Source organism: Arthrobacter sp. G119Y2, assembly GCF_038069765.1.
Classification (GTDB): Bacteria; Actinomycetota; Actinomycetes; order Actinomycetales; family Micrococcaceae; genus Arthrobacter_B.
The window spans coordinates 458426-513981 of sequence record NZ_JBBPFS010000003.1 but is presented as its reverse complement, the minus strand read 5'-3'; the positions used below and the strand labels follow the sequence as shown (position 1 = coordinate 513981).

The 55556-nt window shown below is 66.1% G+C and carries 55 protein-coding genes and 1 riboswitch (2 of these 56 running past the window's edge); of the genes, 35 read left to right on the top strand and 20 right to left on the bottom strand.

Going from position 1 to position 55556, the window contains the following annotated elements:
• The 3 genes from WKB88_RS09025 to WKB88_RS09015 all read right to left on the bottom strand — a co-directional run.
• A protein-coding gene (locus WKB88_RS09025; RefSeq protein ID WP_341394191.1) for an L-lactate permease crosses the window boundary here: on the bottom strand, positions 1 to 1198 show its 5' portion. Its footprint begins 539 nt before the window's first position; the window shows 1198 of its 1737 coding nt (coding positions 1-1198); the start codon lies at positions 1196 to 1198; the stop codon falls past the left edge of the window.
• Between the two features lie 131 nt (positions 1199 to 1329).
• Positions 1330 to 1884 carry a GNAT family N-acetyltransferase gene (locus WKB88_RS09020; RefSeq protein ID WP_341394190.1) on the bottom strand — a complete coding sequence of 185 codons (555 nt, stop codon included), beginning with the start codon at positions 1882 to 1884 and terminating at the stop codon, positions 1330 to 1332.
• Between the two features lie 47 nt (positions 1885 to 1931).
• The gene (locus WKB88_RS09015; RefSeq protein ID WP_341394189.1) at positions 1932 to 2651 is read right to left on the bottom strand and encodes a YoaK family protein; all 720 of its coding nucleotides are present in this window, start codon (positions 2649 to 2651) and stop codon (positions 1932 to 1934) included.
• A gap of 186 nt (positions 2652 to 2837) precedes the next feature.
• On the opposite strand from WKB88_RS09015, the gene WKB88_RS09010 reads away from it, so the two are divergent.
• The gene (locus WKB88_RS09010) at positions 2838 to 4586 is read left to right on the top strand and encodes a gamma-glutamyltransferase family protein (RefSeq protein WP_445818895.1); all 1749 of its coding nucleotides are present in this window, start codon (positions 2838 to 2840) and stop codon (positions 4584 to 4586) included.
• Positions 4570 to 5307, top strand: coding sequence for a GntR family transcriptional regulator (locus WKB88_RS09005; protein WP_341394187.1), 738 nt, complete (start codon positions 4570 to 4572; stop codon positions 5305 to 5307). Before WKB88_RS09010 ends, WKB88_RS09005 begins: the two co-directional genes overlap by 17 nt.
• A 33-nt stretch (positions 5308 to 5340) precedes the next feature.
• Here the strand turns inward: WKB88_RS09005 and WKB88_RS09000 are convergent, their stop codons facing one another.
• Together WKB88_RS09000 and WKB88_RS08995 are read right to left on the bottom strand one after the other, a co-directional pair.
• Positions 5341 to 6048 (bottom strand): hypothetical protein, encoded by a 708-nt coding sequence (locus tag WKB88_RS09000; RefSeq protein WP_341394186.1) that lies wholly within the window; start codon positions 6046 to 6048, stop codon positions 5341 to 5343.
• On the bottom strand, positions 6032 to 6496 hold the full coding sequence (locus tag WKB88_RS08995) for a hypothetical protein (RefSeq protein ID WP_341394185.1): 465 nt from the start codon (positions 6494 to 6496) through the stop codon (positions 6032 to 6034). Before WKB88_RS08995 ends, WKB88_RS09000 begins: the two co-directional genes overlap by 17 nt.
• A 174-nt stretch (positions 6497 to 6670) precedes the next feature.
• On the opposite strand from WKB88_RS08995, the gene WKB88_RS08990 reads away from it, so the two are divergent.
• On the top strand, positions 6671 to 7633 hold the full coding sequence (locus tag WKB88_RS08990) for an L-lactate dehydrogenase (protein ID WP_341394261.1): 963 nt from the start codon (positions 6671 to 6673) through the stop codon (positions 7631 to 7633).
• A 124-nt stretch (positions 7634 to 7757) separates the two neighbouring features.
• Here the strand turns inward: WKB88_RS08990 and putP are convergent, their stop codons facing one another.
• Positions 7758 to 9269 (bottom strand): sodium/proline symporter PutP, encoded by a 1512-nt coding sequence (gene putP / locus WKB88_RS08985; RefSeq protein WP_341394184.1) that lies wholly within the window; start codon positions 9267 to 9269, stop codon positions 7758 to 7760.
• A gap of 234 nt (positions 9270 to 9503) precedes the next feature.
• On the opposite strand from putP, the gene WKB88_RS08980 reads away from it, so the two are divergent.
• The 5 genes from WKB88_RS08980 to WKB88_RS08960 all read left to right on the top strand — a co-directional run bounded on the left by WKB88_RS08980 (position 9504) and on the right by WKB88_RS08960 (position 14739).
• Positions 9504 to 9989, top strand: coding sequence for an SRPBCC family protein (locus WKB88_RS08980; RefSeq protein ID WP_341394183.1), 486 nt, complete (start codon positions 9504 to 9506; stop codon positions 9987 to 9989).
• 191 nt (positions 9990 to 10180) lie between these two features.
• On the top strand, positions 10181 to 11170 hold the full coding sequence (locus WKB88_RS08975; protein ID WP_341394182.1) for an LLM class flavin-dependent oxidoreductase: 990 nt from the start codon (positions 10181 to 10183) through the stop codon (positions 11168 to 11170).
• Positions 11171 to 11317: 147 nt separating this feature from the next.
• On the top strand, positions 11318 to 12799 hold the full coding sequence (locus WKB88_RS08970) for an FAD-dependent oxidoreductase (RefSeq protein ID WP_341394181.1): 1482 nt from the start codon (positions 11318 to 11320) through the stop codon (positions 12797 to 12799).
• A gap of 58 nt (positions 12800 to 12857) precedes the next feature.
• The gene (locus WKB88_RS08965) at positions 12858 to 13376 is read left to right on the top strand and encodes an acyl-CoA thioesterase (protein ID WP_341394180.1); all 519 of its coding nucleotides are present in this window, start codon (positions 12858 to 12860) and stop codon (positions 13374 to 13376) included.
• Positions 13377 to 13431: 55 nt separating this feature from the next.
• Positions 13432 to 14739 carry a TetR/AcrR family transcriptional regulator gene (locus WKB88_RS08960; RefSeq protein WP_341394179.1) on the top strand — a complete coding sequence of 436 codons (1308 nt, stop codon included), beginning with the start codon at positions 13432 to 13434 and terminating at the stop codon, positions 14737 to 14739.
• 60 nt (positions 14740 to 14799) lie between these two features.
• Here WKB88_RS08960 and WKB88_RS08955 read toward each other — a convergent pair whose 3' ends face one another.
• The 4 genes from WKB88_RS08955 to WKB88_RS08940 are packed head-to-tail and all read right to left on the bottom strand — an operon-like array spanning position 14800 to position 18817.
• Entirely contained in the window at positions 14800 to 15987 is a 1188-nt protein-coding gene (locus WKB88_RS08955; RefSeq protein ID WP_341394178.1) for a flavin reductase, read from the bottom strand.
• Positions 15988 to 16017: 30 nt separating this feature from the next.
• Positions 16018 to 17025: a 4-hydroxy-2-oxovalerate aldolase gene (gene dmpG / locus WKB88_RS08950; protein WP_341394177.1), complete on the bottom strand. Its 1008-nt coding sequence runs from the start codon at positions 17023 to 17025 to the stop codon at positions 16018 to 16020.
• Positions 17026 to 17027: 2 nt separating this feature from the next.
• A complete protein-coding gene (locus WKB88_RS08945) occupies positions 17028 to 18002 on the bottom strand; it encodes an acetaldehyde dehydrogenase (acetylating) (RefSeq protein WP_341394176.1) in 975 nt (324 codons plus the stop codon).
• Positions 18002 to 18817 carry a 2-keto-4-pentenoate hydratase gene (locus WKB88_RS08940; RefSeq protein ID WP_341394175.1) on the bottom strand — a complete coding sequence of 272 codons (816 nt, stop codon included), beginning with the start codon at positions 18815 to 18817 and terminating at the stop codon, positions 18002 to 18004. The genes WKB88_RS08945 and WKB88_RS08940 overlap by 1 nt, the downstream gene beginning before the upstream one ends.
• A 244-nt stretch (positions 18818 to 19061) precedes the next feature.
• Here WKB88_RS08940 and WKB88_RS08935 point away from each other — a divergent pair, with 244 nt between their 5' ends.
• Complete coding sequence (locus WKB88_RS08935; protein WP_341394174.1) at positions 19062 to 19877, top strand: IclR family transcriptional regulator; 816 nt, start codon at positions 19062 to 19064, stop codon at positions 19875 to 19877.
• Between the two features lie 19 nt (positions 19878 to 19896).
• Here WKB88_RS08935 and WKB88_RS08930 read toward each other — a convergent pair whose 3' ends face one another.
• From WKB88_RS08930 to WKB88_RS08920, 3 genes are all read right to left on the bottom strand, one after another.
• Positions 19897 to 20349, bottom strand: a complete 453-nt coding sequence (locus WKB88_RS08930; RefSeq protein ID WP_341394173.1) for a nuclear transport factor 2 family protein — start codon at positions 20347 to 20349, stop codon at positions 19897 to 19899.
• Between the two features lie 97 nt (positions 20350 to 20446).
• Complete coding sequence (locus WKB88_RS08925; RefSeq protein ID WP_341394172.1) at positions 20447 to 21373, bottom strand: VOC family protein; 927 nt, start codon at positions 21371 to 21373, stop codon at positions 20447 to 20449.
• Between the two features lie 61 nt (positions 21374 to 21434).
• Positions 21435 to 22619 carry a hydroxylase gene (locus WKB88_RS08920; protein ID WP_341394171.1) on the bottom strand — a complete coding sequence of 395 codons (1185 nt, stop codon included), beginning with the start codon at positions 22617 to 22619 and terminating at the stop codon, positions 21435 to 21437.
• 221 nt (positions 22620 to 22840) lie between these two features.
• Here WKB88_RS08920 and WKB88_RS08915 point away from each other — a divergent pair, with 221 nt between their 5' ends.
• Positions 22841 to 23740: an alpha/beta fold hydrolase gene (locus tag WKB88_RS08915; protein WP_341394170.1), complete on the top strand. Its 900-nt coding sequence runs from the start codon at positions 22841 to 22843 to the stop codon at positions 23738 to 23740.
• Positions 23737 to 24783, top strand: coding sequence for a ferredoxin--NADP reductase (locus tag WKB88_RS08910; protein ID WP_341394169.1), 1047 nt, complete (start codon positions 23737 to 23739; stop codon positions 24781 to 24783). Before WKB88_RS08915 ends, WKB88_RS08910 begins: the two co-directional genes overlap by 4 nt.
• Positions 24784 to 24881: 98 nt before the next feature.
• On the opposite strand, the gene WKB88_RS08905 is transcribed toward WKB88_RS08910, so the two are convergent.
• Both WKB88_RS08905 and WKB88_RS08900 read right to left on the bottom strand, forming a co-directional pair.
• Positions 24882 to 25163, bottom strand: a complete 282-nt coding sequence (locus WKB88_RS08905) for a ferredoxin (protein WP_341394168.1) — start codon at positions 25161 to 25163, stop codon at positions 24882 to 24884.
• Complete coding sequence (locus tag WKB88_RS08900) at positions 25163 to 26320, bottom strand: Rieske 2Fe-2S domain-containing protein (protein WP_341394167.1); 1158 nt, start codon at positions 26318 to 26320, stop codon at positions 25163 to 25165. Before WKB88_RS08900 ends, WKB88_RS08905 begins: the two co-directional genes overlap by 1 nt.
• Before the next feature lie 210 nt (positions 26321 to 26530).
• Between WKB88_RS08900 and WKB88_RS08895 the strand changes: the two genes are divergently transcribed.
• The 3 genes from WKB88_RS08895 (at position 26531) to WKB88_RS08885 (ending at position 29345) form a co-directional block, all read left to right on the top strand.
• Entirely contained in the window at positions 26531 to 28096 is a 1566-nt protein-coding gene (locus tag WKB88_RS08895; RefSeq protein ID WP_341394166.1) for an FAD-dependent oxidoreductase, read from the top strand.
• A gap of 228 nt (positions 28097 to 28324) precedes the next feature.
• Positions 28325 to 28876 carry a DUF421 domain-containing protein gene (locus tag WKB88_RS08890; protein WP_341394165.1) on the top strand — a complete coding sequence of 184 codons (552 nt, stop codon included), beginning with the start codon at positions 28325 to 28327 and terminating at the stop codon, positions 28874 to 28876.
• Positions 28877 to 29141: 265 nt separating this feature from the next.
• Positions 29142 to 29345 carry a cold-shock protein gene (locus tag WKB88_RS08885; protein WP_104055090.1) on the top strand — a complete coding sequence of 68 codons (204 nt, stop codon included), beginning with the start codon at positions 29142 to 29144 and terminating at the stop codon, positions 29343 to 29345.
• A gap of 448 nt (positions 29346 to 29793) precedes the next feature.
• Here WKB88_RS08885 and glsA read toward each other — a convergent pair whose 3' ends face one another.
• Positions 29794 to 31680: a glutaminase A gene (gene glsA / locus WKB88_RS08880; protein ID WP_341394164.1), complete on the bottom strand. Its 1887-nt coding sequence runs from the start codon at positions 31678 to 31680 to the stop codon at positions 29794 to 29796.
• Between the two features lie 213 nt (positions 31681 to 31893).
• Here glsA and WKB88_RS08875 point away from each other — a divergent pair, with 213 nt between their 5' ends.
• Positions 31894 to 32097, top strand: a complete 204-nt coding sequence (locus tag WKB88_RS08875) for a cold-shock protein (RefSeq protein ID WP_104055094.1) — start codon at positions 31894 to 31896, stop codon at positions 32095 to 32097.
• 75 nt (positions 32098 to 32172) lie between these two features.
• Here the strand turns inward: WKB88_RS08875 and WKB88_RS08870 are convergent, their stop codons facing one another.
• Positions 32173 to 32958, bottom strand: a complete 786-nt coding sequence (locus WKB88_RS08870; protein ID WP_341394163.1) for a FadR/GntR family transcriptional regulator — start codon at positions 32956 to 32958, stop codon at positions 32173 to 32175.
• Positions 32959 to 33131: 173 nt separating this feature from the next.
• Between WKB88_RS08870 and WKB88_RS08865 the strand changes: the two genes are divergently transcribed.
• Genes WKB88_RS08865 through WKB88_RS08845 form a run of 5 tightly spaced genes read left to right on the top strand, consistent with a single transcriptional unit; the run spans position 33132 to position 39789 of the window.
• A complete protein-coding gene (locus WKB88_RS08865) occupies positions 33132 to 34646 on the top strand; it encodes an ABC transporter substrate-binding protein (RefSeq protein WP_341394162.1) in 1515 nt (504 codons plus the stop codon).
• Positions 34647 to 34653: 7 nt separating this feature from the next.
• Complete coding sequence (locus tag WKB88_RS08860; protein ID WP_341394161.1) at positions 34654 to 35601, top strand: ABC transporter permease; 948 nt, start codon at positions 34654 to 34656, stop codon at positions 35599 to 35601.
• 4 nt (positions 35602 to 35605) lie between these two features.
• Positions 35606 to 36490 carry an ABC transporter permease gene (locus WKB88_RS08855; RefSeq protein ID WP_445818893.1) on the top strand — a complete coding sequence of 295 codons (885 nt, stop codon included), beginning with the start codon at positions 35606 to 35608 and terminating at the stop codon, positions 36488 to 36490.
• Between the two features lie 3 nt (positions 36491 to 36493).
• Positions 36494 to 38308 carry an ABC transporter ATP-binding protein gene (locus WKB88_RS08850; RefSeq protein WP_341394160.1) on the top strand — a complete coding sequence of 605 codons (1815 nt, stop codon included), beginning with the start codon at positions 36494 to 36496 and terminating at the stop codon, positions 38306 to 38308.
• Between the two features lie 35 nt (positions 38309 to 38343).
• Positions 38344 to 39789 carry an amidase gene (locus WKB88_RS08845; protein WP_341394159.1) on the top strand — a complete coding sequence of 482 codons (1446 nt, stop codon included), beginning with the start codon at positions 38344 to 38346 and terminating at the stop codon, positions 39787 to 39789.
• Here the strand turns inward: WKB88_RS08845 and WKB88_RS08840 are convergent.
• Complete coding sequence (locus WKB88_RS08840) at positions 39786 to 40559, bottom strand: SDR family NAD(P)-dependent oxidoreductase (protein WP_341394158.1); 774 nt, start codon at positions 40557 to 40559, stop codon at positions 39786 to 39788. The genes WKB88_RS08845 and WKB88_RS08840 overlap by 4 nt on opposite strands.
• Positions 40560 to 40732: 173 nt before the next feature.
• Positions 40733 to 40856, top strand: a riboswitch (SAM riboswitch).
• A gap of 30 nt (positions 40857 to 40886) precedes the next feature.
• On the opposite strand from WKB88_RS08840, the gene WKB88_RS08835 reads away from it, so the two are divergent.
• The 8 genes from WKB88_RS08835 (at position 40887) to WKB88_RS08800 (ending at position 47472) form a co-directional block, all read left to right on the top strand.
• On the top strand, positions 40887 to 41045 hold the full coding sequence (locus tag WKB88_RS08835) for a hypothetical protein (protein ID WP_341394157.1): 159 nt from the start codon (positions 40887 to 40889) through the stop codon (positions 41043 to 41045).
• Positions 41042 to 41428, top strand: a complete 387-nt coding sequence (locus tag WKB88_RS08830) for a plasmid stabilization protein (RefSeq protein WP_341394156.1) — start codon at positions 41042 to 41044, stop codon at positions 41426 to 41428. The genes WKB88_RS08835 and WKB88_RS08830 overlap by 4 nt, the downstream gene beginning before the upstream one ends.
• 108 nt (positions 41429 to 41536) lie before the next feature.
• Positions 41537 to 42838: an Nramp family divalent metal transporter gene (locus tag WKB88_RS08825; RefSeq protein WP_341394155.1), complete on the top strand. Its 1302-nt coding sequence runs from the start codon at positions 41537 to 41539 to the stop codon at positions 42836 to 42838.
• A gap of 174 nt (positions 42839 to 43012) precedes the next feature.
• A complete protein-coding gene (locus tag WKB88_RS08820) occupies positions 43013 to 44467 on the top strand; it encodes a serine/threonine-protein kinase (protein WP_341394154.1) in 1455 nt (484 codons plus the stop codon).
• Positions 44464 to 44784 carry a hypothetical protein gene (locus WKB88_RS08815; RefSeq protein WP_341394153.1) on the top strand — a complete coding sequence of 107 codons (321 nt, stop codon included), beginning with the start codon at positions 44464 to 44466 and terminating at the stop codon, positions 44782 to 44784. The genes WKB88_RS08820 and WKB88_RS08815 overlap by 4 nt, the downstream gene beginning before the upstream one ends.
• 56 nt (positions 44785 to 44840) lie before the next feature.
• On the top strand, positions 44841 to 45251 hold the full coding sequence (locus WKB88_RS08810; protein ID WP_341394152.1) for a YchJ family protein: 411 nt from the start codon (positions 44841 to 44843) through the stop codon (positions 45249 to 45251).
• 84 nt (positions 45252 to 45335) lie between these two features.
• Positions 45336 to 46391 (top strand): zinc-dependent alcohol dehydrogenase family protein, encoded by a 1056-nt coding sequence (locus tag WKB88_RS08805; RefSeq protein ID WP_341394151.1) that lies wholly within the window; start codon positions 45336 to 45338, stop codon positions 46389 to 46391.
• Between the two features lie 64 nt (positions 46392 to 46455).
• Positions 46456 to 47472 carry a zinc-binding dehydrogenase gene (locus WKB88_RS08800; protein ID WP_341394150.1) on the top strand — a complete coding sequence of 339 codons (1017 nt, stop codon included), beginning with the start codon at positions 46456 to 46458 and terminating at the stop codon, positions 47470 to 47472.
• A gap of 49 nt (positions 47473 to 47521) precedes the next feature.
• On the opposite strand, the gene WKB88_RS08795 is transcribed toward WKB88_RS08800, so the two are convergent.
• Complete coding sequence (locus tag WKB88_RS08795) at positions 47522 to 48211, bottom strand: NADPH-dependent F420 reductase (protein WP_341394149.1); 690 nt, start codon at positions 48209 to 48211, stop codon at positions 47522 to 47524.
• Positions 48212 to 48377: 166 nt separating this feature from the next.
• Between WKB88_RS08795 and WKB88_RS08790 the strand changes: the two genes are divergently transcribed.
• The 5 genes from WKB88_RS08790 to WKB88_RS08770 all read left to right on the top strand — a co-directional run bounded on the left by WKB88_RS08790 (position 48378) and on the right by WKB88_RS08770 (position 53765).
• Entirely contained in the window at positions 48378 to 49019 is a 642-nt protein-coding gene (locus WKB88_RS08790) for an ABC transporter permease (protein WP_341394148.1), read from the top strand.
• A complete protein-coding gene (locus tag WKB88_RS08785; protein ID WP_341394147.1) occupies positions 49012 to 50244 on the top strand; it encodes an ABC transporter ATP-binding protein in 1233 nt (410 codons plus the stop codon). The genes WKB88_RS08790 and WKB88_RS08785 overlap by 8 nt, the downstream gene beginning before the upstream one ends.
• Positions 50241 to 51095, top strand: a complete 855-nt coding sequence (locus WKB88_RS08780; RefSeq protein ID WP_341394146.1) for an ABC transporter permease — start codon at positions 50241 to 50243, stop codon at positions 51093 to 51095. Before WKB88_RS08785 ends, WKB88_RS08780 begins: the two co-directional genes overlap by 4 nt.
• A 53-nt stretch (positions 51096 to 51148) precedes the next feature.
• A complete protein-coding gene (locus tag WKB88_RS08775; RefSeq protein WP_341394145.1) occupies positions 51149 to 52150 on the top strand; it encodes a glycine betaine ABC transporter substrate-binding protein in 1002 nt (333 codons plus the stop codon).
• A 154-nt stretch (positions 52151 to 52304) separates the two neighbouring features.
• The gene (locus tag WKB88_RS08770) at positions 52305 to 53765 is read left to right on the top strand and encodes an SLC13 family permease (RefSeq protein WP_341394259.1); all 1461 of its coding nucleotides are present in this window, start codon (positions 52305 to 52307) and stop codon (positions 53763 to 53765) included.
• Here WKB88_RS08770 and WKB88_RS08765 read toward each other — a convergent pair.
• The gene (locus WKB88_RS08765) at positions 53762 to 54697 is read right to left on the bottom strand and encodes an alpha/beta fold hydrolase (RefSeq protein ID WP_341394144.1); all 936 of its coding nucleotides are present in this window, start codon (positions 54695 to 54697) and stop codon (positions 53762 to 53764) included. The genes WKB88_RS08770 and WKB88_RS08765 overlap by 4 nt on opposite strands.
• A gap of 99 nt (positions 54698 to 54796) precedes the next feature.
• Here WKB88_RS08765 and WKB88_RS08760 point away from each other — a divergent pair, with 99 nt between their 5' ends.
• Together WKB88_RS08760 and WKB88_RS08755 are read left to right on the top strand one after the other, a co-directional pair.
• Positions 54797 to 55213 (top strand): ASCH domain-containing protein, encoded by a 417-nt coding sequence (locus WKB88_RS08760; RefSeq protein ID WP_341394143.1) that lies wholly within the window; start codon positions 54797 to 54799, stop codon positions 55211 to 55213.
• 47 nt (positions 55214 to 55260) lie between these two features.
• Positions 55261 to 55556, top strand: partial view of a metal ABC transporter substrate-binding protein gene (locus tag WKB88_RS08755; protein WP_341394142.1) — the start only. It continues 637 nt past the right edge of the window; 296 of the gene's 933 nt are visible here — the first part of the coding sequence; the start codon lies at positions 55261 to 55263; the stop codon falls past the right edge of the window.

The following is a 55556-nucleotide window of genomic DNA, read 5'->3' as shown; positions in this document are numbered from 1 at the left end:
CGATCAGTCCGCTGATCAGCAGCAGGGTTCCGGGGCTGATCAGCCATTCGAAGTTGTAGATCGTGGAGGACTGCCGCTGCCCGCTGCCGTCCAGCAGGGCGTCGTGGAGCACGGGCCAGGGAATCTTGATGTTGGTCCGGGCCAGGGCCTCGGGAATATCCACGCCCCACCTCCACAGGTTCACCACGCCGAAGACGGCAATCACCAGGACGTAGGGAAACAGGGCCATCCAGGCGCGGCCGGGGGTGAGCCGGTCCGCTGCCGTGTCGGTTGTGGCGGTGCCGATGTCCGAGGACCCCGCCCCGGCCGGCGTCCAGCCCGACGCGCGGGCAGCAGTGAGCTCCGCGTTCATCCGGGCGCCGGCTTCCTGTCCGTTTCGCGGATGCCAGACGCGGAGGAAACCCACCGCGGCAACCATCGCGACCAGGGAGGCCACAATGTCGGTGAGCTCATAGGAAAAGTAGTTTGAGCAGAGGAACTGGGCAATGGAGAAGACGACGCCGGTGACGAGGGCCACCGGCCAGCAGTCCCGCACACCCCGGGCGCCGTCCAGGATGAACAGCAGCACCAGCGGAATGAAGAAGGCCAGCAGCGGAGTTTGCCGCCCCACCACCGAGGCGATTTCCTCTCCGGTGTAATTGGTCAGGTTGGCCGCGGTGGTGATCGGAATGGCGAGGGCACCGAACGCGACCGGGGCGGTGTTCGCCACCAGCACCGCCGCGGCCGCGCGCACCGGTGCGATGCCCAGAGCCAGCAGCATGGTCACCGTGATGGCGACCGGCGCCCCGAAGCCCGCCAGGGCCTCGAGCAGGCCGCCGAAACAGAAGGCCACGAGAATCGCCTGGACACGCAGATCCCCGCCGCCAACGGCGTCGAAGACTCGGCGCAGGTCCTCAAACCGGCCGCTGAGCACCGTGACCTGGTACAGCCAGACGGCCATCACGATGATCCAAACAACGGGAAACAGGCCGAAGGCCGCGCCCTGCGTGGCGGACAAAAGGGCCAGCCCGACAGGCATGCCGAATCCCAGGACGGCGATCACCAGAGCTGAGAGCAGCGCCCACGCCCCGGCCACATACGCCTTGGTCTTGGCGAAGGCCAGCAGCAGGAAGAACACGAGCAGGGGGACGAGGGCGAGCAGCGCGGACAGCGTCAGGCTGTTGGCCACGGCATCGGTTGTGGGGGTGAACGTTTCCATGGTTTCCCTCCGGGTCGCGCCGGGCGGCGGCACACTCGTCCACGACTCAGCGTAGGACGGCCCTTCGGCCCCGGCGGCTAGTACCGGGGAAATACCCGCCGTAACCTGTGCGGCCTTGACGGGGAGGGAAGTCAGAGGGGGTCGGAATACCAGCCCCGGGCAAGGTAGACGTCAATGTAGTTACCGCGGTCGACGTCGAGATCCTCGCGCCGGATCAGTCCGGCGGCCAGCGCCGTGTGCTGGGAACCGATGTTGTCCACCGTGGTGTAGGCAATGACGGGCAGTCCCGGAAGCAGCGTATCCGCCAGCCGCACAGCTTCCCTGGCCCCCTCCGTCGCGTAACCCCGGCCCCAGACCTCGGGGATGTACCGGTAGTAGAGATTCAGCGCGGGACGGGACTGCACGAGACGGTGTGACAGCCCGGTGAAACCGATCAGCGTCCGGGGATCCTCCCGGGTGGAGACGGCCCAGACACCAAAGCCGTGCCGGTACCAGTGCAGGCCGATTTCGTGGAAGATCCGCGCCGTGGACGCCCGGGTAACAGTGCCCGGAGCGGGATGGTGAACATTGGTCCGCGGGTCGGTATGCAGGTCCAGGGCCGCTGCTTCATCGGTTCCCTCGGGGCGGCGGAGGATCAGCCGGTCGGTGTGGACCGGCGTCCAATCGGCTACATCCTGTGCTGGCATGGATCAACTTTAAGGCAGGAACGGCAACCGGCATACCGGAACCGGCTCTACCCGGCTTCGGTTGCCGATTCCGCGTCTGCCCGGCGCTCGCGGTGGTGCCGCACGTAGCCCGCTGCCGCCACCGCAATGGAAAGCGCGGCGGAAATGGCCAGGCCCAGCCACAGTCCGACCTTCAGCGCCGCGGCCCCGGCGACGGCGCCGGCCAGGATCAGTGCGACGGCCAGTGCCCGCCGCTGCCAGAACTGGCTGTCGCCCCCGGCCAGCTTTGAATCGGAAGCCAGCCCGGTGATCGTCGAGGTCACCACCACGGTGGTGATCTCCGCGACTTTCAGCCGTTTGGCGGTGGCGGCCTGGACACCCATTACCGCGGCCATGGACGAGGTGGTGATGCTGCCCAGGATTTCGTTGCCCTGGACATCGGCCACTGCCACAAAGACTGCCAGCGCCGTCAGTCCGCCGGCCACCACGATCAAGGCGATGGAAGTTCGCCAGGACCAGCCCGCTGGACTCTTGCGCAGCATCCTCCCCGCCAGGGCGGCACCGAGCATGAAGAAGATCAGCGCAAGCGTGGGCCGCAGGATCGGGAGGTCCGCACCCCCGGCGAAGGCCATGCCCAGCAGCACGACGTTACCCGTCATGTTTCCGGTGAACACCCGGTCCAGCCCGAGGTAGCCAACGGCGTCCACCACACCGGTGGAGAAGGTCAGCGCCAGCATCAACCACAGATGGACCCGATCGGTGGGCACCGCATTCAATCGCTTCTTCACGGACAGGCTCCTCGTATTGCTTAACGCATGTGAAGTAGGTAACTGTATACGAAGCATTGGGCGCAGCGTCGATCGTATTCAAACCGGTTGAAGGCCCCGCTCCTCACTGACAGGAAGACCCGCACCGTGACCTACACTGCACCCGATTCCTTCACCACCCGTCCCACACTGCAGGGCACGTTCGGCATGAGCGCGTCCACGCACTGGCTGGCGACGGCCTCTTCCCAGGCGGTCCTCGAACGCGGCGGCAACGCCTTCGACGCCGCGGTGGCCGCAGGCTTCGTGCTGCATGTGGTGGAACCGCACCTGAACGGGCCGGGCGGAGACATGACCGGAGTCTTCGTCACCGCCGCGAACCCGTCCCAGCCGGTCGTGCTCATGGGCCAGGGGGCCGCCCCGGCGGCGGCGACGCCGGAGCATTACCGCTCCGAGGGCCTGGAGCTGGTGCCCGGCGCCGGCGCCCTGGCAGCGGCAGTGCCCGCCGCCGTCGACGCCTGGCTGCTGCTGCTGCGGGACCACGGCACGTGGGAGCTGGCCGACGTGCTGGCCTTCGCCGTCGGCTACGCCCGCAACGGGCATCCCGTGGTGGGGCGGGTGGGGACCACGATCGCCTCCGTGGACGAACTGTTCACGGAACACTGGCCCACGTCCGCCGCACAGTGGATGCCGGGCGGGCGGATTCCTGCGGACGGGGAACTCATCCGCAATGAGGCCTACGCGGCGGTCCTGGACCGGCTGGCGGCAGCCGGATCTCCGGAGGCAACCCGCGAAGAGCGCATCGACGCCGCCCGCCGCGAGTGGCGCGAGGGATTCGTGGCCCGGGCAGCTGTGGAGTTCCTGTCCATTCCGCACCGGCATTCCTCCGGGGCCGACCACGCCGGGATCATGACGCTGGCGGACTTCGTCGCCGGCAGCGCCGCCTATGAACCCGCTCTGACCTACGAATTCCGCGGACACACCATTGCCAAAACCGGACCGTGGGGGCAGGGGCCCGCCCTCCTGCAGACCCTGGCGATCCTTGCCGGCTTCGGCGACGAATACCTGGACCCTTCCACCGAGCTCGGCGCGCACACCATCCTGGAAGCGCAGAAACTGGCAATTGCCGACCGTGAGGCGTACTACGGCGACGCCGACGTCCCCATGGAGTACCTGCTCAGCGAGGAGTATGCGGCGCAGCGCCGGGCGTTGATCACGGACCGCGCCTCGCATGACTTCCGTCCCGGGAAGGTGCCAGGACACACCCCGTTCCTGCCGCCGCTGCGCACCGAGTATGTTGCGCCGGCCCTGGCCGGGCAAACAGCGTTCGCCGGCGTGGGGGAACCCACCGTCATGCCCACGGGGGAGACCCGGGGGGACACCTGCCACGTGGATGTCGTGGACCAATGGGGGAACATGATCTCCGCAACGCCCTCCGGCGGCTGGCTGCAGTCCTCGCCGACCATTCCGGAGCTGGGGTTCTGCCTGGGCTCGCGGCTGCAGATGACGTGGCTGGAAGACGGCGCCCCGTCCACCCTCACCGCAGGCAAACGGCCGCGGACCACCCTCACGCCCACGCTGGTCCTCAAGGACGGCAAGCCGGTGACGGCACTGGGATCACCCGGCGGAGACCAGCAGGACCAGTGGCAGCTGCTGTATCTGCTGCGCACGCTCGTCGGCGGGTATTCGCCGCAGGAGGCGGTGGACGCACCGGCCCTGCACACCACTTCCATCCCCGGCTCCTTCTACCCGCGCACCTGGACTCCCGGCGGCGCCGTGGTGGAAGACCGGCTCGGAGATGACGTCATCGAGGGGCTGGAGCGCCGCGGGCACGTAGTCACCCGGGCGGGGGACTGGGCGCTGGGACGGCTGTCCTCGGTGGTCAGCGACCCCGAAACCGGCCTGTTGAAGGCCGCCGCCAATCCACGGGGAGCGCAGGGATATGCCGCAGGACGCTAAGCGGCATACTGAGCGGCAAGCTGAAGCAGCAGTCGGCGGCGGCGCGCTTCCCAAGGAGCGGATCGAGGACGAAATCCGGCGGGACATCATCTTTGGTGTCCTGGCCCCGGGGCTGCGGATCACCGAGGCAGCACTGGCGCGGAAGTACGGCAGTTCCCGGGTTCCGGTCCGGGAAGCGCTGCGGACGCTTGAAGCCGAAGGCTTCGTCGAGTCCCGGCCCTATGCCGGGTCCACCGTGTCCAACATTCCGGCGGAGGAGGCCGACGACCTCTTTGCTGTGCGGACAGTTGTCGAAACAGCCACGGCGCGCCGTGCCGCCGAGCGCGCGGCCCGGCAGCTCTCCGCCGGAGCCCCCGACGGCGAGTGGTGGACCTTCCGGGGCAGGATCGCCGAGATCCTCGCCGCCGGCGACCAGGCTGTAGCCGAGGGGAACCTGGAAAAACTGCCCGAACTCAATGTCAGGTTCCACCTTGCGGTGGCGGATTTGGCTGACAGCCGCTCGCTGACGGCACTGCTGCGCCAGCTGGCAGGCAAAATCGAGTGGCTGTACGCGGCCGACGTCGACAACCGCGGGAAGGACTCCTGGAGCGAGCACCGGCCCATTATGGCTGCCATTGATTCCGGCGACGCGGAGCGGGCCCAGGACCTGATGTCCGCCCACGTCACCCAGTCGCGCGCCGGCTACCTGAGCAGGTTCAGCCCGGCCGCGCCCGCGGACTAACCGCGGTCGCCCTCAGCACCGCACGGCGGGAGGTTAGGCCGCGGCGGCAGCCGAACCGCCGCGGGCAATCCGCCGCCGCTGCCAGAGAGTCCAGGCCAGCCAGATGCCCCAGACCACCAGCAGCACCACGGCGCCGGCGACGGCGGTGGACCAGTCCAGCGGCCCGGTCCGCCCGGCGATAACCAGGAACCCCCACCAGGACACGGCGGCTACGGCCAGCAGATTCACCAGTGGTGCCAGGACGGCTGCCCCGCTGCGCGTCCGCAGCGCGGTCACCACCACATCAGCGGCCATGAGGACTGCCACTGCGCACACGGTGCCGGCGGCGAAGGCTGCGACTTCGGGGGACACCTCGCGGTTGGCGAACCACAGGATCAGGAGCATCACGGCGGCGGCCAGCGCCAGCGCCTGGAGAACCGCAGCCAGCAGGTCCAGTCCGCGCAGGGAGCGGTCGCTGTCCCTGCGTTTGCCCGGGATGAATCCCCAGGCGCTCCGCCGATAGTAGGCCGAGGCCAAATTGGCAAAGAGCAGCAGCGAACCGGCGGCAATAAACGGAACGACAAAGCTGTTGGTCAGGACCCACATGAGGGCCGCGGCCGCGGCAAACACCTGGGGCGAGCCCAGGATGCCGAGCACCCACGAAATGATGAACGGCCTCCGGGCCGGCTCAATATCCAGGGGATGGACGAGGTAGTGGGTTTGGGCGTCCGGCAGCGAGACGCGCTCATTGATCGATTTCACGGGACCTCCAGGGAACAGTGTCCAGGTGCGGGCCGCGCAGGCCACCCCGGGCGATTTCGTATATTTTCTGCCGGGACACGCCCAGCTCCTCAGCGACGGTGACCGCACTGAAATCCTCCAGCAGATGGGCTGCTGCCAGGGAGCGGACGCCCGAAGCCCTGCGGCCGAGCTGCGCCGCCAGGGCTCCAACTTCGGCCGCCAGAAGGGCGACGGCGAGGGTGCCGCCAAAGGGAGCCGGCCAGTCCGGTTCGCCGGCGGCAGCGGCCGCGTACAGGCGGTCTCCGCCGTCGGCCAGCACTGACTGAACCTGCGCCGCAGACAAGCCGGCGGCTTCAAAACGGGCGGCAGCGGCGGCGCGTTCTTCCTGCGGCCGGTGGGACAGGGTGCTGTCCCAAGCGGCTGTGTTCGGAGCGGATACCGCGCTGTCATCCCGGGGGTGACTGATCATGGTTTCGAGTGTGCGCGCCGGAGCGGCGTCTGTAAACCCCCTGATGACAAATCCTTCTCGCGGCTTTTTCTCCCGGTGGCCGCGGGCTCCCGGATGCACCCGTTCCCATGCCCGAAGCCCGCGCCTACCATTGCTAGGAAGGGGGATCCTCCAACCGTGAGCGAGGCTCAAGCCATGGCCAACATCACCACCAGACCGGTTACCAAGCTGGGAATTGTCGGGGCGGGAAGCGTGGGAACGTCGCTTGCCTATGCCGCCATTGTCAGGGACGCGGCGCGGGAAATCGCCATCTACGACATAGACGCCGTACGCGCCGAGGCCGAGGGCCTGGACCTGGCGCACGGCACGCAGTTCACCGGCGCGAACACGGTGACCGGCGGCGGGAACATCGAGGCGCTCGCCGGGTCGGACGTCATTGTCATCACGGCCGGAGCCAGGCAGAAACCGGGACAAACGCGCCTGGAGCTGGCCGGGGTCAACGTGGACATCATCTCGAAGCTCATGACGCAGCTGATGGAGCAGGCTCCGGACGCCGTCTATATCGTGGTGACAAACCCCTGCGACGTGCTGACCGTGGCCGCCCAAAAGGTCTCCGGGCTGCCGCGGAACCGGATCTTTTCGTCCGGGACGGTCTTGGACACCTCCCGCCTGAGGCTCCTGCTGGCCCGGGAAGCGCACGTGCTGATGACCAGCGTGCACGCCACCATCATCGGCGAGCACGGTGACTCCGAGTTCCCGGTCTGGTCCAATGCCTCGATTGGTCCGGTGCCGATCCGGGACTGGAAGATCAGCGGCCGGCAGCTCTTTACCCAGGAGTACCTCGATGCGGTGACCGACGACGTCGTCAACGCGGCGTACCGGGTGATCGAGGGCAAGGGCGCCACCAACTATGCCATCGGCCTGGCCGGGGTCCGGATTGTGGAAGCGGTGATGCAGGCGGAAAACGCCGTGCTGCCGGTGTCGGCCTCGCTGCAGGGGGAATACGGCATCAGCGGCGTGGCGCTGTCACTGCCGTCGATCGTCGGGATCAACGGGGTCTACGAAATGCTGGAAATGCCGCTGGACGAGGCGGAAACCAAGAAGCTGGAGGACTCCGCCGAGACCCTGCGGGACACCCTGGCAAAGCTTGGCGTTTAAGCGGGAGCCATGACCTGCGCTGTGGCGGCCTTGATGCAGATGGCCTTAACGCAGATGACGGCGGGAAACTCCCGGAATCCGGGTGTTTCCCGCCGTCGTGCCTTGGCGAAAGGCGGGCGCGGAACTAGGCGCGGACGGGCTCTGCCGGTGCGGCGCCGTCCTTGGAAATTCGCACGGCGTCGTCGAATTCGGCGTCGATCTCAGCGGACGGCTTGTAGGTGAACCGGCTGACCACCACGGTGAGCAGCAGGTTAATCAGGAAGCCCGGAATGATCTCGTAGACATCGCCCAGGATGCCCGGCATCTCGAAGGTGCCCCAGAGGAAGGCAACGGCCGCACCGGCAATCATGCCGGTGAGTGCGCCGGCCGTCGTGAGGCGGCGCCAGTAAAGCGCGAGCAGGATGGTGGGGCCGAAGGCAGCTCCGAACCCGGCCCAGGCAAAGCCGACCAGATCCAGGATCGAGGCATTGCGGTCCAGGGCAATCAGGATGGAAATCACCGACACCAGCAGCACGCCCATGCGGCCGAGCATCACCATGGAGCGCGGGGAGGCATCGCGCTTGAGCGCGATCTTGTACAGGTCCTCCACCAGCGCCGAAGAGGTCACGATCAGCTGCGAGGAAATGGTGCTCATGACGGCGGCCAGCACGGCGGCCAGGACAAAGCCTGCCACCAGAGGATGGAAGAAGATCTGCGCCAGCTCCAGGAACACGGCCTCGGGATCGCTGAGCGTGAGGTTGTTCTGCTGGAAGTACGCGGCGCCGATCAGGGCGGTCATGACGGCGCCCACCACGGTCAGGAGCATCCAGCCCACGCCGATCCGCCGCCCCGCCTTGGCATCAGCGGGGGAGCGCAGGGCCATGAAGCGCACAATGATGTGCGGCTGGCCGAAGTAGCCCAGGCCCCAGGCGAGGGCGGAAATGATGCCGACGACGGTGCCGCCGGCGATCGGATCCAGCATGTCCGGGTTGATTTCGCGCAGCGAATCGGTCATGCCGCCGAACCCGCCCACCTGGGACAGGCCGACCAGCGGCACCATGATCAGTGCGGCCAGCATCATCAGGCCCTGCACGACGTCGGTGTAGCTGGCGGCGAGGAAACCGCCGAAGAGGGTGTAGGCAATGGTTACGCCGGCCACGATCAGCATGCCCAGCAGGTAACTGGAGCCGAAGGAACTCTCGAAGAACACGCCGCCGGCCACCATCCCGGAGGAGACATAGAAGGTGAAGAAGACCAGGATGATCAGGCCCGAAACAACGCGCAGGACCCGGGAGCGGTCCTTGAGCCGGTTCTCCAGGAAGCTCGGCACCGTGATGGAGTTGTTCGACACCAGGGTGTAGGAACGCAGCCGCGGGGCCACGAACTTCCAGTTCAGCCACGCGCCGGCGGTGAGCCCGACGGCGATCCAGCCCTCCACCAGCCCTGAGACATAGATGGCGCCCGGCAGTCCCATCAGTAGCCAGCCGGACATGTCGGATGCGCCGGCACTCAGTGCTGCCACTCCCGGTTTCAGGTCCCGCCCGGCCAGCATGTAGTCGTCGAGGTCGGTGGTGCGCCGGTAGGCCCACCAGCCAATCGCCAGCATGGCGAGCATGTAGATCGCCATGGCGATCAGCTTGTATGTCTGGTCAGTCATTGTTTGTCTTAGCCGTTCACTCTGGTTACGTATCGCGGTCCGGCCCGAAGGCCCGTCCAAGTATGCCAAGGGTCACACCGCGCGGGAAATCGAGGGCCGGCCGCGTTGTGCCCGTGCTGCCCCGGGCAGGCGGGATTCCCTGCGGCCGGCCGAAGAACCGGGGAAGGGGATCCCGGAACCGGCGCCGCACGGTCACACTGGACAGGAGGCGTCCGCTGATGGGAGGGCAGCACCATGAATGATCCGGTATCTCCGCAGGGCTCCGACAACGAGCTGCTGATGGTCCGGGACTTCCCGGTTCCGCAGCAGGCGGTCTACGACGCCTGGGTCGACCTGTCCCATGCCACGGACTGGTGGGGGCCTGAAGGCTTCATCGTTCCGGCGGACCGCGTGAGCATCGATGACAGGGTGGGCGGGACTTACCGTGCCTGCATGGTCAACACGATTACCGGTGACGAGCTGTGGTGGGGAGGTGTCCTCCGCGAGCTTGATCCGCCGAACCGGCTTGCCATGACCCAGGAATGGCAGGCACCGGACGGAAGTGCGGCCAGCGCCGAAACGCTGATGACCGTGGACCTGGCACCGCACGAAGACGGGACGCGCATGACGTTCCGGCAGGGGCCGTTCTCGGACCGCCGGGAGATTGACGGCCATCAGTCGGGATGGAACTCCTCCTTCGACCGCCTGTCGCGTTACCTGGCGCGGCACCGCGGCCACTGACCGCCCGGCTCCCGCCGTCGTCGTCCGGCTCCCGCCCGGCTCCCGCCCGGCTCCCGCCGTCGCCGTCGTCGTACGCAGTGTGGCCCGTCACCTGCCGGGCGTGAAATAAGGCAGCGGCCTTTGCGGTTGCACCTAACTAACGTGTCCGGGCAGCAGCCGGGGCACCCGTGCAACGAAAGGCCGAAATTTCCATGACTGTCCCGCTTTCGATCCTCGATCTGGCCATCATCGACGAGGGCGAAACCGCGCGCGATTCCTTCGCGTCCAGCCTGGCCCTGGCGCAGCACGCCGAGAAGCTGGGCTACACCCGGATCTGGTACGCCGAGCACCACAACATGCCAACCATCGCCTCGTCGGCCACCAGCGTGCTGGTCGGCTACATCGCCGCCAACACGCAGAGCATCCGACTTGGTGCCGGCGGAGTCATGCTCCCGAACCACGCGCCGCTGACCATCGCCGAGCAGTTCGGAACGCTGGAAACCCTCTTCCCCGGACGGATTGACCTGGGCCTGGGACGGGCGCCCGGCAGCGACCAGAAAACCATGCGCGCCCTGCGCCGCGATCCCATGTCCTCCGACAGCTTCCCGCAGGACGTGCAGGAACTGCAGGGCTACCTGACCGGCAACACCCTGATCTCCGGCATCGACGCCACTCCGGGCAAGGGCACCAACGTGCCGCTGTACATCCTGGGCTCCTCGCTGTTCGGAGCCAAGCTGGCCGCTGCCCTGGGGCTGCCCTACTCCTTCGCCTCGCATTTCGCTCCGCAGGCACTGCAGGACGCCGTAGCCATTTACCGCCGCGACTTCCAGCCCTCCGAGCAGCTGGCCGAGCCCTACGTCATTGCCGGCGTGAACGTCATCGCTGCGGACACCACGGAGGAAGCGCGGCAGATGTTCGAAGACGGACAGCGCCGCCGCGTGACCCAGCTCTTCGGCCGGGACCGCACCTTCACCCCGGAGGAAGCAGACCTCATCCTGGAGTCCCCGGGCGGCCAGCAGGTCAAGCAGATGGGGCGCTACTCGGCGGTGGGCACCCCCGCAGAGGTCCGCGACTACCTGGACTGGTTCGCCACCCATGCCGACGCCGACGAGCTGATCGTCGCCACCCAGACGCCGACCCTCGAATCACGGCTTCACTCCTTCGAGCTGCTGGCCGGCGTGACGGAGCTGGCCCGGGCATAAGCGCACAGCCGGGGGCCGGGAGGTTGCCGGCGCCAGCTGTACTGAGACACGTGCTCCGCCGGTCCCGCTGGCCGGGACCGGCGCGTACGTGCTCCTCCTTCCTGTGCCTAAGTAGCCCCTACAACGGCTAAAAGAAGGAGCTCGGCGATGAGCGCGCAAAAAGCTGCAGGACCGGTGGATGTCCGCGGGGCGGACCCGGCGGACTATGAGACGGACGTCCTAGTGATCGGCTTCGGCTGCGCCGGGGCCGCAGCCGCGCTGGAAGCCCGCGCCGCCGGCGCCAACGTGATTCTTCTGGAGCGGGCCGGAGGAGGAGGCGGTTCGTCGGCCCATTCCGGCGGCGAGATTTATCTGGGCGGCGGCACGCCCATCCAGCAGGCCTGCGGGTTCACCGATACCGCCGAGGACATGGAGGCCTATCTGCTGGCGGCGCTGGGTCCGCACGCTGATGCCGAAAAGATCCGCGTATATTGCCAGGGCAGCCCGGAACACTACGAGTGGCTGAGCAGCTGCGGCGTCCCGTTCAAGCCTTCGCTGTGGGACAGCCCTTCCTGGGTGCCGCCCACCGACGACGGACTGATGTGGCTCGGTGAAAATGCCATGCCTTTTGCCGGCCTCGCCAAGCCGGCACCGCGCGGCCACCGGGTTACTTCGGAAGGCTACGGCGGCAAAGTGCTGATGAAGGTACTGACCGGGGCCGTGGAGAAAGCCGGCATCCGGGTCCATACCGATACCTACGCCGGGCAGCTGCTCATCGACGGCGGTACGGTGGCCGGCGCCGTCGCCACCCGCTTCGGGAAGACCGTGACCTACCGCGCCCGGCGCGGCGTCATCCTCACCACTGGCGGCTTTGCCGACAACGCCGAGATGGTGGCCCTGCATGCCCCGCGGCTCACGGGGCTGGGGGTAACGAGCGACGGCGGAGACGACGGACACGGAATCCGCATGGCCCAGGCGCTGGGCGCCGGCACTGCCCGGATGTCCTCCGCCCAGGTGGGAATCACCCTGATCCCGGGGCTGGCGGTCCGCGGCATGCTGGTCAACGCTGTGGGGCAGCGGTTCATCAATGAAGACCAGTACCCCGGGCTGCTCGGACAGGCCGCCCTGTTCAAGCAGGACCTGGCCGTCTGGGTCATCCTCGATGAGAAGGCCTACGAGGAAGTTCCGGAAGAGGAGCGCTGGGGCGTGGTTCCGCATTTCGCGGCTGAGACCATCGAGGAACTTGAACAGGAAGTGGGCATGCCGGAGGGATCCCTGGCAGAGACCGTACGCGCGTACAACCGGCATGCGGCAGCGGGGGAGGACCCGTACTTCGCCAAAAACAAGCGGTGGCTGCGGCCCCTGGAAGCACCGTTCGCCGCCATCGATGTCAGCCGCGGCATGAGCGCTCCTGAGTCGGGTTCCACCGGCGGGGGCGGTGCAAGCGTCTTCACGCTCGGCGGACTGCGAACCGGACTGGACGGCGAAGTCCTGGACGTCTCCGGGGCACCGGTTCCCGGGCTTTATGCCGCCGGCCGCGCCACCGCCGGGATCTACGGGCAGGGGTATATCAGCGGCACGTCCCTGGGCGAAGGCACGTTCTTTGGCCGGCGTGCCGGTGCGGCCGCCGCCGCAGTGGCGGGGCGGTAGGCGCGGGAGCGGTAAGTGCCGGGGCGGTAAGAGCGGGAGCTTGTGCTAGAAACGAACCATGAATGAAACCCCTCAGGTCATCCGGTGCTCCGTCGGCATGCGCTGGGGTGACATGGACGCCTACGGGCACGTGAACAACGTGGAAATCCTGCGGATTCTCGAGGAAGCCCGGATCCATGCCTTTGGCCCTCCCGGCGGAACCGGCGGGCCCGGGCGCGAACCCGCCGTCGCACTTTTCAACAACGTGCCCGAGGGAACCCAGGCGCTGGTGGCGGAGCACCGGGTGAAGTACCTTTCGCCCCTGACCTACCGCAACATCCCGGCGGAGATCGATGTCTGGATCAGCGCCCTCAAAGCAGCGAGCCTGACCATCGCCTACGTCATCAGCGATCCGGTGACGGCACAGATCTGTGCCAAGGCGGAAACCACGCTCGCCTTCGTTGAGGCCGAAACCGGCCGGCTGCTGCGGATCGCCCCGGAGCAGAAAGCCCTGATGCTGCCCTATCTCGGGGACTCCGTGTTCGGACCGGTATCGGTGGCCGGGACCGCGGCGGGCGGGCGCGCGCCGGCTGTGTAAGGATGTACTGGCCGAAACCGATCAGGTTTCGAACCGGAAAACATTTGGGTGGGTAGTGGCGCAGCGCAAGACGGACCGGAAAAACCGGCAGGGCGAACAGACCCGTGAACGAATCCTTGAAGAGACCATGCGCCTTGCCGCCCGCCACGGCTACGAGGGAACCAGAATCTCCATGGTCCGGAAAGCCACCGGCCTGTCCGCCAGCTCCATCTACTGGCACTTCTCGGACAAGGAACAGCTCATTGCGGCGGCCCTGGAACGGGCCATCGGCGCCCACCTGCAGGTCATTCCCACGTGGCCGGAGTTTGCTTCGGGCGAAGACCGGAGCGCTGACCTGTACGGGCAGATCTTCCAATGGCCCCGTGAAGACTTTTGGCGTTTCGGGCTGCAGCTGGCGGTGGTTCGGCCGCCTCAGGAGGCACCGGCCAGGGACCGCTTCCTTCAGATCCGGAGGGAGAGCATCGATTGGCTGGCCCGCTGGTGGAAACCCAGCCTCCCCGAGCTCATGGAGCAGCGGGGCGCCGGATCGCTGCTGCTGGGCACCCTCACCCTGGCGGTTCGGGACAGCTATTTTCTTCGGCGGCATGCCGGGTGGAACTTCGATGAAAACCGCATCGTCTGGATGCTGGCGCTGTCCCTGGATGCGATGGCGGACCGCCTGGGCGAACTGGCCGCAGACAGTGAGATTGTCATTGAACGCGAACCGCCGCAGCCCGCGGAGCGCGCCGCCGCTGAGAACGGGCGGCAGGCCTTCCTGCAGGCAGCTGAAGAGGTGATTGCCGAATACGGGTACGACGGCGTGACGGTGGCACGGGTCTGCGAACGCGCGGCACTGCCGGCCAGCTCCCTGTACTGGTTCTTCAAAGACAAGGACGAGCTGGTGGCCGAAGTGGTGGCCGGCGCCTCACGGAAGTGGGAAGCGGTCCGGCCGGTTCTGGCCAGCCGGCCGGGACGGGGAAACGCAGATTGGATTGCGCCGCTTCGCGCCCAGCTCCGCGATGTCCTTGCGGGAACCTCTGCCGGAAGCGGAATCCTGCGCCTGGGCCTGCTGCTGCTGCTTCGGGACGGCAGCCGGGCCTCCGTCGGTGCCGGGCAGCTGGAGACTGTCATGGCCAACATGCAGGCTATGACAACGGAATGGTTCGCCACGGTCCTGCCGGAGGAGGCAAGCGAAGAACAGCGCAGCGAGCTGGCTGAGTGTCTTTCCGAGTGCCTCTTCCGGTTCCTGGAAGGCATGCTGCTCAGCAGGCAGATCGACGCTCACACCTGGGATCCGGGACTGCTGGCCGACATGCTGGCCGTCGGTCTGCACCGGGCGGCGGTTCAGTTCCTGGCAGGATCGGAACCTCCTGCTAGGAACTGAACCTCCTGCCGGGAACTGAACCTCCTGCCGGGAACTGAACCTCCTGCCGGGAGTTGAAACTCAGGCGTCGGCTACCGCTCCGATCGCCTGCGCTGCGGCCAACAGGTCCTGCGCCAGCGCCTGGATCCGGGATGCCTCGGCGTTGCGCGGCAGATTGGCGATCCGCAGCACCAACCGCACCTTCCCGGCGGCATCGAACACCGGCGCGAGCAGGGAATCGACGTCGTACGTCTGTCCCTCCTCCAGCTGCACGGGAGCGTAGCTGTTGGAGGTGCGGGAGATGATCTCGCGGATCTCGCGTTCCTGGGCCGGCGTGTAGGTGCCCGCGGAATACTCGCGGAGGGCCTCGAAAACCTGCTCGTCCCGGTAACCGCCGCGCATGGTGATGGACCAGCCGCGCCGGCGCACTGCTTCCAGCCGCGCCCGGTACTCGTCCGGGGTGCACTCGTCGCTGGGCAGGGCACGGGACAGCCAGCGGTCAATGGTCTTCGGGTCTTCCCAGGCAAGGCACAGTTCACCCATGGGAGGCATCAGCGGAATGCGTTCACCGAGGCGTTCCTCCTGATCCGCTGCCGTGCCGGCGGCAGCGACTATGACCGCCAGCTGGTCGCTGATGACGGCCATGGCCGTGCACTCGGCCCCCAGCTCGGCAGCCAGCCGCTCCATCTCGGTCCGGCCCCGCTCCGCCAGCCGGACGCCGGCAATCAGGTCAGCGTCGAAGGGGGCGCTCAGCGACATGGGGGCAAAGCGTCCGTATCCGCCCTGGAAAAACAGCAGCGGCGCCACCGGACTGCACACCTGCAGCTCATGGACCGCTCCCAGCACGATGTAGTGGTCGCCGGCGTCGTTGATCGAGTCGAACGTGCAGTCAATGTACGCCACCACCCCGTCCAGCACCGGTGCGCCGAGCGGTGAGGACTGCCAGGACAAGCCCTCGAACTTGTCCGCGGACTTGCCCGCAAAGCGGCGGCACAGGTCCTCCTGGTCCGCGGCCAGCACATTGACGCAGAAGGAACCGGCGGTGCGGAGCTTGCTGAAGGTCTGCGAGGCAACGGTGGGCAGGAACGCCACCAGCGGCGGATCCAGCGACACGGAGGTGAATGACCCCACGATCATGCCCACCGGTTCACCGTCCGCGGTAATGCCCGTAATCAGCACCACGCCGGTGGGGAAGTGGCCCAGGACGTTGCGGAAAGCCATCGGATCGCTCGTGAGGGGCCGCTGTTGCTCCATGCTGATTTCGGTCATTGTGGTTCCTTTCGAAAGCGGTTGGACGGGTTACTTCTGAGCCAGCAGGTCCAGGGCCACGTCAACGATCATGTCCTCCTGGCCGCCCACCATGCGCCGCTTGCCCAGCTCCATCAGGATGTCCGTGGTGGGGATGCCGTAGCGGGTGCTGGCTGTTTCCGCGTGCCGCAGGAAGCTGGAGTACACCCCGGCGTAGCCCAGCGAGAGCGTTTCCCGGTCCACCCGGACCGGGCGGTCCTGCAGCGGACGCACCAGGTCGTCAGCGGCGTCCATCAGTGCCGGCAGGTTGCAGCCGTGGTCAAGCCCGAACTTGTCTGCTGCGGCAATGAAAGCCTCCAGCGGAGCATTTCCGGCTCCGGCTCCCATGCCGGCCAGCGAGGCGTCCACCCGGTTAGCACCGTGTTCCACGGCGGTGAGGGAGTTTGCCACCGACAGCGAGAGGTTCTCATGGGCGTGGATGCCAATTTCGGTGGCCGGGTCCAGCACCTGCCGGAAGGCGTCAATCCGTTCGGCGACGCCGGGCATGGTCAGGGCTCCGCCGGAGTCAACAACGTACACGCAGGTGGCGCCGTAGCTCTCCATCAGTTTGGCCTGCTTGGCGAGTTCGGCGGGCGGACTCATGTGGGACATCATCAAAAAGCCCACGGTGTCCATGCCCAGGTTCCGGGCGGCACCGATGTGCTGCGCGGAGACGTCCGCCTCGGTGCAGTGGGTGGCCACGCGCACCACCGAGGCTCCGGCGCTGTTGGCGTCCTTGAGGTGGTGGATGGTGGCGATGCCGGGAAGTGCCAGCGTGGCCACCTTGGCCTGCTTGACGGCGCCGGCAACCGCGGAGATCCACTCCAGGTCAGTGTGGGCGCCGAACCCGTACACGCAGGAGGAGCCGTTGATCCCGTCGCCGTGGGCAACCTCGATGGAGGCAACGCCGGCGGCGTCCAGTGCGGTGGCGATGGCTACGGCCTGGTCCACCGTGTACTGGTGCCGAATGGCATGCATGCCGTCACGCAGGGTGACGTCGGAGATGTAGAGCCTGCTCATGGTTATGCCTCCTGCATCGCCGCGGCGATGTGTTGTTCTTGGACTCCGCCGCGTTCAGCCCAGCGCTCGGCAACGGCCATGGCGGCGGAGGTCATGATGTCCAGGTTGCCCGCATAGGCGGGCAGGTAATGCGCGGCGCCGGTGACTTCCAGCATCACCGTGACCCGGGTGCCGGTGAAGCGGCCGGTGCCCGGGATGTGCAGGGCGTTCTCCGGGCCGAAGGTTTCGAACTGAACTTCCTGCTTGAGCTTGTAGCCGGGAACGTATTCCTGCACCCGGGCTGCCATCGCCTCGACCGATGCCGCGACGGCGGCATGGTCCGTTTCGCCGTCCACCAGGCAGTACACCGTGTTCCGCATCATCATCGGCGGTTCCGCGGGGTTCATGATGATGATGGCCTTGCCCTCGGCCGCACCGCCCACCTCAACCAGGGCGCGGGACGTGGTCTCGGTGAACTCGTCGATATTGGCCCGGGTGCCCGGGCCGGCGGAACGGGACGCAACGGAGGAGACAATTTCGGCGTAGCGCACCGGAGCCACCTGCGAGACGGCAGCCACCATGGGCACCGTGGCCTGCCCGCCGCAGGTGACCATGTTCAGGTTGGAGTCGTCCAGATGGTCCTCAAGGTTCACCACGGGAACGCAGTAGGGCCCGACGGCGGCCGGCGTCAGGTCCAGCACGCGGACGCCGGTGTCCTTCAGCAGGTCCCAGTTGGCGAGGTGGGCGGAGGCGCTGGTGGCATCGAAAACCACCTTGATGTCCTTGAAGTTCGGCAGCTCAAGCAGGCCCTGGATGCCGTCCGCTGTGGTGGGAACGCCCATGCTGGCCGCGCGCCGGAGGCCGTCGGACTCCGGGTCGATGCCCACCATGGCGCCCATTTGCAGCCGCTTGGCCCCGCGCAGCACCTTGATCATCAGGTCGGTTCCGATGTTGCCGGAGCCGATGATGGCCACCGGCCAGAGTTCGTTGGTTCCCACTACTTCTCCTCATGTTTGATGCGGACCTGTCCAAGTCCCTGGATGTTCACTGCGGCGTTGGCGCCGGGCGGAAAGGCGACCATGGGGCCGAGGGCTCCGGTCATCAGGATTTCGCCGGCCTTCAGCGGCCGTTCCAGCTCGGCCATGCGCCTCACCAGCCAGAGCGCGGCCCGGTACGGGTGGCCGAGGCAGGCGGCGCCCGAGCCCACTGATTCCACCGTGCCGTTGACTTCCATGACCATGCCGGCGGCCGCCAGATCGATCGACGACGGCGCCACGGGTCGGGTGCCGGTGATGATCCGGCCGCTGGAAGCGTTGTCAGCAATGGTGTCCAGGATGGAAATGTCCCAGTTGGTGATCCGTGAACCGACAATTTCAATGGCCGGAAGCAGGTAGTCCACGGCGGCGATCAGCTCGGTGAGCGTGGTGTCCGGCTCGGGGAGGTCCTTTTTCAGGACGAGGGCAACCTCGGCTTCGATCCGCGGCTGCAGGACCGCCCCGGCAGCCAGCACGTCGCCGTCGGCCAGGCACATGTCGGCGAAGAGGACACCGAAGTCCGGCTGGTCCACCCCCATCTGTGCCTGTACTGCCCGTGACGTCAGCCCGATCTTGCGGCCGGCCACGCGGCGGCCCTCGGCGATCCAGGCGTCCTCGTTGGTCCGCTGGACATCGTAGGCGGCACTGATGCCGCCGTCCGCGAGCAGCCCGCGGATCGGCTCGATCGGCGTTCCGTCCCGCTCGGCACGGCGCAGCCGGGCGGCCAATTCTGCAATGCCCGCCGGATGAGCAGGTGCAGTCTCGATGGTTGCAGTCATCTGTCCTCCCAAGTCAGCCTTCAGTATTGCGCCGGCGAGCTGTCCTGCCCCGGGCAGTCCCGAAGAGCGGGATGGAGGAAGGGTGGCGCAAGTCCTGTAGCGATGTGTACAGTGAAGCTCTAAATGTGCGTTAGCTCACATAGTTTTTGTGGTCCATAGATGTGCCAAGGAGGTCCCAGCTAATGAATGTTCCCTGTTGCAGGTTCCCCCGGCGTTCCGCCGGGGTTGCTGTCGGGCGGTGCCGATGAGTGTTTCCCTGACTGCAGCCCCTGTTGCCTGGCCGCCGGCTCCCTCCGGACCGCCCCCTGCGATGGCGGCGCGGATGACGCTGATCATGGAGGTGTTCGACTCACGCTCCGTCCGGCTGCTGCTGGACGAAATAGCGTCCAGGACGCGTCTGCCCCGCTCCACCACGCACCGGATCCTGGACCAGCTGGTGCAGCTGGGCTGGCTGGAACACGCACCCGACGGCTACGGCATGGGCTGGCGCTCGCTGCAGTTCGGCGGCCTGGACAACGGAAACAGCCGGATCCGGGCCGAAGCCGCGCCCCTGCTGCACGACCTGCAGATGCGGACCGGAATGGTGGTCCACCTGGCCGTCCTTAACGGCACCAGCATCCATTACCTGGACAAAGCCGGCGGCCGCTCGGCCACCTCGGTGCCGTCGCGGGTGGGCGGCAACGCTCCCGCCCATGCAACGGCACTGGGCAAGTCCATGCTGGCCTGGATCAACCCGGAACAGCTGGACGATATGTTCCGGCACGGACTGCCTGCCAACACCCCGCGGACCATCAGGGACATTCCCGCGCTGTACGCGGAGCTGAACCGGATCCGCCAGCGCGGCGGGTTGGCATACGAATCCGGTGAAAGCTACGAGGGAATTTCCTGCGTGGCCGCGGCCATCCGCAGCCGGCGGGAGCCGGTGGCCGCCATCTCCCTGGTGGGCACCGTGAGGGATCCGATTGAACGGGTGGCTCCGCTGGTGCTGGATGCCGCACGCCGCGTATCGGCAGTACTGTTTCCCGGTGACCTGGCGCAGGAACGACGCACCGGTTCCTGAGCGCCTAAAAGCCCGGTGTTCAGCCTGCAGCCGGCGGAGCCAGCAGGCCGGACACCGACCGGCGCGCGAACTTCCATCCCCCGGCGGTCCTGGCGAACACATCCGAGTACAGACCCAGGGAATCCTGCAGGCTGCCGTCGAGGCGCCGGCCAAAGGCATGGAAGTAAGCGGTGCACTCCGCTGCATCCCCCTCCACATCAATGATGTGGTTGAGGACCAGATGGCAGGTGCCGCGGTTGGAGGACATGGTTGATTCGAAGAACTCCCGCAGGGCAGCCGAACCCTGAATCACGGGGATTCCCCAGCCGGTGCCGTCCCAGATACCGTCCTCGGTGAACAGGGCCACCAGGTCGTCGGGCCGGCCGCCGTCAAGGGCGGAAACGTACTCGTGGGTCAGGCGCCGGATGAGCTCAACATCGCTGTCCGCCGCTGTGCCGCGGGAAGTGGCCGTACCGGTTGAAGAGACAGTCATGGGGTTCCTTGCAGGGAAGGCTGAGGGCGGCGTGCCGCCAGGCGGAGGGAAAGGATGCTGCGGCTTCCCTCCGCCCGGCGGGCAATCCTGTTGCGGGCTAAACGGCAGCGCTCTGGGGAACAAACGCGGCCAGCGGCTCATCCGCTGCGCCCGAATGATCATGGCCCCAGTAGCTCTCGGCCGTGATTTCCTCGGCCGTGAAATAGGTTTCATCCACCAGCATGCCCTCGGTGCCGTACTCGATGTCCCAGCCGCCGGGAGCCCGGACGTAGAAGGAAACCATCTTGTCGTTGGTGTGTCGTCCCAGCGAAGCCGAGAGCTTGAAGCCCTGCTTCGTGACCTTGTCCAGAGCCCGTCCCACGGTGTCCAGGTCCTCGACCTCAACCATCAGGTGCACCAGGCCCGGGGCATCCGCATGCGGTGCCCCGCCGATGGCAAGGCTGTGGTGGCGCTGGTTGACGCCGAAGAACCGGAATCGGTTGGCCGGGCGCCGGGGGCCCAGCCGGACTGCGCCGCGGGGCAGGAATCCCAGCACATCCGTGTAGAAGGAGGTGGTCTTCTCCATGGCCATGGTGGGCAGGACAACGTGGCCCATGCCCTGCGCGCCGGTGACGAACTTCTGCGCATAACCGGTCTTCAGGATGCTGTGGTCCAGGCGGGGGCCAAAGAAGATCTCCACCGGAGTTCCGCCCGGATCCGCGAAGGTGATGACCTGTTCCAGGCCGCGCTGGTCGGCTTCTTCCTCGTTGAGCCAGGTGACGGCAATTCCGGCCGCTTCAACATCCGCGGCCACCTGTGCCAGGGCGAACTGGTCGCGGACTTCCCAGCCCACGGCCAGAACCCGGTCGGAAGTTCCCGGAAGCACGATCAGGCGTGCTTCGCGTTCGTCCATGCGCAGGTACAGGCCGTCGGGGTCCGGGCCCACGGCCTCGGCGAAACCGAGACCTTCGACGGTAAGTTCCCGCCAGCGGTCGATGTGCTGGGTCTGGACCTTGAGATAGCCCAGTCCTCGAATGTGAGTCATGGTATTCCTCGCTTTGCTGTTGTGTTGAGGGTCGGTGCTGTGCCCGGGACTGCCCGGCGGGTCAGACCATCGAGGCCAGTTTTGCCGGCGGTTCCACGCCCAGTTCCGTGAGGACGGCTGTGTGGTAGGTGGGGCCGGGCACGTGAATGGCGTGGGCCAGGCCCATGTGGGCATCGCGCCAGAAGCGCTGAATCGGGTTGTTCATCCGCAGGCCGTTGCCGCCGGACCGGGACAGGATGGTGTCGACGGCGGCGACGGCGCGCCAGGCAGCCTGGATCTGGGTGCGGCGGCCCACGGCACGCTGCTCCAAGCTGATTTCGCGGCCGGCAGCCGCCGTGTCGTAGATCCTGCTGATGTTGTCCAGCAGCGCCGAGCGGGAGGCCCGGATTTCTCCGGCGGCCTCGCTGACCGCGTACATGGAGTAGGGGTCCTCGGTGCTCTTGAAGCCGTTGCCCTGCATGCGGTTGCGCTGGTAGTCCAGGTGCGCCTGAAGGGCGCCTTCGGCGATGCCCACCACCGCGGAGGTCAGGCCGAGGGGAAACAGGCTGTAGAACGGGATGCGGTGGATGGGGTCGGTCTTGCCGGCATCGCGGGCCACCTTGCCGCTGAACAGATCGGCCTGCCTGATCACCCGGTACCCGGGAACAAAAACGTCCTTGATAATGACGTCCTTACTGCCCGTGCCGCGCAGTCCCACCACGTCCCAGGAGTCTTCAACAATGGTGTAGTCGGCGCGCGGAACAACCACGTGCACTGATTCATAGGGCATCAGCGGTTTGCCCTCGGCATCGCCGAGGAACGCGCCCAGGATGACCCACTGCGCGTGGTCGGTGCCGCTGGAGAACTGCCAGTGCCCGCTGAACCGGTAACCGCCGTCGGCCGGGGTGGCCACACCCATCGGCGCATAGGGGGAGGACACCCAGGTGTTGTCGTCAGCTCCCCAGATTTCCTCCTGCAGCTTCGGCGCCATCAGCTCCAGCTCCCAGGGGTGAACGCCAACGACGCCGGCCACCCAGCCGGCTGCTCCGTCGAGGCTGGCGATCTTCATGACCGTTTCCGCAAACTCCGTCGGGTGCGCCCGGGTGCCGCCGTACTCGACGGGGGCAAGCAGCTTCATGACGCCGGACTGGCGAAGGATATCCACGGTGGCGTCATTGAGCTTGCCCAGGTCTTCGTTGGCCTGGCCGTAGGAACGAAGCTCGTCGCCGCGCTCGGTCAACACATCGGAATTTACGGTGGTTGTCATTGATGCTTCTCGCTTCCTCATCAGGGCTTGTACTCCGCCTCTGTGCAAAATCTAGGGTTCTTCGGCAGGGGGGAGCCGAGAATGTCCCGGTCACCGGGATTGCGGCGCCGTGCCGGCAGGGGCGGTTCATCCCGGTCATCGGGACCTGCCCGGCCGCGCATCCGCAGGACTGTTTAGGGTTCAGGAAGACTGAAGAGATTCGTACCTGAGGAGCCTGAGAAATGACCACGGACCTTCGCCATGAAGAGGGCAGCGCGGCCGGAACCGGCGACGCAGTGCTGCGCGAGCTGCAGACCGCCAACGGGGTGCTGCGCTACCACGAGGCAGGTGAAGGCCCGCCGCTGGTCTTCCTGCACGGTTCCGGTCCCGGCGTAACCGGCCTGGGCAACTTCAAGGGCATCCTTCCGGCCTTCGCCCGGCACTTCCGCTGCTATGTCCTGGAATTCCCGGGCTTCGGCGTCAGCGACCCCTCGGACCTGCATCCGATGCAGGCCGGCGGACAGGCCGTCGTCGACCTGATGGACGGGCTGAGCCTGGACCGGGTGGACATCATCGGCAACTCGATGGGCGGCATGATCGGCACGCGGTTTGCCATTAGCCACCCGGACCGGGTGGCTAAGCTGGTGACCCTGGGCGGCATGGGCGTGAACATCTTCAGCCCGTCGCCGGCCGAGGGAATCAAACTCCTGATTGCCTTCACCGAGGATCCCACCCGTGAACGGCTGATCCAGTGGCTGCAGTCCATGGTCTACGACCAGGAGCTGGTCACCGAGGAACTCATTAACGAACGCTGGCAGCAGGCCACGGATCCGAAGACGCTGGCGAGCGCCCGCAGGATGTACAGCAGTGCCGCCATGAAGGCCGCCGCTGCGGCCGCCGCCGCTTCCGATGCTGCCCCGGCCTGGGCGCAGCTGCACAAGCTCAAGGCCAAAACGCTGATTACCTGGGGCCGCGATGACCGCGTCTCTCCGCTGGACGGCGTGCTCTTGCCGCTGCGGACCATCCCCGACGTGGAACTGCACGTGTTCCCCAACTGCGGGCACTGGGCAATGATCGAGCAAAAAACTGCCTTCGAAAGCACCGTGCTGGCATTCCTGCAGCGGGAAGAGGCAGCAGCATGAGCACCTTGTCGGTGGTGACGCCCCTGCAGGTGAGGGTGGTGGAGGTCATCCGGGAAACGCCTGATGCACACACGCTCGTCCTGGAACCGGAGGGCGAATCGGAGAGCACTTTCAGCTACAAGCCGGGCCAGTTCCTGACCATCCGTATTCCGAGCGACCGTCCCGGCGGTGCAGCGCGCTGCTACTCGCTCTGCAGTTCGCCGCAGCAGGACGAGAAACTGAAGGTCACGGTCAAGCGCACCAGGGACGGCTACGGATCAAACTGGCTTTGCGACAACGTGGTGGAAGGCAACGTCCTGGACGTCCTGCGCCCGGCGGGAACCTTCACTCCGAGCTCGCTGGACAGGGATTTCCTCCTGTTCGCCGGGGGCAGCGGGGTCACCCCCGTGATGTCCATCCTGAAGTCGGTGCTTGTGGCCGGCAGCGGACTGGTGACGCTGGTCTACGCCAACCAGGACGAGTCCTCCATTATTTTCCGGGACGAGCTCATAGCCCTCTCCCAGCAGCATCCCGGCCGGCTCACGGTCATCCACTGGCTGGGGACCGTGCAGGGCCTGCCTGACCAGCCCTCCATCGGAGCCCTGGCCGCACCCTACGCAGACCGCGAAGTGTTCATCTGCGGCCCAGGACCCTTCATGGACTGCGTGGCCCGGGCCCTGGACACGCTGGGCATGCCGGCGGAACAGATCCATATTGAACGCTTCACCTCGCTGGGCACCGATCCCTTCGCTCCGGTGGCTGCAGTGGTCCACGACGTCGAGGGGGAGAGCACCGAGGTGGAGGTCCAACTGGACGGCCAGACCCGGTCCCTGCCCTGGCCGGGCGGGAACCGGCTGCTGGACGTCCTGCTCAATGCCGGCCTGGACGCTCCGTATTCCTGCCGTGAGGGGTCCTGCAGTGCCTGCACCTGCCGCGTGCTGGAAGGGGAGATCCGGATGGAAAAGAACGAGGTCCTGGACGCGGCTGACCTCAACGAGGGCTACATTCTTGCCTGCCAGGCGGTGGCCGTCAGCGAGAAGGTCAGGATCACCTACGACGAGTAGGCGGGTCTGCCCGGCCGTTCCCCGGCCGGGCACGCAAAAGCGGGAGGGACCGGTCTGAACCGGTCCCTCCCGCTTTCGCATTCCCTGGCGTCCCGGCGCTACTTCTCGGGTACGTCCTTGAAAATCACGTCGATCCTGCCTTCCAGCGAAGCATCGCGGATGGTTGCCGCCAGGGTCTCGCAGCCCGCAAACTGTTCGGTCGGGTTCTCTCCGCGGCAGGCAAGCGGACGCTCCCGGCAGGCCTTTTGCGCCGTCTCATTCCATTGGATGCTGGTCTGCTGCCAGTTCGACTTGCGCACCAGCACGGAAGCGGCGCAGGCGCTGCAGTCCAGCGGCTGCATCGGGTTGTCGACAATGCGGAGATCGGTACGTGCCGTCATCAGATCAACTGTCCCTCTGCAGCCTTGCGCAGGGCCAGGTTGCTCGCTACTTCCTTCTGCCAGCTTTCCACCGGCCGGCTGGTGTCGAGCTCGTGCTCGAAGCGGTCGGTCATCTCCGGCTTGACGTCGGCTGCGTCCACAAAGAACTGCTCGTACCACCGGCGCAGCTGGTAAACGGCGCCGTCCTCCTCGCACAACAGCGGGTTGTCGATCCTGGCCTTGTTCTGCCAGATCTCCACGTCCTGGTTGAAGCCCCTGAGGATCCACTGGGCCTGCGTGGCGGCAATCTGGTCCGGATCGCCCGGAAGCTCCGGCTTCTTCTGCACGATGATCCCGGACATCAGGACAAAGGAATGCTCATCGATGGGGTAGTGCGCATTGATGAGGACGGTCTTCATCTCGAAGGTTTCATAGGTGTACGTCAGGTCATCGATCATGAACGAGGGCCCGTAGTAGGACGCAACCGAGCTGGTCTTCTGCATCTTCGGCGCCCGGGGATCGGGGTTGGCCGGGGTGACGTCCTCGCGGCCGATGCCATCAAAGTACTGGGTGGCGATATGGCCTTCGAAGACGTTCTTGAAGTATGTGGGGAAGTTGTTGTGGATGTAGAAGAAATGGGCCATGTCGACAACGTTGTCGATAACTTCGCGGGTGCTGGTGTTCACCACGATCTCGTTCCAGACCCACTTGGTCCAGCCCTCGTCCTCGGCGCCTTCGATACGGGGGATGACAACATCCTCGGGCGGCGGATTTCCTTCCGGGTCGTTCCAGACGAACAGGAGTCCGTCCTGGTCCAGGGTCTGCCAGGTGCTGGTGCGGGCACGCATGGGAACACGCCGGCTGTACGGAACAGCCTTGCAGCGTCCGTCGCCGCCCCAGCGCCAGTCATGGAACGGGCAGGCAATTTCGTTGCCCTTGACGGTGCCTTTGGAAAGGTCTCCGCCCAGGTGGCGGCAATACGCATCCAGCACGTTGGTCTTGCCGTCGCTGCCCGTGAAGATCACCAGCTTCTGGCCGAAGGCATTGACTGTGTGCGGCTTGCCGTCCTTGTACTTGTCCGACAGGCCCAAGCAGTGCCATCCGCGCGCGTAGCGCGCGGGCAGCTGGCCGGCTTCAATTTGCCTGATTTCGTCCTGGTCTGACTCGACAATGCTCATGTGGAACCGTTCCCTTCAATACACCTGTTCGGAGTCGAACGTCTGGAAACCTGAATCTATTCACACCGTGTACCGGACTGCTGTGCCAGTCCCGATGTGTGGGACAGCCCGGACCACCGGTTTTTTCGCCTGACAATCTGGAGGGCGGGCCCGACGGCGGAACACCGCAGCCAGGCCTGCGTTCCAACGGCGACGACGAAAAGGGAAACCATGGCAAGCGGGCAGGCAAACGGGCAGAAGTGGGACGGCGAATACGACGTCGTTGTCGTAGGTTCCGGGGCTGGTGCCCTGGCCGGCGCTTTCACCGCCGCAGCGCGCGGCTTGAAAACAGTCCTTGTCGAAAAAACAAACTTTCTGGGCGGGTCTTCGTCCTATGCCGGCGCGTCCTGCTGGCTGCCGGGGACGCAGGTTCAGGAGCGGGCCGGCGTCGATGATTCCAGGGAAGCCGCGGAGGCGTATCTGGTATCGCTGCTGGGGGAGCAGCAGGAGGAGCGGCGGAACGCCTTCCTTGATACCGCGCCGGAACTGGTCAAGGCGCTGGAACACGATCCCGCTCTGAAGTTCCGCTGGGCTGCCTTCCCCGACTATTTTCCCGGCCCCGGACGGATGGATCTGGGCCGCTCCATCATGCCGGTGGATCTGCCCCGCGAGGAGATCGGTGAGCTCGCCGCACTCGTGCGTCCGCCCATCGACCGGGACAACCGCGGGGAAAGCCATCCGGAAGGCCCCCTGACCGCCGGGCAGGCACTGATCGGCCGGCTCCTGCTCGCATTCACCAACACCGGCAACGGAACCGTCCGCACCGAAACCGCCATGACCGATCTGGTCCTCGACGACGGGAAGGTGGCAGGCATTATTGTGAACTCCGCCCGCGGTCCTGAACGGCTGCGGGCCGCCTCGGGCGTTCTCCTGGGCGCCGGCGGGTTTGAAAGCAACGCGCAGATGCGCAGCGAGAACGGCACCCCCGGCGCGGCCGGCTGGAGCATGTCTCCGCGCAACGCCAACGTGGGCACCGCCATCCGGGCCGCGCAGGCCGCCGGCGCCGCCGTGGACCTCATGGATGAGGCCTGGTGGTGCCCGGGGACGGAGCAGCCCTCCGGATTTGCTGCTTTCACCCTCGGCTTCCGCGGCGGCCTGATGGTGGACGGCAGCGGGAAGCGCTACGCCAACGAGTCGCTGCCCTATGACCAAATGGGACGTGTCATGGCCGCGGCGACTGCTGACCGGATTCCCTCCTGGTTCATCTTCGACTCGCGCTTCGGGGGGCAGCTGCCGGCAATCATGCGTCCGGACAACACTTCCCCGGCGGAGCATCTGGCCGCCGGGACCTGGCTCCAGGCGCAGACCCTGGATGAGCTGGCGGAGCTGGCAGGGCTGCCCGCCGAAGCCCTGTTCGGCACCGTCGAAAGATTCAACGCGTTTGCCGAGCGCGGGGTGGACGAGGACTTCCACCGGGGCGAGGACCCGTACGACCTCTTCTTCACCGATCCCTCGCACGGGCCCAATCCGGCCCTGGTGCCGCTGGCACAGCCGCCGTACTTCGCCGCCCGGATGGTGCTCAGCGATCTGGGCACCAAGGGCGGACTCCGCACGGACCCGGACGCCTGTGTCCTCACCGCTGCCGGAGAAGCGATTCCAGGGCTTTACGCGGTCGGAAACACCAGCGCATCCTTCTCCGGACATTTCTACCCGGGACCGGGGATTCCGCTGGGTTCGGCCATGGTCTTTGCCTACCGTGCAGTTCAGGCGATGGCGGGCGGGCCGGCGGCAGGCTGACCGCCGGCCGTCGTCGCCGGGCTCTCCCTGCAGCCGGCCGTCTCGGCTTTGAGCGGGCTCCGCCCGGCCCCCGGCCTGTCACGGGTCCGTTGTGCCCGGCTAGCATTTTTCTATCGGGCACGCGGCTGCAGGCGCCGGCTGCAGCATTTCCAAACCACACCAGGCGTTCTCCGTCGCCGCTGACTGTCCGGAACCGGAACACGGTTCCGTCCATTCATCGTGAGGAGAATGACCGTGTGGCAAAATCTCGGAGTTACACCGCTGGAAGCGCTCGCGGTTGTCCTGTCGGCCATCGGTATTTACGCAGCCTTTTTTGTCCTCATCCGTACGGCCGGGCAGCGTGCGCTCGCCAGCTGGTCCACGATGGACAAGGCCATTGTCATCGCCTTTGGCTCCGTATTGGGACGCGTCGTCCTGGGGGACACCCCCACTCTGCTCGCCGGAATCATCGGACTGGCAACCATGTTTGCGCTGTTTCGGCTGGAAGCGGTGCTGCGGCGGACCAAGCGCGGCACCTACCTGTCGAACAACCCGATCCTCCTGATGGCGGGCGAGAGCATCGTGCAGGAAGGGCTGAAGTCGGCCCGCATTGAGGAGGACGAGGTCTATTTCAAACTGCGCCAGGCCGGCATCAGGAACTTTTCGGAAGTGGCCCTGGTCGTTCTGGAATCCACGGGCGATGTGAGCGTTCTGCGCCGCGGGCAGCTCATCGACCCCGTACTGCTGCGCCTGATCTCCGACAAGTCGGCAATTCCAGCCGATCTGCTGATGCGCGGATAGTGCGGCCGTTCCGGGAGAGAGCCCCGGGAGAGAGTCCCGGGGGAGGCCCCGGGGGATGCCTCTGGACGGCCCCCGGGGAGGCCGATTACCCCCTACGGGGAAAGTGGTGTAGAGTCATACTCAGTTGTTGGTTGTTGCGCATTTTGTATTTCAAGTGGCGAAACCCCAAACGGGCTAGCCGCTTTTTCTGTAGAAGCGGTAAGGAACACCGCGACTGAAGCTACCCGAAAGTCGGGATCTGCTTCACTCCAGAAGGAATATTAAAATGGCTACAGGTACCGTAAAATGGTTCAACTCCGAAAAGGGCTTCGGCTTCATCGAGCCCGATGACGGCAGCGCCGACGTGTTCGCTCACTACTCCGCTATCAACTCCAACGGTTACAAGTCCCTGGACGAGAACCAGAAGGTTAGCTTTGATACCGAGCAGGGCCCCAAGGGTCCCCAGGCTACGAACATCCAGGCGCTCTAATCTAGAGACTTTGGTTCAGTACTTGTACTGATCTGCCTTACAAAAGCAGGACGGGTTACCCGTCCTGCTTTTGTGTTTAACCGGGTCGTTTCCCCCGGTCATTTCCTGCAGGGAGCGGGGGGTCGTCAGCCGCGGCATACCCCTATAAGCGGTCCAACACCCGCGTGCTGCGCACGGCTTCCCACTGTTTGATCATCCCCGGGGCCGGTGTGGCACCAGCCGTCACAGCAGCCACAGAGGGTGGGAACCCGTGCTGGCAGACGGCGGCAGGCGCACCATGAGGCGGCCGACGGCGGCGCGCCCCGGCACACCGCCCCCGGCTGCGGCCGGCACACCGCCCCCGGCTGCGGCCGGCACACCGCCCCGGCTTCGGCCGGCACGCCGTCCGCGGCGCGCCCCGGCGCACCGCCCCGGCTTCGTCCGGAAGCCGACGACGGCGCCGCGTGCGTCAGTCCCTGGCCCGCAGTGCACTTTCCCGCAGATACTGCTCCACCCGGGTGTAGGCGTCGCGGGTGAGTGCCTTCCACAGCTCCACCGCCAGCCGGGGGTTTTCCGCCTCGAGGGACTCCATGGTCTCGGCAGTCAGGACCTTCAACCTCAGAGGGCCGCCGGCCTTCACCGTGGTTTCCTGGCGCTTGTCTTCCGCCAGTGCCATTTCCCCGAACGTCATGCCCGGTCCCAGCGTCGTCAGCTTGATCCGCGACCCGTCAGGCGCCGGCATGGAAGTGGCAACCGTGCCCGAGACAATGAAGAACACCCCGCCGAACCGCTGCCCGACGCGGCGGACCACATCACCGTCGTCGTACTCGCGTTCCTCCATCAGGTCCTGCACGGTCTGGGCATCCTCGGGCTCCAGCTGCCGCAGAGCCGGGGAGTCCACCGGTTCCATGACATCCGGCATGATCAGTTCGGCTCCGTAGGAATCAATCAGCCGGGTTTCGCAGTGTTCCACGGCGGCGTTGCGGGTGACGAAGGAGGGCACGTCATAGCCGCGTCCGGCGAGGTCATCGGTCACGGTACCTTCCCCGTCCACGAGCACCAGTCCGCGTCCGGTCTTGGCGAGCATCTCGGCGGACTCGGCAAACAGGCGCAGAGCCACCTCGGAGACCTCGTCGACGCTGCGCAGATCCAGGACCACGAGTTCAACCTCTTCCTCCAGATTGGAGAGCGCCCGCACCACGGATTCCGCGCCGGCGAAGAGCAGGTCTCCGTTCAGCTCCAGGATCTGGGCCCGGTGGCCGTGGCTGCGCAGTACCTGGCTGGCTTCGTCGGTGCGCCGCACGCCCGAGGGGGCAGCCGTGATGTCATAAACGTTGCGGATGGCTGAGCGGCCCGTCCGTGCCGCCCGGACGAAGTGCAGCTGCATGTCATGGGAGATCCGCTGGCTGGTGGCCACCCCGCGGACGCTCGATCCGTGCGCGTCCAGCGGGGGTGAGTACACGGCAAGGCCCACCTGCCCGGGGAGGACGGCGATGGTGCCGCCGCCGACGCCGGACTTGGCCGGCATGCCGACGCTGGAGAGCCAGGCGCCGGCGTCGTCGTACATGCCGCAGGTGGCCATGACCGACAGGACCCGCTCCACCGGGGCGATATCCAGGACCTGGTCGCCGGAGATCGGGTTGCGGCCGCTGTTGGCCAGGGTTGCCGCCATCATGGCCAGGTCCAGGGCATTGACCATGACGGAGCACTGGCGGAAGTAGTCCTTGATGACCGGAGTGGGGTCGGACTCAATGATGTCGAAGGACCGCAGCAGGTAGGCCAGCGCATGGTTGCGGTGGCCGGACTTCAGTTCGGACCGGTAAATGCGTTCGCTCACGGACAGTTGGCGCCCGGCAAAGGCAGAGTACGTGTTCAGGATGCGGTTGAAGCGGGTGATGCCGCCGGAGCCGCGGACCAGGGAAGTGGCGGTGAGGGCGCCGGCGTTGATCATGGCGTTGGCGGGGCGCCCCGTGCCTTCGGCGAGGGACATCTCGTTGAAGGAATCTCCGGACGGCTCCACGTCCACCTTGGCGTCCACGGCCTCCATGCCGCGGTCCGCCAGGGCCAGTCCGTAGGTGAAGGGCTTGGAGATGGACTGGATGCTGAATTCTTCCCGGGTGTCACCGATTTCGTAGACGTAGCCGTCGGCGGTGGCCAGCGCGATGCCGAAGTTATTCGGATCCACGTTGGCCATGGCCGGAATGCTGCTGTAGGGCTTGCCGTCCTTCAACTCCGCGATTTCAGAGTGGATTTTTTCCAGATAGGCATCGATGGGGGAGGACATGGGCGGGAACGCGGGGGAGGACGCAGGCTCGTGGGATGAACCCGAAGCGGCGGAAACGGTGGCAGAACGCATACCTTCAGCTTAACGAGTAGTGCGCTCTGCGGGGTGCCGCTCTCGGGGGCCCCTGTGTATACTGGACGAAGTTGTAGCGTGGGGCGTTCTGTGTTCCAAGCGGCGAAACCCAAATCAAGGGCCAGCCGCTTTTTCTATAGGATGCCGCGTATGGCGCTGCAGCGTGAAACTCCTCGAAGGTCGGGGGTGGTTTCTTTAGAAGGATGATTAAAAATGGCAACAGGTACCGTGAAATGGTTCAACTCCGAAAAGGGCTTCGGCTTCATCGAGCCCGATGACGGAAGCGCCGACGTTTTCGCTCACTACTCCGCTATCAACTCGAGTGGCTACCGCTCCCTCGAAGAGAACCAGAAGGTTAGCTTCGACACCGAGCAGGGCCCCAAGGGTCCCCAGGCCGTAAACATCCAGGCCCTCTAAATCTAGATTTGGGTTCCTCCGGGAACGGCTTGAATAAGTTGCAGGACGGGAAGGATTTCCCGTCCTGCTTCTGCGTTAAGCCGGGGGAGCGGAATGCTCCGTCGAATCCTCGTTGGTTGCGAGGGCGTGCAGCGCTTTCCTTCCGCGGTCGTCCAGGTACTGCTTGAAATGGTCCGCAATGGCCTGCTGCGCGTGGGCTCCCGCGGCCGGGCTGTTCCCGGCGGCGATGGCTTCGAAGAGGGCGCGGTCGCTGGCGGCGGACTCTTCCATGGCGCCGCGGGGGTCCGGAGCCACCGAAATCCGGTCGTTCATGAGGCCCAGGATCGCCGAGGACACTGCCTGCCCGCTGGTTTGAAGCAGCAGATTGCGGCTTGCCTCCCAGACTGCGGCATGGAAGTCCAGGTCTGCGCGGTTGAAGAGGTCCGCGTCGTGTACGGCTGCTTCCATGCGGGCGACGGCGGATGACATGGTTTCGAGCTGTTCCTCCGTGTGCAGCGAGGCGGCCAGGCGGCAGGCCGAACTTTCCAGGACGATCCGGAACTGCACAAGGTCGGAGAGGGACAGGGCCGCCACACGGGCCAGGGTGCTGAACGAGCGCTCCAGAGCGTGCCCGGAGAGGGGCAGCACCTCGGGTCCGGTCCGCACCCCGGGACGCGACGCGATCAGCCCTCTGCTCTGCAGCACCCGCAGGGCTTCCCGGACCGTGGGTCGGCTGACGGAGAACTGGACCACCAGTTCGCGTTCGCTGGGCAGATGCTGCCCCGGTTCCAGCGTGCCGGAGAGGATGGCTTCCTCGATCTGTTCCACGACGCGCTCGTAGGTCAGCACGGGGACGGCCGGGGTGAAGTTAATCTTGCTCATGCGGTCCTCTGGTCGGGAACTACCGAATGTACCTTTCTGTGGGGAGCGGCGCACCCGCTTTCGGAGTTTTTTGTCACTGGTCTGACCTTCCAACGTGTAGACATATATATGTGCATGCTGTTGGCTTGACGCCATCGGCGTCCGCGGCACTTTTTCTTAGATGGAGAATCCTTATGCGACCCACCCACCTCCGGGTACCCGCCGTCATCCTGGCCGCGGCACTGTCCCTTTCGGCCTGCTCCGCCGGCTCGGGCGGAACCGACGCCGCAGAGCCGTCGGAGCAGACGGGCGTTACCGTCGCGCTCACGGGAGAGCCCACCAACCTGGACTTCACCACCACGGCGGGCGCAGCCATTCCCCAGGCACTGATGTCCAATGTCTACGAGGGCCTGGTCGAGATCGACCAGGAGGGGACCGTCCAGCCGCTGCTGGCCGAGTCATGGGACATCAGCGAGGACCGCCGGACCTACACCTTCGCGCTGCGGCCGGATGTCACCTTCTCCAACGGTGAGGCCTTCACCGCCGACGACGTGAAGTTCAGCATCGAACGCGTCCTCTCCGACGCCTGGGTATCCAGCCTGAAAAACAAAATGTCAGTGGTCGAGTCCGTCAACGTCCTAGGGGACACAGAGGTGGAGGTTGTCCTCGCCCGCCCGTCGAACGCCTGGCTCTTTGACCTCGGCACCCCCGTGGGCGCCATGTTTGACGAGAACGGCGTGGACGACCTGGCCGGAACTGCAATCGGCACCGGCCCGTTCACGATTGAAGCGTGGAACCGCGGCCAGTCCATTGAGATGAAGGCCCGGGACGACTACTGGGGCGAGGCCCCGAAGGTCGAGACTGCAACCCTGAAGTACTTCGCCGACGCCGTTGCCACCACTAATGCCCTCCGCTCCGGAGACGTGGATGTTGTCCACAACATGCAGGCTCCGGAACTGCTCGCCTCCTTCGAAAGCGACCCGGCGTACCAGGTGCTCGACGGCACCTCCAACGGCGAGATCATGCTGTCCATGAACAACCGGCGTCCTCCGTTCGACGACGTCCGCGTCCGCCAGGCAGTGCTGCACGCCATCGACAACCAGGCCGTGATCGATACTGCCTGGAGCGGCTACGGCACCCTGATCGGTGCGCCGGTTCCGCCCACGGATCCCTATTACGAGGACCTCAACGGGAAATATCCCTACGACCCGGCGAAGTCACGGGCGCTGCTGGCGGAGGCGGGCGCGGAGGACCTCAGCGTGACGTTCACCGTTCCGACCCGTCCCTATGCCACCGCCGTTTCCGAGATCGTGGTGTCGCAGCTGGCCGAGGCGGGTATCAACGCCACCATTGAATCCGCGGAATTCCCCGCCGTCTGGCTCGACAAGGTTTTCACGCAGCACGACTACGACATGTCCGTAGTCCTCGCCGTGGAGAGCCGTGACCTGCTCACCATGTTCAACAACCCGGACTACTACCTCGGCTACGACAATTCAGCCATTGCCGAAACTGCGGCCGCTGCCGACACCGCCGACGAAGCCGGCTACGTTTCCGGCATGCAGGAGGTGGTGCGCACCATTACCGACGACGCCGCGGCCGGAGTGCTCTTCCTCTTCCCGAACATCGTGGTGGCCAAGGCCGACGTCACCGGGATTCCCGCCAACTCCGTCACGGAAGCTTTGGACCTGGGGTCCATCGGCTGGAAGTAACGACACCATGGGTCTGAGGCTGCTGATTAACGCAGCACGGTTTGCCGTCACGTTCATCGCGGCAACGGTTGCGGTGTTTTTCTTCATGCGCGCCGTGCCCGGCGATCCGGCGCAGATAGCCCTCGGCGTGAATGCGACACCGGAACTGCTGGCCGCAACCCGCAGGGAGTTCGGCACCGACCGTCCCCTGGTGGTGCAGTACTTCGACTGGGTGCTGGGGCTGCCCCGCGGCGATTTCGGCGTGAGCTACGTGACGCGGCAGGACATCAGCCCCCAGGTTCTGGACCGGGTCCAGGTGAGTCTGATCCTGGTTGGGCTGGCGATGCTGGCGGCCCTGCTGATCGCCATCCCCTTCGGCACGCTCATGGCGGTCCGCCACCGGCAGGTGAGCGGCGTCCTGCTCAGCGGCCTGAGCCAGGTGGGAGTGGCCATCCCGGGCTTCCTCGCCGGAATCATGCTCGTGGTGGTCTTTGCGGTGGGACTCGGGTGGTTTCCCGCCAACGGCTGGACGCCGCCCGGCGTTGACTTCGGCGACTTCCTGCGGCGGGTGTTCCTTCCCGTCCTGGCCCTCGCCTCGGTCCAGGGAGCCATCCTGACCCGGTACGTCCGTTCAGCTGTGCTGGAGATCATGAGCGAGGACTACCTCCGCACCGCCCGCGCCAAGGGCCTGGGCAAACTTGAAGCGCTGGTGAAACACGGACTGCGCAATGCTGCCATTCCGGTTCTCACCGTTGCCAGCGTCCAGCTTGCCGCGCTCATCGTCGGCGCCGTCGTCATTGAGCGGGTCTTTGTCATTCCGGGGCTGGGATCGATGCTCCTGGATGCCGTGGGCAACCGTGACCTGCTGACGGTTCAATCCGTCGTGATGGTGCTCGTGGCAATCACCCTGATCATCAACCTGGCGGTGGATGTCCTGTACACCGTCCTTGACCCGCGCATCCGAAAGAAGGCCTAGGACGTTGAGCGATATCCCACCCGTCCTGACCGGGACCGCCGGTTCTTCGATTCCCGCAGGCGCCCCCTCGAACCGCCGTTTTTCCGCCACCCTCATTGTGGGGTTGGTGCTGGTGGGACTGGTTGTGCTGGCAGCGCTCGTGTCCTTGTTCTGGACGCCGTACGATCCGGTGCGGGCCGTCCCCTCGGACCGGCTGCTCGGATCCAGCGCCGACCACCTCATGGGCACGGACCGCTACGGGCGGGACGTGTTTTCGGGGATCCTCTACGGAGCGCGCATTACCCTGTTCGTGGGGCTGATCGCCGTCGGCATTGCGCTGCTGGTCGGAACCCCGCTGGGCATCCTGGCCGGCATGCGCGGCGGCATCACCGAAGAAGTGACCATGCGGGGCACCGATATTCTGCTGGCGTTTCCGGCACTGCTGGTTGCCATCGTTTTCGGTGCTGTTTTCGGCGCCGGAACCGTGACGGCGATGGTCGCGATCGGTATTGGCTCAATCCCTGGGTTTGCCCGGGTGGCGCGCAGCGGCACCCTGCAGGTGATGAGCACTGAATACGTCCTTGCGGCACGGGCATCGAGCCAGAGCGGGCTGCGCATCGCCCGCCGGCACGTGCTGCCGAACATCGCCGGGATGGTGGTGGTCCAGTGCTCCGTGACCTTTGCGCTGGCCGTGCTGGCCGAAGCTGCACTGTCCTTTTTGGGGCTGGGCACCCCGCCGCCCGTCCCGTCCTGGGGGCGCATGCTGCAGGAATCCCAGCAGTTCCTCGGCAGCCAGCCGACGCTGGCCATCTGGCCGGGAGCCGCGATTGCGGTGGCAGTCCTGGGATTCAACCTGCTGGGAGACGGCCTGCGGGACCGGTTCGATCCGAAGCTGAACGGAGGCCGGTAGCCCGTGTCCGAGACTTTGCTGCAGGTTGACGGCCTGACCGTTTCCACGAAGGACCGCGTCCTCGTGGATAACTTCTTCCTCTCCCTGGGCAGGGGGGAGCGGGTGGGGCTCATTGGTGAATCCGGGTCGGGCAAATCGATGACGGCAACCGCCCTGATGGGTCTGCTGCCCGAGGGCGTTCAAGCCCGCGGATCCGTCCGCCTCGCAGGGACGGACGGGAACCTGGTGGGTGCTCCCGACGGGCGCCTGCGCCGGATCCGCGGCAATGACATGACCATGGTGTTCCAGGAACCCCTCACCGCACTCAACCCCCTCATGAAGGTGGGGAAGCAGGTTGCCGAGGTGATGCTCAAGCACCGCACCGCCGCCACCTCCCGCGACGCCGCCGCCCGGGCAGTGGAGATGCTGGCATCGGTCCGGCTGCCCGATCCCGCCCGGACTGCCGCAGCGTATCCGCACCAGCTCTCCGGCGGGCAACGCCAGCGCGTCATGCTGGCCATGGCACTGGCCAACGATCCGGCACTGCTGATCTGCGATGAACCCACCACGGCACTGGACGTGACGGTGCAGCGCCAGGTGCTGGATCTGGTTCTGGAGTCGGTCCGGGAGCGCGGCACAGGCCTCCTGTTCATCACCCACGACCTGTCCGTCGTGGCGAACATCTGCGAACGCGTACTCGTGATGAACAACGGGCGGGTGGTGGAGGAAGGACCGGCGGACGACGTCTTCACCCGGCCGCAGCACCTGTACACAAAAGCACTGCTGGGCGCCTCGGACCTCGAGGCCACGGACAGCCGGGGACGGCTCTTCACGGTCGCGTCGGCCGCAGAATATGCACCGCCGAAACCGGGGACCACGCCGGTCGCCACGGTCAGCGCGCCGCCCGGTCCGGCGCCGTCGCCGGTCAGTGCGCGCGAATCCCCGTCCGCGGCGCCTGCCTCGGCTGCCGAGCCTGCCTCGGCTGCCGAGCCTGCCTCGCCTGCCGAGCCGGAGTCCGGCGATCCGCTGATCAGCGTCAGGGACCTGGTGCGGACCTACCGCCGGGGCCGAAGCTCACTGTTCGGCAGGCCCGCCGAGGTCCGGGCCCTGCGGGGAATTTCCTTTGACGTGGCGGCAGGCCAGCGTTTTGGTGTGGTGGGGGAGTCGGGATCGGGAAAGTCCACCCTGCTGCGGATCCTCGCAGGCCTTGACCAGCCGACGTCGGGCAGCGTGCGCGTGGCGGGAAATGAAGTGGCCGGCGCCCGTGAACGCCAGCTGCTGCAGCTGCGCCAACAGCTGCAGATTGTGTTCCAGGACCCGATGGGGTCGCTGGACCCGAGAATGCGGGTCAGGGATATCGTTGCCGAACCGCTGCTGCTTCCGGGAGAGCCTGCCAATGCCCGCAGGCACCGCGACCGGGTGGAGGAGATGCTCGAGGCCGTGGGACTCGGCCCGGACGCAGCCGACCGGTTTCCGCACCAGTTCTCCGGCGGTCAGCGCCAGCGTATTTCCATCGCCCGGGCCCTGATCTGCGAACCCCGGGTCCTTGTCGCGGATGAACCAGTGAGTGCCCTGGACGTCTCGGTCCGTGCCCAGGTGCTGAACCTGCTCTCCGACCTGGTGGACCGGTACCGGCTAACGCTGGTTTTCGTTTCCCATGACCTCGGCGTTGTGCGGCACATCTGCGACAACGTCGTTGTCATGAACCAGGGGCTCATCGTGGAAAGCGGCCGGACCGCGCAGATATACGACAATCCCGTCCATGAGTACACCAAAACGCTGGTGCGGTCCTCCATGACCCTGAGAGGGGAACTGGCAGCACGGCAAGCACAGCACTGACCGCGCGTTCCTGACCCGCACAACGGAGGACCACGATGACAGAAACGGCACACGAACCGGGCTCCACGGGCACGGCCGGGGCGGAGCAGGATTCCCTTCATGCCCTTTCCGCAGCGGATATGAGCCGGGCCTTCACGGCGGGAACACTGAGTCCGGAGGAGGTGGCTGAAGCGGTCATCGCCCGCGTGGAGGCCCGCGAACCGGAACTGAATGCCTTCTACCTCTTCGATCCCGACGACGTCCGTGCGCAGGCCCGCGCCAGTGATGCCCGCTGGCGGGCCGGTGCCCCGCTCAGCCGCTATGACGGAGTTCCATGCACCGTCAAAGAGAACATTGCGCGGACAGGGCTGCCCAAACCCTCGGGCACGGCGCTTCCCCGTCCGCCGGTGAGCGGGGCCAATGCGCCGGTCACCGACCGCCTCGTCGAGGCCGGCGTCGTCGTTCTCGGCTCCACCACCATGCCGGACTGGGGGATGCTGTCCTCCGGCGTCTCCAGCCGCCACGGCATTTCCCGCAGCGCGTGGAATCCGGCGTGGACCACCGGCGGCTCGAGCGCCGGTGCCGGCTCGGCGGCTGCAGCGGGTTACGGTCCGCTGCACATCGGCACCGACATTGGCGGATCCATCCGCCTGCCGGGAACCTGGCAGGGGCTGGCAACGCTGAAGCCCAGCGCGGGCCTGATTCCCCTTGACGCGCCGTACCCGGGCCGAGCCGCCGGCCCGCTTGCCAGGACCATCGAAGACGCAGCCGCGCTCATGAGCATTGTTGCCCGTCCCGATATCCGCGACTACTCCACCCGGCCCTATCCGGAGATGAACTGGGATCCCGCCCCCGCCGACGCGGCGCAGCTCAGAGTGGCCGTGCACCTCGAGGCGGGCTGCGGCGCGCCTGTGGAACCCGAAGTGCTGGCGGCCGTGCAGAGCGTCGCGGATGTCTTCGCTGCCGCCGGCGCCGTTCCGGCGGTTCTTGATCCGTTTATGACTCAGGACCTGCTGGACGGACTCGACAACTTCTGGCGCACCCGTTCATATGCCGACCTGCAGCTCCTCGCACCGGAGGAGCGACCCCTGCTGCTGGAGTACATCACCCGCTGGTGCTCCCGCGCAGCCTCGTTCAGCGGCACCGACACAATCCGCCACTACAACTGCATGGACTCGATCCGGCAGCGCACCATCAGCGCAACCGCCGGGTTCGACGTCGTGATCTCACCGGTGGCGCCCATGGCTGCCTTCCCGGCGGAACAGCCCATGCCCGTGCCGGATCCGGACCGGACTATGGCCCACATCGGTTTCACCGTTCCGTACAACATGTCCGGCCAGCCCGCCGCCACGGTGAACTGCGGGTTCACAGCGGACGGACGGCCGATAGGCGTGCAGCTCTCCGGGCCGGTGGGAAGCGACGACAGGCTGCTCCGCGCCGCAGCCTGGTATGAAGCCAACCGGCCGGCGTCGGCCGTTCCGGACTGGGCGGACCTGCGCTAGGAAGCAGGCGGATCAAACCGGCCGTCGACGGCGGTCCAGCCGCCGTCGACGGTCAGCACTGATCCGGTGACGAAGCTGGAGGCATCGGACGCCAGATACACCACGGCGCCGGCCAGCTCTTCCGGACGGGACCAGCGGCCCAGCGCACTTTTGGCCGCGTAGGCGTCATACCAGGCCTGATTGTCTTTGATCTGGGCGGTCAGCGGTGTCTCGACCACGCCCGGGGCGATCACGTTCACCCGGACGCCGGCCGGGCCAAATTCCGCCGCCGCCGTCCGTGCGAGCTGGACCAGCCCCGCTTTCGTCGCCGCATACGCGCTCTGGCCCGGTTCCACCGTTGATGCACGGATGGAGGAGAAGCCGATGATGCTCCCGCCCCCGCCCGCCGCCATCCGGGGTCCGAAGGCACGGATCAGCGCGAAGGACGCCCGGAGGTTCAAATTGACCACGCGGTCGAATTCCTCCATGGTGTAGTCCTCGATGCGCTTGCGCACATTGGTGGCGGCGGTAAAGACCAGGGCGTCAAGGTCCGAGTAACGCTCCGCTGCAGCCTGCACGGCGGCTGTATCCAGGACATCGAGCACCAGGGATTCGGCGGCGGGACCGATACGTCCGGCAGTGGCCGCCGAGGAGGCGGCATCCCGGTCGGCGCACACCACCTTTGCCCCGTGGGCGCCCAGGGCCAGGGCGGCTTCACGGCCGATACCGCTTCCGGCGCCCACCACCATCATCCGGCGGCCGGCAAGGTCAAAGAGATCAGCGTAATCCATGTCTCGGCTTCCGTAGGGCTTTCACTGGTCTGACCAGTTCGATGAAACGCTAGCTTCAGGAGCCGCGCCGGTCAACAGTTTTCTCAGGCGTCATGCCGGAAAACGCCATGAGTTTCTTCCCCGCGTGACGGGTTGGCCCGGTCGGGGAGCAAAGCTGGTTATACTTCCAACAGCTTCAAGAACTGCGGCCGCCAAGCTCCGACTTGGCCGCATACCAACCCCACGCTCGTTGGGTGGTTCGGATGAAGAAGCGGCCAGCACTCGCCCTCGGGCAACCGGTGCCGGCAAGAGCACGCCGAAAGGACCGGCGCACAGCGCCCTATTCTCATGACCATAGCCACAGCACCCCCACACACCGCCCCGCCCGCCTCCGCGCAGCCCGCCCACGTCCTGCAGGCTGTTTCCCTGCAGGATTATGAGGAGGTGGTGACGGCGCGGGCCTCTTTCCTGGACTTTCTTCTTGCCGGGACGGAGGACCGGGAGTGAACGGGCGCTCCGGACTGCTGCTGGACGTGCCGGTATTGGTAGAGATCCGCAGCGGGAATGTCAGCCCCGCGGTGGTCGGCTTTTTGAGGAACCGCAGCAGCCTGCGGATCTTCATCTCCGTCCTGGCCCTTGGGGAGCTGCCCCGGGCGGATGTCTCCTGGCTCCGGGAGCTTACCGGACGCTACGCCTGCCACATCCTGGCTGTTGACCATGAAACAGCGCTGGTTTCAGCAGACCTGGACCACGGCGCCGGCACGCTCACCGCCTTGATGGCCTCGACGGCGATCCGCCATGACCTGTGCGTGGTGACGGACCGGCCGCAGGATTACGTGGTGCTCGGGGCCAGCGCCGTGAACCCATGGGATACCTCTGGCTGCCGGTAACACCGAGGGGTAGTATGCGCGCAACGTGAGAGAATGCATAGACCCCAGTGACCGCAACCACAGGTGATTGCGGCTGCCCAAATTCACAGCAGTAAGGATTTCTGGCTCATGGCCGACAACAGTTCTCTTCCCAAGCCACAGGTCGCGCATGCGGACCGGGTGGACGACGACGGCGGACGCCCCGCCAAATGGAAGGTCGTCGGCCCCGGGCTGGTGGTGGCCGCAACCGGCGTGGGAGCGGCAGACATGGTTGCCACTTTGGTGGCGGGCTCCAAGTACGGCTACGGGCTGCTCTGGGCAGTGATCCTCGGCGTGATCCTCAAGATCATCCTGGTCGAAGGCGCCGGCCGCTACACCCTGGCTACCGGGAAGACCATTTTTGAAGGATGGCGTTCACTCGGGAAGTGGACCACCTGGTACTTCGGTCCCTACATCATGATCTGGGGTTTCGTATACGGAGCCACGGCCATGTCTTCCGCGGCACTGCCGCTGGCGGCCCTGTTCCCGGGGATTCCGTTGTGGGCGTTTGCCATCTTCATGGGCCTGGCCGGGTTCGTCATGGTCTGGTTCGGCCGGTATGCGACCTTTGAGAAAATCACCGCCGCACTGGTCGGCATCATGTTCATTACCGTCGTGGGGCTGGCCGTCATCGCTGCCCCGAACCTGCCGGAGATGTTCGCCGGCCTGGTGCCGACCATTCCCGAGGGCGGCGTCGTCTACACCCTGGCGCTGGCCGGGGGCGTCGGCGGAACCATCACCCTCGCGGCCTACGGCTACTGGCTGCGGGAAAAGGGCTGGTACACGCCGAAGTGGATGAAGGTCATGCGCATCGACAACTCCATGGCGTACGTCATGACCGGCATCTTCGTAATCGCCATGCTGATCGTCGGCGCCGAAGTTGTCCGTTCGGCAGGCGTTTCCCTCAGCTCGGGCGACGAAGGGCTGCTGGATCTTTATGACGTCCTGAAGGCTGAATACGGCGACTTTGTCGGTACCGGCTTCCTGGTGGGTTTCTGGGCTGCGTCCTTCTCCTCCATCATCGGCGTCTGGAACGGAGTGTCCCTGATGTTCGCCGACTTCTGGGGTAACATGCGGGGCAAGGAATCCGGCCATCCGGACACCCGCATCGGCGGCAAGTACTTCAAGTTCTACGTTCTGTGGCTGACTTTCCCGCCGATGCTCCTGTTCATCCTCGGCAAGCCGATCGGCCTGATCCTGGCCTACGGTGTCCTCGGATCCCTCTTCATGCCGTTCCTGGCCATCACGCTGCTCGGCCTGCTCAACGGCACCCGGGTGCCCAAGGCCTGGGCAAACAAACTGCATACCAACATCGCGCTGGGAATCACGGCCCTGCTGTTCATCGTCCTTGGAATCCAGCAGCTCGTAGACGCCGTCGTCAAGGCGTTCTAAGCGCAGCTGAACATCCCGCCAAACTGCCCTGCTGCTTCCCAAAACAGCAGGGCAGTTTAGCGCAGCGGGTGCGCTTCCGCGAGGCCCCTGCAGGGGGCTAAAAAAAGTCATCACCGCCCATCTACGCCACGATTTCCCTCCGCTACGCTTGAAGGGCGGAGAAGAGGTTGCAGCATGGAAAGTTTCGCAACGGATGGCCCCAACCGGCTCATCTCAGGGCGTTACCGTCTCAACGAACCCATAGGCCACGGTGGCATGGCCACCGTCTACCGGGGCCAGGATGAAGCTCTCGGCCGTGACATCGCCGTAAAGCTCTTCCGGGCCAGCGCAGTCGCCCCAGACGACGTTGACCGCCAGGAAACCGAAATGCGGTTGCTGGCGTCCCTTTCCCATCCGGGCCTGGTGACACTTTTTGATGCCGGCAAGGACGACGCCGGCCGCGACGACGGCGAAGCCGGCGAACCCCGTGCCTTTTTGGTCATGGAACTCGTTGACGGACCGGACCTGCGCAAGCGGCTCCGGGACGTCGAGCGGCTGCCTCCGGCCGAGGCGGCCTACCTCGGCGCGGAGCTGGCCGGCGCACTGGCCTACATTCACGGACGGGGAGTCATCCACCGCGACGTGAAGCCGGCAAATATCCTGCTTCCGCCGGTCATAACAGGCACCCTGCCGAGGGCCAAGCTCACAGATTTCGGCATCGCGAGGATGCTCGACGGCGCCCGGATCACGGCCGCGAATGCCACGCTGGGCACCGCCAATTATCTGAGTCCGGAGCAGGCCAGCGCCCAGGACGTCGGGTTCTCCAGCGACATCTACTCGCTTGGCCTGGTGCTGCTGGAATCCGTTACCGGCCGCATTGAATTCGGCGGCAGTGCGGTCGAAGCAGCCATCGCCCGGCTGAGCCGCGACCCCGAGGTGCCGGACGAACTGGGCAACTACTGGTGCTCCCTGCTCAAATCCATGACCTCACGGGATCCGGACCAGCGGCCAACCGCAGCTGAGGTCTCGGCGGCGCTGCTTGACTACCGCTGGTCCTCCGGAGGGTCTCCGGAGTCGCTGCCTCTGTCTCAGGCGGACCGGGAAACCGGCGACGGGGACGACGGCGGTGTTGCCACCGCCGGCGGGATCAGGACGGCCGAGGCTCCCGGCACCACAGGCCGGCCGGAAGAGCTTCCGGAGCCCGAGCCTGTAAACCTCTCCCACCCTGATCCGGTCCCGGACAGCGGTCGCGTCCCGGCTCCGGAAAGCGGGCCTGATCCGGCCCCGGACAGCGGGCCTGTTCCGGCAGCGGATTGGCGTCCCGGTCCCGGTGCCCAGCCCCGGGACGTGCATCATTCCACCGGCTCGAAAGGCGTGTACCGGGCAGTGTCCCCGCCTCGGGTTCCGCCCCGGGTCGGGTCAGCCCGGAAACGGCCCGCAGGTTCGGCTGCGACGGTGCCGCAGCGCCCCTCGCGGCTGGCGCTGGCGGGGCGGAGCCTGCTGGCCATGGTCGCGATGGCCGTTCTGGTGACGTCCGTGATCCTGGTGGCTGACCGGCTGGGTGTTTTCCCGCCGGACCAGAGTTATCCGGCAGTTCCCGGTCAGCTCGGCGAGCATCTGGAAGAGCTGCAGGAAAGCGTCACTCCGTGAGGTGCCGGGGGCGCACCCTGCCGGTCATTCTGGGCACGGCGGTGGTTGTTGCGGCCCTGACCGGATGCGAGGTCCCCACCCTCGAACCCAAAGCTGCTGATGAGCTTCAGCAGCAGGTGTCCGAAATTTCCGAAGCGGCTGCAGCGGGGGAATATGAGGAATCCCTGACCGGGCTGGACAGCCTGTCCGCCCGGTTGGAGACGGCATTGCGGCTGGGAGAAGTTTCACGGAGCCGTGCGGACCGGATCAACGGGGCGATCGAGGCTGTGCGCCTGAGCCTGGAAACTGAAACTTCCCCGGCCGGGAGGGAAAACTAGCCCGGCAGGCAGGGGAGCTGCTCCGGGGGAGCAGCGGAACCGGAGATACTGGAGCCATGACTTCACCGGATCCAGCTTTTGCCGTGCCCGCACCCGAGGACCGCTGCCCCTGCCTCAGCGGTGAAACCTATGCCGGCTGCTGCGGCAAGTACCACTCGGGGGTACAGACGGCGCCCACCGCCGAAGCGCTGATGCGCTCACGCTATTCGGCCTTCGCCGCCGGCAAGCGACAGTATTTGCTGGACACCTGGCATCCCTCCACCCGTCCGGCAGCCCTTGACCTGGACCCGCATCTGCAGTGGCGGCGGCTGGACATCATTGATACCGCCGCCGGCGGGCCGCTGGATGACCGCGGGACGGTCCGGTTCCGCGCCCACTACCGCGACGGCGCCGAGCGCGGAGTGCAGGAGGAAACCAGCCGCTTCGTCAGGACCGGAGGGAACTGGCTCTACCTCGACGGGGAATAGGCCCGGACCCTTACGGACCCTTCCACCCTGCTCCTAGGCTGGGAAAGGACCGACCCAACGGAGCTGAAGAGCGATGAGGACACCATGAAAGCACTCGTGTACGAAGGACCCGGACAGAAATCCTGGAAGGACGTTCCGGATCCGAAGATCCAGGAACCGCGGGACGCCATCGTCAAGATCGATACCACCACTATCTGCGGAACGGACCTGCACATTCTTAAGGGTGACGTCCCGGCGGTAACGCCCGGCAGGATCCTCGGCCACGAGGGTGTTGGCACCGTGACGGAGACCGGTTCCGGGGTGAACAATTTCAAAACCGGAGACAAAGTCATTCTTTCCTGCGTCTCGGCGGACGGATCCTGCAGCTTCTGCAAGGAAGGGTTGTATTCGCACTGCACGGGGGACGAGGGGCAGTCAGGCATCGGCTGGATCTTCGGCCACCTGATTGACGGCACCCAGGCCGAGTACATCCGCGTTCCGTATGCCGACACCTCCATGTACCGGCTGCCCGAAAGCGTCTCCCCGGAGCACGGCGTCCTGCTGAGCGACATTTTTCCCACGGGATTCGAAATCGGCGTGCAGTACGGGCAGGTGAAGCCCGGCGACGTCGTCGCCGTCATCGGTGCCGGGCCCGTGGGCCTGGCCGTGATCTCCACCGCGGGGCTGTACGGTGCAGCCAAGATCATCGCCGTGGACCTGGACTCGAACCGGGTGGAGCAGGCCCGCAAGTTCGGCGCCACCCACGGCGTGAACTCCGGGGATCAGGACTGGCGCGAGCAGATCATGGCCGAGACTGACGGGTGGGGCGTCGACGTGGCGGTGGAAGCCGTTGGTATTCCCGCCACCTTTGACATGTGCACCAGGATCGTCCGGCCCGGCGGCAACGTGGCCAACGTGGGCGTGCACGGCAAGCCTGTCAGCCTGGAGCTGGACCGGCTGTGGATCGAGAACATCGATATCAGCACCGGGCTGGTGAACACCAACACCACCTCGATGCTGCTGAAGCTGATTACGGAAGGAAAGCTCCCGGCCGAGGAATTCATCAGCCACCGCTATCCGCTTAATGACATCCTCGAGGCCTACGACACGTTCTCCCGCGCCGCGGAAACCGACGCGCTCAAGGTCATTTTGAACGCCTAGGGTCGTGGGAGCATGATGGGGACGGCGGGTATCCGCCGTCCCCATCGTCGCGAAAGAGGTCCCCATGTCCTCCGGCACCATGCTCGCAGGCCGTCTCAACGTCGAGACCAAAGAGTTTGCCCTCAAGGAAGTCCCCATCCCGGAGCCCGGTCCCGGCTTTGTCCGGGTCAAGGTGGAGGCCGCCGGCGTCTGCCTCTCCGATGTCCATCTGATCCAGGGCCTGCTGCAGCCGCAGTTTCTCCAAGGCAGCGAGGTCACGCTCGGCCACGAAGTGGCGGGCACGGTGGAGCTGCCGGGCCCGGGTGTCACGTCCGTCCAGGCGGGGGACCGGGTTGTCATCCAGGCAGGCTACGAGCTCAACGGCGCCACGCTCACCATGGGAGTGGACTACGACGGCGGCTGGGCCGAATACGTCGTCGTCCCGGCCGGTGTGCTGGTTCAGCTTGGCGACGGCATTCCCTTCGACCAGGCCTCGATCATCCCCGACGCGGTCTCCACTCCCTGGGGGGCCATTTCGTCCACCGCGGATATCCGTGCGGGAGAGTCGGTAGGCGTCTGGGGAATCGGCGGCCTCGGCGCCCACGGAGTGCAGCTGCTGCGCCTGATCGGTGCCGCACCCATCATCGCCGTGGACCCTATCGCCGAGGCCCGCGCCCGTGCCCTGGAATTCGGAGCCGACTACGCCCTTGATCCCCTGGCGGAGGACTTCACCGACGCGATGAAGGCCGCCACGGCGGGCCGCGGCCTGGACGCGGCGCTGGACTTCGCCGGCGTCGATGCCGTCCGCGCCCAGGCCGTCAAAAGCCTGGGTCGGCGCGGCAGGCTGGTGCTGGTGGGGCTGAGCGGCACGCCGATCACCATCGCCGACAGCACCGGATTCTCCTACGCCCGCAAGCAGATCCTGGGCCATTACGGTTCCGAGGCCCATCATGTTCCGGAGCTGGTGAAGCTGGCCCGGCTGGGCCGGCTGGACTTCGCCAAGTCCGTTACTGCCCGGCTGCCGCTCAGGGAAGCCGTCCAGGCGGTCAAACAGCTCGATGCGAAGGAAGGCAATCCGATCCGGCTGGTCCTGATTCCATAGGTGCCCTCCGGGAGCAGTTACCTCCCGGCTGCCCGCACCGCCGGCCGCGTTAGGGCCCGGCCGTGCGGGCAGCCTTGGCCAGTGCTTCGCTGAGGCTGTCCGTATCCAGCGCAGTGACGTAGGACGGAGTGTCCGGCTGGAAGCGCCATCCTTCGGCGAGCGGACCGGCGTCGACCACGTCAAAGCCGAACTCGTGAATCAGCGCGGCCACCTGTTTTTTCGCCTCTGCACTGTCGCCGGCAATCGGCAGCGCCCGCCGCGACGGCGTACCTGGCGCCGAGCCCTGGCTGGTCAGGTGTTCAAAGTGAATGGTGTTGAACGCCTTCACCACCTGCGAATCCGGCAGATGCGCCTGGAGGAGCTCGCTGGAGGTGGTGGATTCGTCGTCGAGCTCGGGAATCCTCCCGTCCCGCTGCGGATAGTAGTTCATGGTGTCGATGACCGTCTTGCCGGCCAGTTCCGCCGCCGGGACAGCCCGGAAGTTCTTCAGCGGAATGCTGACGACAACAACGTCGCCTGCCGCGGCAGCCTCGGCCGGGGTGGCGGCGCGGGCGCGGTCGCCCAATTCCAACAGCAGGGCCTGCAGGGTTTCCGGCCCGCGAGAGTTGCTCATCACCACGTCCATCCCGCGCCCGAGGGCCAGCCGTGCCAGCGCCGAGCCGATGTTTCCGCTGCCGATGAAGCCGATGGTCCGAACCCGGGAGGAGCCGGTCTGGCTGGTGCTTGTGGTTTCAGTCATGCGGGCTACAACACAGCACCTTTCCCGGATTATTCCGCTCCGGAGCTGAACACCGGATGGCTCCCGGCAGTGCCATTGCCGGGCTGGCCCCTGCCCACGCGCCCCGCCCCGGGTCTACGCTGGAATTACCGCAGGCTTCCCACCAGAGAGATGAAGCGGGTTTGGCGTGAATGAATTTGTTTCCCAGCGCTTCAACGACATTCTGTTTTCCAGTTGGCAGCACTTCAGCCTGGTGGCCCAGTGCCTGGTGGCCGCCGCCGTCCTGGCCGTCCTGGCCGCGGCGCTGACCTACCGCAGTCCGGTGCTGCGGTCGGCCGCCGACAGCATCAGCGCCATCGGCCTGACCATCCCGTCCTTCGCCCTGATCGGGCTGCTGATCGCGCCGCTGGGATTCGGCGTCCGCCCGGCCGTTGTCGTGGTGGGATTCTTTGCCCTGCTGCCGATCCTCCGCAACGCCATTGTCGGGCTGTCCGAGGTTCCGGCGAGTACCGTCGAAGCGGCCCGGGGCCTGGGCATGGGACGGATCCGCATCTTTTACCGGATTGAGCTTCCGCTGGCGTGGCCGGTGATCCTGGCGGGCATCCGCGTTTCCGGGCAGATGGTGATGGGGATAGCGGCCGTCGCGGCCTATGCCCTCGGCCCCGGACTCGGCGGCTTCATCTTCTCCGGCCTGTCCAGGCTGGGCGGCGCCAATGCCCTGGAATCGGTGGTGACCGGAGTCGTCGGCGTAGTGCTGCTGGCCCTCATCCTTGACCTGCTGCTCATTGGACTGGGCAGGATCACAATTCCGAGAGGTATCCGTGTCTGAAACGAATCCTTCCGCCTCCCGGCCCGCCTCCGAAGGCATCGTGCTCGAAAACGTCACCAAACGCTTTCCGGGGCAGGACCGCGCCGCAGTCAATGACCTGAACATGGAGATCCCTGCCGGTGACATGGTCATGCTCGTCGGTCCAAGCGGCTGCGGGAAAACAACCACCCTGAAAATGATCAACCGGCTGATCGAGCCCACCTCGGGACGGATACTGCTCGGCGGCAGCGATATTATCGGCGCCGACGCTGACGAACTGCGCCGGGGCATCGGGTACGTCATCCAAGCCGGCGGCCTGTTTCCGCACATGAGCGTGGCAGCGAACGTCGCCGTCGTTCCCTCGATGCTCGGCTGGGACAAGCAACGCACCTCGCGCCGGGTGGATGAGCTTCTGGAACTGGTGTCGCTGGATCCGGCCCGGTACCGGGACCGCTATCCGAAGGAACTCTCGGGAGGGCAGCAGCAGCGGGTGGGCGTGGCCCGGGCCCTGGCCGCCGATCCTCCGGTGCTGCTGATGGACGAGCCGTTCGGTGCCGTGGATCCAATCACGCGGGAGCGTCTGCAGGATGAGCTGATCAGCATTCACTCGAACCTGCAGAAGACCATTGTCTTCGTGACCCACGACTTCAACGAGGCAGTCAAGCTGGGGGACAGGATTGCTGTGTTTGCCGAAGGCGGGCAGCTGGTCCAGTACGATTCCCCGGACCGGATCCTCGCTGCTCCGGCCAATGACTTTGTTCGTCAGTTCATTGGATCCGACGCCGGGCTGAAGCAGCTGGGGCTGGCCCTCGTCAGCGCCGTTCCTGCGCTGCCGGTGGTCACTGGAACTGCCGGGGAAAGCCCGCGGGACGTGCTGGCACGGGTGCTGGAAGCCGGACAGGACCACGCGGCCGTCATCGACGGCGACGGCCGGCCCCTGGCCTGGCTCCCGGTTGCGGAACTGGAAGGACTGCAGTCCCTGCCGGAGCACAGGGCAGCGGGCCTGCCGCTGGTGGGGCCGGACGACTCCCTGGCAGATGCGCTGAACACCATCCTGATTTCAGACGAGGGCCTCGCGCTGGTTACTGACGCACAGGGAAAACTCAACGGCGTCATTGACGCGCCCCTGACCCTGCAGTCCGTACGAGCCCGGCGCCCGGCAGCCGGCGGGGGAAGCACCGGCGCAACCGCTCCCCGCCGGATGCCCGAAGCTCCGGCGGGTTCCACGGAAGCAGGCCGGCCATGAGCAGCAGCCAGGCCGCCGGGCGCGTCCGTGCCTCTGCGCCCGCCCCTGCGCCGAGGGAAACGGCGTCGAAGGAGGCGGCCACAAAGGAGCGCCGGTACACCACTACGGCAGCCGGCGCCCCGGTCCGGGACAACTCCGCGCGCGGACTGATCTGGCAGCTCGCCGGGATAGCCGCTGCAGTGGCCCTGCTGCTGTTCTGGCTCTCGGCCGCCGAACTGTCGCAGACCGAACTGGCCACTCTGTCTCCCGAGACGCTCTGGGTCTACGTCATGGAACACCTGCGCCTGACACTGATTTCCGCCGTAATCGTCCTGGTTGTGGCCATTCCGCTGGGGATCCTGCTGACCCGCAAACCGCTGCGTTTCCTGACCGGCCCGGTGCTCGCCGTCGTCAATATCGGCCAGGCGGCTCCGGCGATCGGCCTGGTGGTCCTGCTGGCCTTTTGGCTGGGCTTCGGCTTTTGGACGGCGGTGGTGGCGCTGGTCCTGTATGCGCTGCTGCCGGTGCTGCGCAACACCATGGTGGGGCTGGACAGTGTGGATGCGCGGCTCGTGGAGGCCGGTCGGGGCATGGGCATGAGTGCATCGCGGGTACTGTTCCGGGTGGAGCTTCCCCTGGCGGTGCCGCTGATGCTGGCCGGCATCCGCACTGCCCTGGTGTTGCTGGTTGGAACCGGGGCGCTGGCCACCTTTATCAACGGCGGCGGACTCGGTGTGCTGATCACCACGGGGGTGAACCTTAACCTTCCCCGCGTGCTGGTCGCCGGCGCCGTGATGGTTGCCCTGCTGGCGCTGGTGGTGGACTGGGTGGGCCGGCTGGTGGAGCATGTGGCCCGCCCGAAAGGACTCTGATGCGGACGAGGACAGGGACAGGGACTCGGATGCGGGCAGCGACAGGGACACGTATGCAGAACTCCGCGCTGCGCTCGCGAAGCGCCGCCGCGCTGGCCGCCGCGCTCGCCGTCGTCGTCCTGGTCCTGGCCGGGTGCGGACTGCAGCCCGCGGGATCCTATGTCCCGCCGGTGGCTACCGGCAGCATCGAGCGGATCGAGGGCCTGCCCGAGGACGCGTCGGTGACGGTGACCTCGAAGAACTTCACGGAACAGCTCATCCTGGGCAAGATGGCGGTCCTCGCGTCCAAAGCGGCGGGATTCCAGGTCACGGACCTGAGCAACGTCCCCGGCAGCCTGCCGGCCAGGGAGCTGCTGCGCAGCGGGCAGGCGGACGTGATGTGGGAATACACCGGCACTGCCTGGCTGACCTATCTGGGCAACGAGCTGGGAATTCCGGACCAGCAGGAGCAATGGCAGGCGGTCTATGACGCAGACCAGGCCAACGGGCTGACCTGGGGAGCGCCGGCGGAGCTGAACAACACCTATGCCATGGCCATGAGCCGGGACCGCGCCGAGGAACTGGGAGTGAGCAGCATTTCGGACCTGGCAAACCTTCCGGCGGAGGAACTCACCTTTTGCGTGGATGCCGAGTTTAATTCCCGGCAGGACGGGTTCAACCCGATGCTTGCGCTCTACGGACTGAACCGCGGCACTGTAGTGCCGGAACAGAATGTCGGAATCTATGACACGGGTGCCATTTACGGAGCAGTGGACCAGGGCGAATGCACCGTAGGGGAGGTCTTCGCCACCGACGGCCGGATCGACGCCCTGGATCTGCTGGTACTGGAGGATGACCGCAACTACTTTCCCGCCTACAACGCAGCGCCCGTGATCTATACGGAGACCCTGCAGAAGTATCCGGAACTGGAGGCGGTGCTGGAGCAGGTGGCGGCAAAGCTCGACGACGAAACCATGCGCTCGCTGAACCTCAAGGTGGATGTGCAGGGGGAGGAACCGGAGCAGGTGGCCTTTGACTGGATGGTGGAAGAGGGCCTGGTTCGTCCCGCGGAGTAGAGCACCCCGATCTGACGTGGGACGTTCCTTTACAGACCTTCGGCAAGTGGGGTTGGATGGGGGCACGCCCGCCCACTAACCCGGAGGACTACCCTTGACGACGCCGAGTACGACAGACGCAGGTTCAGAGATTACCCGTGAAACTGCCCCGGGCATGCTTGCCCCGGCTGAAGACCGCAGGGTCCTCATGCGCAAACGGATCGGCCTGGCGCTCGGCGTCGTTGCCGCCGTCGTTGTCTATTTGGTGATGCCCCAGGACGTCGCCCAGCCGGCCCGGGCAACTGCAGCCATCGCCGTGCTGATGGCGGCGTGGTGGATGACGGAGGCAATTCCGCTGGCAGCGACCGCTCTGCTTCCGCTTGTGCTCTTCCCGGCGCTGAACGTCTCCACTATCAAGGAGACTGCGCCGCCCTATGCCGACCCCATCATTTTCCTGTTCATGGGCGGGTTCTTCCTGGCTCTGGCACTGCAGCGCTGGAACCTCCACCGCCGCATAGCCCTGGCCACCGTGCTCCTGGTCGGGACAAAACCGAGGCAGCTGATCGCCGGTTTCATGATCGCGACCGGGTTCCTCAGCATGTGGGTCTCCAACACGGCAACAGCGGTGATGATGCTGCCGATCGGCATTTCGGTGCTGACCCTGGTGGCAAACCTGGACAAGGAGAAGAAGGCGCCGAAGAACTTCAGCATCGCACTGATGCTGGGCATCGCGTACTCGGCTTCCATTGGATCGCTGGGCACGATTATCGGGACGCCGCCCAATGCCCTGATGGTTGGCTACATGGCGGAGACGCATGATGTGAACATCGGTTTCGGCGAATGGATGCTGGTTGGGGTTCCGCTGGCCGTCATCTTCATGGCGATCGCCTGGTACCTGCTGACCTGTGTGGTTTTCAAGCCCGAGATCAGCGAGATTCCCGGCGGCAGGGAGATGATTCAGCGCGAGTACAAGCTGCTCGGCAGGATGTCGGCGGGCGAAAAGCAGGTCCTGGCGATCTTCGTCCTCGCCGCCGCGTCGTGGATTACCGTGCCGCTGCTGTGGCCTGATTCCAATTTCGCGGACGCCGTGATTGCCATGGGCGTGGCCGTGCTTCTGTTCGTGGTTCCCGCCAACATCAGGAAAGGCGTGCCGCTGCTGGACTGGTCCAGCGCCAAGGAGCTGCCGTGGGACATCCTGATCCTCTTCGGAGGCGGGCTCGCCCTCTCCTCGCGCTTTACCGCCAGCGGACTGAGCGAGTGGATCGGCACGCAGGTCTCCGGACTCGAAGCGCTTCCGCTGATCCTCATCGTGGCAGCCGTTGCCGCCCTTGTGCTGGGACTGACGGAGCTAACCAGCAACACGGCGACGGCGGCCACCTTCCTGCCGCTGATCGGCGGCGTTGCACTGGGGCTCGGCGTAGACCCGATGCTGTTGGTCATCCCGGTGGCCATTGCCGCAACCTGCGCGTTCATGCTTCCCGTGGCGACACCGCCCAACGCCATCGCCTTCTCTTCGGGGCACGTGGAAATTGTCCACATGGTCAAGGCAGGGGTCTGGCTCAATCTCATTGCCCTGGTGCTGACCACCCTGGTGACCTTTACCCTGGCGGTCTGGGTATTCGGGATTGTGTATTAGTCCGGCCGCGAGGCCGCAAAGAAGTCCCTGATCTCGGCCAGCACTTCCCCCGGAGCTTCTTCGGGGAGATAGTGCCCGGCGTCCACGGCCCTGCCGGTCACGCCGGGCACTGCCTTTTCCCAAAGTCCCAGGGCATCGAACTGCGTGTGCACGACGCCGTGACGCCCCCAGAGCACGCGCAGCGGGACATCCGGGGTGAGACCGGCGGCGCGGTCCGCCCGGTCGTGCTCCAGATCGATGGTGGCGGCGGCCCGGTAGTCCTCGCACATGGCATGGACGGCACCGGGGGAGGAGAGCGCCTCGGCATAGGCGTCCAGCACCGGAGCGGGAAACGGTGCCAGCCCTGCGTAGCGGGTGCCCATGATGTTCTCGATGTAGCCCCGCGGATTGGCTTCAATCAGGGCCTCCGGCATCGGTTCCGGCTGGATCAGGAAAAACCAGTGGAAATAGGCTTCGGCAAAAGCCCGGTCGGTGGCGGCGTACATGTCCAGGGTGGGGGCTATGTCCAGAAACATTGCCCGGGACACCAGACCGGGGTGGTCGGCCAGCATCCGGTGCCCCACCCGTGCTCCCCGGTCATGGGCGCAGAGCGCAAAGCTGCTGAAACCCCGCTCGGCACCGAAATGCTCCATCAGCCGGACGGCGTCCTTCGCCATCTCCCGCTTGCTGTAGGTGGAGTGGTCGGGGTCGCCCGCCGGTTTGGAAGAGCCTCCGTATCCGCGCAGGTCCGGGGCCACCACGGTGAAGTCTTCAGCGAGGGAATCGGCAATGCGGTGCCACATCAGGTGGGTCTCCGGATGCCCGTGCAGAAGCAGCAGGGGCGGCTTGGCTCCGGAAGCGTCGGAGCGGGAGATGCGGCCGGTCACCGTGATTCCGTTCGCCTCCACCGCGAAGGAGTCGTAGAGCTCAAACCCGGGCAGGTCCTCGGTCATGGTGCTTCCTTTCATAGCAGGGCGGGCTTGGCCCACCTAACCACGGCAGGGACTCACCCGCCACTTTTTGCTTCCAACCCAGGCGGTAGGCTCCCTGGAATGGAACCACACCTGCCCTATGCCGAATTCGCCTTTCCCGGTCCGCTGCGCGACGCGCTGGTCCGGGCCATCCTGGACGGGTCGAAGACCAGTACCACCAGCCTGGCCCTCCAATACGACGACGACGGCGGGGAACCGCTGCCCCGTCCCGGTGACCGGTCAATCCTGATCGGCAGCAGCCGGGAGCCGCTGGCCGTTCTGGAAGTGACGGGCATCCGGCTGGTCCCGCTCGGGGCAGTGGATCTGCAGCACGCCAGGGACGAGGGCGAAGGGCACGGGACGCTCGAGGAGTGGAGGGCCGCACACGAAGATTTTTGGCACGGCGAGGAGTTCCGCAGCGCTCTGGGGGACCCGGCCTTCACCGTTGACGATTGCACGATGGTGCTGCTCGAACGGTTTCGGGTCATCCAGAGTTAGGCATCCCGAACTTGTGTTTACGGGCACCCTAATATTAGGGTCCTGCTATGGCCTCTCACACTCGCTTCAGACATCTTCCCCTTGCCGCTGCAGTCACAGGCTTGCTGGTCCTCGCGGGATGCAGCGCCCCCGCCGGTGCCGATCCCGCCGAAGACGGGCGGCCTGTTGTGCTGACTACCTTTACGGTGCTGGCGGACATGGCCGAAAACGTGGGCGGTGAACACCTGCGGGTCGAATCAATCACAAAGCCAGGCGCCGAAATCCATGGCTATGAGCCGACGCCGGGAGACCTCCGTACGGCTGCCTCCGCAGACCTGATCCTGGACAACGGCATGAACCTGGA

Excerpts from the sequence above, each read along its gene's own strand:
- WKB88_RS09020 (WP_341394190.1), bottom strand. The coding sequence starts at position 1,884 with ATGCCAGCACAGGATGTAGCCGATTGGACGCCGGTCCACACCGACCGG.
- WKB88_RS09010 (WP_445818895.1), top strand. The coding sequence starts at position 2,838 with ATGAGCGCGTCCACGCACTGGCTGGCGACGGCCTCTTCCCAGGCGGTC.
- WKB88_RS09005 (WP_341394187.1), top strand. The coding sequence starts at position 4,570 with ATGCCGCAGGACGCTAAGCGGCATACTGAGCGGCAAGCTGAAGCAGCA.
- WKB88_RS08995 (WP_341394185.1), bottom strand. The coding sequence starts at position 6,496 with ATGATCAGTCACCCCCGGGATGACAGCGCGGTATCCGCTCCGAACACA.
- WKB88_RS08990 (WP_341394261.1), top strand. The coding sequence starts at position 6,671 with ATGGCCAACATCACCACCAGACCGGTTACCAAGCTGGGAATTGTCGGG.
- putP (WP_341394184.1), bottom strand. The coding sequence starts at position 9,269 with ATGACTGACCAGACATACAAGCTGATCGCCATGGCGATCTACATGCTC.
- WKB88_RS08980 (WP_341394183.1), top strand. The coding sequence starts at position 9,504 with ATGAATGATCCGGTATCTCCGCAGGGCTCCGACAACGAGCTGCTGATG.
- WKB88_RS08975 (WP_341394182.1), top strand. The coding sequence starts at position 10,181 with ATGACTGTCCCGCTTTCGATCCTCGATCTGGCCATCATCGACGAGGGC.
- WKB88_RS08970 (WP_341394181.1), top strand. The coding sequence starts at position 11,318 with ATGAGCGCGCAAAAAGCTGCAGGACCGGTGGATGTCCGCGGGGCGGAC.
- WKB88_RS08965 (WP_341394180.1), top strand. The coding sequence starts at position 12,858 with ATGAATGAAACCCCTCAGGTCATCCGGTGCTCCGTCGGCATGCGCTGG.
- WKB88_RS08955 (WP_341394178.1), bottom strand. The coding sequence starts at position 15,987 with ATGACCGAAATCAGCATGGAGCAACAGCGGCCCCTCACGAGCGATCCG.
- dmpG (WP_341394177.1), bottom strand. The coding sequence starts at position 17,025 with ATGAGCAGGCTCTACATCTCCGACGTCACCCTGCGTGACGGCATGCAT.
- WKB88_RS08940 (WP_341394175.1), bottom strand. The coding sequence starts at position 18,817 with ATGACTGCAACCATCGAGACTGCACCTGCTCATCCGGCGGGCATTGCA.
- WKB88_RS08935 (WP_341394174.1), top strand. The coding sequence starts at position 19,062 with ATGAGTGTTTCCCTGACTGCAGCCCCTGTTGCCTGGCCGCCGGCTCCC.
- WKB88_RS08930 (WP_341394173.1), bottom strand. The coding sequence starts at position 20,349 with ATGACTGTCTCTTCAACCGGTACGGCCACTTCCCGCGGCACAGCGGCG.
- WKB88_RS08925 (WP_341394172.1), bottom strand. The coding sequence starts at position 21,373 with ATGACTCACATTCGAGGACTGGGCTATCTCAAGGTCCAGACCCAGCAC.
- WKB88_RS08920 (WP_341394171.1), bottom strand. The coding sequence starts at position 22,619 with ATGACAACCACCGTAAATTCCGATGTGTTGACCGAGCGCGGCGACGAG.
- WKB88_RS08915 (WP_341394170.1), top strand. The coding sequence starts at position 22,841 with ATGACCACGGACCTTCGCCATGAAGAGGGCAGCGCGGCCGGAACCGGC.
- WKB88_RS08910 (WP_341394169.1), top strand. The coding sequence starts at position 23,737 with ATGAGCACCTTGTCGGTGGTGACGCCCCTGCAGGTGAGGGTGGTGGAG.
- WKB88_RS08905 (WP_341394168.1), bottom strand. The coding sequence starts at position 25,163 with ATGACGGCACGTACCGATCTCCGCATTGTCGACAACCCGATGCAGCCG.
- WKB88_RS08900 (WP_341394167.1), bottom strand. The coding sequence starts at position 26,320 with ATGAGCATTGTCGAGTCAGACCAGGACGAAATCAGGCAAATTGAAGCC.
- WKB88_RS08895 (WP_341394166.1), top strand. The coding sequence starts at position 26,531 with ATGGCAAGCGGGCAGGCAAACGGGCAGAAGTGGGACGGCGAATACGAC.
- WKB88_RS08890 (WP_341394165.1), top strand. The coding sequence starts at position 28,325 with ATGACCGTGTGGCAAAATCTCGGAGTTACACCGCTGGAAGCGCTCGCG.
- WKB88_RS08885 (WP_104055090.1), top strand. The coding sequence starts at position 29,142 with ATGGCTACAGGTACCGTAAAATGGTTCAACTCCGAAAAGGGCTTCGGC.
- glsA (WP_341394164.1), bottom strand. The coding sequence starts at position 31,680 with ATGCGTTCTGCCACCGTTTCCGCCGCTTCGGGTTCATCCCACGAGCCT.
- WKB88_RS08875 (WP_104055094.1), top strand. The coding sequence starts at position 31,894 with ATGGCAACAGGTACCGTGAAATGGTTCAACTCCGAAAAGGGCTTCGGC.
- WKB88_RS08870 (WP_341394163.1), bottom strand. The coding sequence starts at position 32,958 with ATGAGCAAGATTAACTTCACCCCGGCCGTCCCCGTGCTGACCTACGAG.
- WKB88_RS08865 (WP_341394162.1), top strand. The coding sequence starts at position 33,132 with ATGCGACCCACCCACCTCCGGGTACCCGCCGTCATCCTGGCCGCGGCA.
- WKB88_RS08860 (WP_341394161.1), top strand. The coding sequence starts at position 34,654 with ATGGGTCTGAGGCTGCTGATTAACGCAGCACGGTTTGCCGTCACGTTC.
- WKB88_RS08845 (WP_341394159.1), top strand. The coding sequence starts at position 38,344 with ATGACAGAAACGGCACACGAACCGGGCTCCACGGGCACGGCCGGGGCG.
- WKB88_RS08840 (WP_341394158.1), bottom strand. The coding sequence starts at position 40,559 with ATGGATTACGCTGATCTCTTTGACCTTGCCGGCCGCCGGATGATGGTG.
- WKB88_RS08835 (WP_341394157.1), top strand. The coding sequence starts at position 40,887 with ATGACCATAGCCACAGCACCCCCACACACCGCCCCGCCCGCCTCCGCG.
- WKB88_RS08825 (WP_341394155.1), top strand. The coding sequence starts at position 41,537 with ATGGCCGACAACAGTTCTCTTCCCAAGCCACAGGTCGCGCATGCGGAC.
- WKB88_RS08820 (WP_341394154.1), top strand. The coding sequence starts at position 43,013 with ATGGAAAGTTTCGCAACGGATGGCCCCAACCGGCTCATCTCAGGGCGT.
- WKB88_RS08810 (WP_341394152.1), top strand. The coding sequence starts at position 44,841 with ATGACTTCACCGGATCCAGCTTTTGCCGTGCCCGCACCCGAGGACCGC.
- WKB88_RS08805 (WP_341394151.1), top strand. The coding sequence starts at position 45,336 with ATGAAAGCACTCGTGTACGAAGGACCCGGACAGAAATCCTGGAAGGAC.
- WKB88_RS08800 (WP_341394150.1), top strand. The coding sequence starts at position 46,456 with ATGTCCTCCGGCACCATGCTCGCAGGCCGTCTCAACGTCGAGACCAAA.
- WKB88_RS08795 (WP_341394149.1), bottom strand. The coding sequence starts at position 48,211 with ATGACTGAAACCACAAGCACCAGCCAGACCGGCTCCTCCCGGGTTCGG.
- WKB88_RS08780 (WP_341394146.1), top strand. The coding sequence starts at position 50,241 with ATGAGCAGCAGCCAGGCCGCCGGGCGCGTCCGTGCCTCTGCGCCCGCC.
- WKB88_RS08775 (WP_341394145.1), top strand. The coding sequence starts at position 51,149 with ATGCAGAACTCCGCGCTGCGCTCGCGAAGCGCCGCCGCGCTGGCCGCC.
- WKB88_RS08770 (WP_341394259.1), top strand. The coding sequence starts at position 52,305 with ATGCTTGCCCCGGCTGAAGACCGCAGGGTCCTCATGCGCAAACGGATC.
- WKB88_RS08765 (WP_341394144.1), bottom strand. The coding sequence starts at position 54,697 with ATGACCGAGGACCTGCCCGGGTTTGAGCTCTACGACTCCTTCGCGGTG.
- WKB88_RS08760 (WP_341394143.1), top strand. The coding sequence starts at position 54,797 with ATGGAACCACACCTGCCCTATGCCGAATTCGCCTTTCCCGGTCCGCTG.